The sequence below is a fragment of the Methylopila capsulata genome, from assembly GCF_016907975.1.
Lineage (GTDB): Bacteria > Pseudomonadota > Alphaproteobacteria > Rhizobiales > Methylopilaceae > Methylopila > Methylopila capsulata.
The window spans coordinates 1-56,781 of sequence record NZ_JAFBCY010000002.1; the positions used below are offsets into that span (position 1 = coordinate 1).

The 56,781-nt window shown below is 69.8% G+C and carries 54 protein-coding genes (1 of these 54 only partly in view); 31 read left to right on the forward strand and 23 right to left on the reverse strand.

Going from position 1 to position 56,781, the window contains the following annotated elements; genetic code table 11:
• Positions 1-189: 189 nt before the first annotated feature.
• Complete coding sequence (locus JOD31_RS05720) at positions 190-597, reverse strand: hypothetical protein (RefSeq protein WP_204949361.1); 408 nt, start codon at positions 595-597, stop codon at positions 190-192.
• 308 nt (positions 598-905) lie between these two features.
• On the opposite strand from JOD31_RS05720, the gene JOD31_RS05725 reads away from it, so the two are divergent.
• From JOD31_RS05725 to JOD31_RS05740, 4 genes are all read left to right on the forward strand, one after another.
• Positions 906-1,088 carry a hypothetical protein gene (locus tag JOD31_RS05725; RefSeq protein WP_204949362.1) on the forward strand — a complete coding sequence of 61 codons (183 nt, stop codon included), beginning with the start codon at positions 906-908 and terminating at the stop codon, positions 1,086-1,088.
• Between the two features lie 236 nt (positions 1,089-1,324).
• On the forward strand, positions 1,325-2,326 hold the full coding sequence (locus tag JOD31_RS05730; RefSeq protein ID WP_204949363.1) for an SDR family NAD(P)-dependent oxidoreductase: 1,002 nt from the start codon (positions 1,325-1,327) through the stop codon (positions 2,324-2,326).
• An 88-nt stretch (positions 2,327-2,414) separates the two neighbouring features.
• The gene (locus tag JOD31_RS05735) at positions 2,415-3,410 is read left to right on the forward strand and encodes a diguanylate cyclase domain-containing protein (RefSeq protein ID WP_204949364.1); all 996 of its coding nucleotides are present in this window, start codon (positions 2,415-2,417) and stop codon (positions 3,408-3,410) included.
• 235 nt (positions 3,411-3,645) lie between these two features.
• The gene (locus JOD31_RS05740) at positions 3,646-4,701 is read left to right on the forward strand and encodes an NAD(P)-dependent alcohol dehydrogenase (protein ID WP_204949365.1); all 1,056 of its coding nucleotides are present in this window, start codon (positions 3,646-3,648) and stop codon (positions 4,699-4,701) included.
• Between the two features lie 116 nt (positions 4,702-4,817).
• Here the strand turns inward: JOD31_RS05740 and JOD31_RS05745 are convergent, their stop codons facing one another.
• The 12 genes from JOD31_RS05745 to gspD all read right to left on the reverse strand — a co-directional run bounded on the left by JOD31_RS05745 (position 4,818) and on the right by gspD (position 16,353).
• Positions 4,818-5,501, reverse strand: coding sequence for an NUDIX hydrolase (locus tag JOD31_RS05745; protein WP_204949366.1), 684 nt, complete (start codon positions 5,499-5,501; stop codon positions 4,818-4,820).
• 25 nt (positions 5,502-5,526) lie between these two features.
• The gene (locus tag JOD31_RS05750) at positions 5,527-6,249 is read right to left on the reverse strand and encodes an endonuclease/exonuclease/phosphatase family protein (protein WP_204949367.1); all 723 of its coding nucleotides are present in this window, start codon (positions 6,247-6,249) and stop codon (positions 5,527-5,529) included.
• A gap of 227 nt (positions 6,250-6,476) precedes the next feature.
• Positions 6,477-7,808 carry a phospholipase D-like domain-containing protein gene (locus tag JOD31_RS05755; RefSeq protein WP_271206100.1) on the reverse strand — a complete coding sequence of 444 codons (1,332 nt, stop codon included), beginning with the start codon at positions 7,806-7,808 and terminating at the stop codon, positions 6,477-6,479.
• Between the two features lie 156 nt (positions 7,809-7,964).
• On the reverse strand, positions 7,965-8,963 hold the full coding sequence (locus tag JOD31_RS05760; protein WP_204949368.1) for a TerC family protein: 999 nt from the start codon (positions 8,961-8,963) through the stop codon (positions 7,965-7,967).
• Between the two features lie 203 nt (positions 8,964-9,166).
• On the reverse strand, positions 9,167-10,024 hold the full coding sequence (locus tag JOD31_RS05765; RefSeq protein ID WP_204949369.1) for a type II secretion system minor pseudopilin: 858 nt from the start codon (positions 10,022-10,024) through the stop codon (positions 9,167-9,169).
• Positions 10,024-10,770 (reverse strand): hypothetical protein, encoded by a 747-nt coding sequence (locus JOD31_RS05770; RefSeq protein WP_204949370.1) that lies wholly within the window; start codon positions 10,768-10,770, stop codon positions 10,024-10,026. The genes JOD31_RS05765 and JOD31_RS05770 overlap by 1 nt, the downstream gene beginning before the upstream one ends.
• Entirely contained in the window at positions 10,767-11,321 is a 555-nt protein-coding gene (locus JOD31_RS05775; protein WP_246482377.1) for a prepilin-type N-terminal cleavage/methylation domain-containing protein, read from the reverse strand. The genes JOD31_RS05770 and JOD31_RS05775 overlap by 4 nt, the downstream gene beginning before the upstream one ends.
• Before the next feature lie 20 nt (positions 11,322-11,341).
• Positions 11,342-11,812 carry a prepilin-type N-terminal cleavage/methylation domain-containing protein gene (locus tag JOD31_RS05780; RefSeq protein WP_204949372.1) on the reverse strand — a complete coding sequence of 157 codons (471 nt, stop codon included), beginning with the start codon at positions 11,810-11,812 and terminating at the stop codon, positions 11,342-11,344.
• Positions 11,784-12,230: a type II secretion system major pseudopilin GspG gene (gspG, locus tag JOD31_RS05785; protein ID WP_204949373.1), complete on the reverse strand. Its 447-nt coding sequence runs from the start codon at positions 12,228-12,230 to the stop codon at positions 11,784-11,786. The genes JOD31_RS05780 and gspG overlap by 29 nt, the downstream gene beginning before the upstream one ends.
• A 7-nt stretch (positions 12,231-12,237) precedes the next feature.
• Positions 12,238-13,449 (reverse strand): type II secretion system F family protein, encoded by a 1,212-nt coding sequence (locus tag JOD31_RS05790; protein ID WP_204949374.1) that lies wholly within the window; start codon positions 13,447-13,449, stop codon positions 12,238-12,240.
• 41 nt (positions 13,450-13,490) lie between these two features.
• Positions 13,491-14,045, reverse strand: a complete 555-nt coding sequence (locus JOD31_RS05795) for a prepilin peptidase (RefSeq protein ID WP_204949375.1) — start codon at positions 14,043-14,045, stop codon at positions 13,491-13,493.
• A gap of 10 nt (positions 14,046-14,055) precedes the next feature.
• Entirely contained in the window at positions 14,056-16,353 is a 2,298-nt protein-coding gene (gene gspD / locus JOD31_RS05800) for a type II secretion system secretin GspD (protein ID WP_204949376.1), read from the reverse strand.
• Positions 16,354-16,727: 374 nt separating this feature from the next.
• Between gspD and JOD31_RS05805 the strand changes: the two genes are divergently transcribed.
• Genes JOD31_RS05805 through JOD31_RS05820 form a run of 4 tightly spaced genes read left to right on the forward strand, consistent with a single transcriptional unit; the run spans position 16,728 to position 20,578 of the window.
• Positions 16,728-18,395 (forward strand): GspE/PulE family protein, encoded by a 1,668-nt coding sequence (locus JOD31_RS05805; RefSeq protein WP_204949377.1) that lies wholly within the window; start codon positions 16,728-16,730, stop codon positions 18,393-18,395.
• Between the two features lie 54 nt (positions 18,396-18,449).
• The gene (locus JOD31_RS05810; protein ID WP_204949378.1) at positions 18,450-19,448 is read left to right on the forward strand and encodes a PilN domain-containing protein; all 999 of its coding nucleotides are present in this window, start codon (positions 18,450-18,452) and stop codon (positions 19,446-19,448) included.
• 24 nt (positions 19,449-19,472) lie between these two features.
• Positions 19,473-20,063: a type II secretion system protein GspM gene (gene gspM, locus JOD31_RS05815; protein WP_204949379.1), complete on the forward strand. Its 591-nt coding sequence runs from the start codon at positions 19,473-19,475 to the stop codon at positions 20,061-20,063.
• Positions 20,060-20,578 carry a hypothetical protein gene (locus tag JOD31_RS05820; RefSeq protein WP_204949380.1) on the forward strand — a complete coding sequence of 173 codons (519 nt, stop codon included), beginning with the start codon at positions 20,060-20,062 and terminating at the stop codon, positions 20,576-20,578. The genes gspM and JOD31_RS05820 overlap by 4 nt, the downstream gene beginning before the upstream one ends.
• Before the next feature lie 219 nt (positions 20,579-20,797).
• Here the strand turns inward: JOD31_RS05820 and JOD31_RS05825 are convergent, their stop codons facing one another.
• Genes JOD31_RS05825 through JOD31_RS05835 form a run of 3 tightly spaced genes read right to left on the reverse strand, consistent with a single transcriptional unit; the run spans position 20,798 to position 24,023 of the window.
• Positions 20,798-21,739 (reverse strand): choline kinase family protein, encoded by a 942-nt coding sequence (locus tag JOD31_RS05825; RefSeq protein WP_204949381.1) that lies wholly within the window; start codon positions 21,737-21,739, stop codon positions 20,798-20,800.
• 32 nt (positions 21,740-21,771) lie between these two features.
• On the reverse strand, positions 21,772-22,728 hold the full coding sequence (locus JOD31_RS05830; protein WP_204949382.1) for a phosphotransferase family protein: 957 nt from the start codon (positions 22,726-22,728) through the stop codon (positions 21,772-21,774).
• Positions 22,725-24,023 carry a Zn-dependent hydrolase gene (locus tag JOD31_RS05835; protein WP_204949383.1) on the reverse strand — a complete coding sequence of 433 codons (1,299 nt, stop codon included), beginning with the start codon at positions 24,021-24,023 and terminating at the stop codon, positions 22,725-22,727. Before JOD31_RS05835 ends, JOD31_RS05830 begins: the two co-directional genes overlap by 4 nt.
• A gap of 224 nt (positions 24,024-24,247) precedes the next feature.
• Here JOD31_RS05835 and JOD31_RS05840 point away from each other — a divergent pair, with 224 nt between their 5' ends.
• From JOD31_RS05840 to JOD31_RS05885, 10 genes are all read left to right on the forward strand, one after another.
• A complete protein-coding gene (locus JOD31_RS05840; RefSeq protein WP_204949384.1) occupies positions 24,248-25,411 on the forward strand; it encodes a transporter substrate-binding domain-containing protein in 1,164 nt (387 codons plus the stop codon).
• An 11-nt stretch (positions 25,412-25,422) separates the two neighbouring features.
• On the forward strand, positions 25,423-26,031 hold the full coding sequence (locus JOD31_RS05845) for an ANTAR domain-containing response regulator (RefSeq protein ID WP_204949385.1): 609 nt from the start codon (positions 25,423-25,425) through the stop codon (positions 26,029-26,031).
• A gap of 338 nt (positions 26,032-26,369) precedes the next feature.
• Entirely contained in the window at positions 26,370-27,407 is a 1,038-nt protein-coding gene (locus JOD31_RS05850) for an aliphatic amidase (protein WP_204949386.1), read from the forward strand.
• A 68-nt stretch (positions 27,408-27,475) separates the two neighbouring features.
• On the forward strand, positions 27,476-28,495 hold the full coding sequence (locus tag JOD31_RS05855) for an alpha/beta fold hydrolase (RefSeq protein WP_204949387.1): 1,020 nt from the start codon (positions 27,476-27,478) through the stop codon (positions 28,493-28,495).
• A gap of 29 nt (positions 28,496-28,524) precedes the next feature.
• The gene (ureE, locus tag JOD31_RS05860) at positions 28,525-28,989 is read left to right on the forward strand and encodes an urease accessory protein UreE (protein WP_204949388.1); all 465 of its coding nucleotides are present in this window, start codon (positions 28,525-28,527) and stop codon (positions 28,987-28,989) included.
• Entirely contained in the window at positions 28,986-29,648 is a 663-nt protein-coding gene (locus tag JOD31_RS05865) for an urease accessory protein UreF (protein ID WP_204949389.1), read from the forward strand. Before ureE ends, JOD31_RS05865 begins: the two co-directional genes overlap by 4 nt.
• Positions 29,649-29,664: 16 nt before the next feature.
• Positions 29,665-30,357, forward strand: a complete 693-nt coding sequence (locus tag JOD31_RS05870) for an urease subunit gamma (RefSeq protein WP_204949390.1) — start codon at positions 29,665-29,667, stop codon at positions 30,355-30,357.
• Between the two features lie 11 nt (positions 30,358-30,368).
• Positions 30,369-32,081, forward strand: coding sequence for an urease subunit alpha (gene ureC / locus JOD31_RS05875; RefSeq protein WP_204949391.1), 1,713 nt, complete (start codon positions 30,369-30,371; stop codon positions 32,079-32,081).
• Between the two features lie 2 nt (positions 32,082-32,083).
• Positions 32,084-32,734: an urease accessory protein UreG gene (ureG, locus tag JOD31_RS05880; RefSeq protein ID WP_204950385.1), complete on the forward strand. Its 651-nt coding sequence runs from the start codon at positions 32,084-32,086 to the stop codon at positions 32,732-32,734.
• Complete coding sequence (locus tag JOD31_RS05885) at positions 32,731-33,588, forward strand: urease accessory protein UreD (RefSeq protein ID WP_204949392.1); 858 nt, start codon at positions 32,731-32,733, stop codon at positions 33,586-33,588. Before ureG ends, JOD31_RS05885 begins: the two co-directional genes overlap by 4 nt.
• Positions 33,589-33,726: 138 nt before the next feature.
• On the opposite strand, the gene JOD31_RS05890 is transcribed toward JOD31_RS05885, so the two are convergent.
• The 6 genes from JOD31_RS05890 to JOD31_RS05915 form a co-directional block, all read right to left on the reverse strand.
• Positions 33,727-36,012 carry a nitric oxide reductase activation protein NorD gene (locus JOD31_RS05890; protein WP_271206101.1) on the reverse strand — a complete coding sequence of 762 codons (2,286 nt, stop codon included), beginning with the start codon at positions 36,010-36,012 and terminating at the stop codon, positions 33,727-33,729.
• Entirely contained in the window at positions 36,009-36,848 is an 840-nt protein-coding gene (locus JOD31_RS05895; RefSeq protein WP_204949393.1) for a CbbQ/NirQ/NorQ/GpvN family protein, read from the reverse strand. Before JOD31_RS05895 ends, JOD31_RS05890 begins: the two co-directional genes overlap by 4 nt.
• 315 nt (positions 36,849-37,163) lie before the next feature.
• Complete coding sequence (locus JOD31_RS05900) at positions 37,164-37,952, reverse strand: hypothetical protein (protein WP_204949394.1); 789 nt, start codon at positions 37,950-37,952, stop codon at positions 37,164-37,166.
• 279 nt (positions 37,953-38,231) lie between these two features.
• Positions 38,232-39,506, reverse strand: coding sequence for an ABC transporter substrate-binding protein (locus JOD31_RS05905; protein ID WP_271206102.1), 1,275 nt, complete (start codon positions 39,504-39,506; stop codon positions 38,232-38,234).
• Positions 39,507-39,532: 26 nt separating this feature from the next.
• Positions 39,533-41,083: an ATP-binding protein gene (locus JOD31_RS05910; protein WP_204949395.1), complete on the reverse strand. Its 1,551-nt coding sequence runs from the start codon at positions 41,081-41,083 to the stop codon at positions 39,533-39,535.
• Positions 41,076-41,780, reverse strand: coding sequence for a response regulator (locus JOD31_RS05915; protein WP_204949396.1), 705 nt, complete (start codon positions 41,778-41,780; stop codon positions 41,076-41,078). Before JOD31_RS05915 ends, JOD31_RS05910 begins: the two co-directional genes overlap by 8 nt.
• A 428-nt stretch (positions 41,781-42,208) precedes the next feature.
• Between JOD31_RS05915 and JOD31_RS05920 the strand changes: the two genes are divergently transcribed.
• From JOD31_RS05920 to JOD31_RS05980, 13 genes are all read left to right on the forward strand, one after another.
• On the forward strand, positions 42,209-42,574 hold the full coding sequence (locus tag JOD31_RS05920; protein ID WP_487345445.1) for a N,N-dimethylformamidase alpha subunit family protein: 366 nt from the start codon (positions 42,209-42,211) through the stop codon (positions 42,572-42,574).
• A gap of 329 nt (positions 42,575-42,903) precedes the next feature.
• The gene (locus JOD31_RS05925; protein ID WP_204949398.1) at positions 42,904-44,211 is read left to right on the forward strand and encodes a transporter substrate-binding domain-containing protein; all 1,308 of its coding nucleotides are present in this window, start codon (positions 42,904-42,906) and stop codon (positions 44,209-44,211) included.
• Positions 44,212-44,344: 133 nt separating this feature from the next.
• Entirely contained in the window at positions 44,345-45,220 is an 876-nt protein-coding gene (gene urtB / locus JOD31_RS05930) for an urea ABC transporter permease subunit UrtB (protein WP_204949399.1), read from the forward strand.
• 45 nt (positions 45,221-45,265) lie between these two features.
• Positions 45,266-46,369, forward strand: coding sequence for an urea ABC transporter permease subunit UrtC (urtC, locus tag JOD31_RS05935; protein ID WP_204949400.1), 1,104 nt, complete (start codon positions 45,266-45,268; stop codon positions 46,367-46,369).
• Between the two features lie 8 nt (positions 46,370-46,377).
• Positions 46,378-47,124, forward strand: a complete 747-nt coding sequence (gene urtD, locus JOD31_RS05940; RefSeq protein ID WP_204949401.1) for an urea ABC transporter ATP-binding protein UrtD — start codon at positions 46,378-46,380, stop codon at positions 47,122-47,124.
• On the forward strand, positions 47,121-47,825 hold the full coding sequence (urtE, locus tag JOD31_RS05945; RefSeq protein WP_204949402.1) for an urea ABC transporter ATP-binding subunit UrtE: 705 nt from the start codon (positions 47,121-47,123) through the stop codon (positions 47,823-47,825). Before urtD ends, urtE begins: the two co-directional genes overlap by 4 nt.
• A gap of 186 nt (positions 47,826-48,011) precedes the next feature.
• The gene (locus tag JOD31_RS05950; protein WP_204949403.1) at positions 48,012-48,452 is read left to right on the forward strand and encodes a N,N-dimethylformamidase alpha subunit family protein; all 441 of its coding nucleotides are present in this window, start codon (positions 48,012-48,014) and stop codon (positions 48,450-48,452) included.
• A gap of 151 nt (positions 48,453-48,603) precedes the next feature.
• Positions 48,604-50,991, forward strand: a complete 2,388-nt coding sequence (locus tag JOD31_RS05955) for a LamG domain-containing protein (protein WP_246482378.1) — start codon at positions 48,604-48,606, stop codon at positions 50,989-50,991.
• A gap of 80 nt (positions 50,992-51,071) precedes the next feature.
• On the forward strand, positions 51,072-52,163 hold the full coding sequence (locus JOD31_RS05960; RefSeq protein WP_204949405.1) for a Rieske (2Fe-2S) protein: 1,092 nt from the start codon (positions 51,072-51,074) through the stop codon (positions 52,161-52,163).
• 4 nt (positions 52,164-52,167) lie between these two features.
• Complete coding sequence (locus JOD31_RS05965) at positions 52,168-52,866, forward strand: tetratricopeptide repeat protein (protein ID WP_204949406.1); 699 nt, start codon at positions 52,168-52,170, stop codon at positions 52,864-52,866.
• 5 nt (positions 52,867-52,871) lie between these two features.
• On the forward strand, positions 52,872-53,168 hold the full coding sequence (locus JOD31_RS05970; protein WP_204949407.1) for a hypothetical protein: 297 nt from the start codon (positions 52,872-52,874) through the stop codon (positions 53,166-53,168).
• Between the two features lie 250 nt (positions 53,169-53,418).
• Positions 53,419-54,234: a TorF family putative porin gene (locus JOD31_RS05975; protein WP_246482379.1), complete on the forward strand. Its 816-nt coding sequence runs from the start codon at positions 53,419-53,421 to the stop codon at positions 54,232-54,234.
• A gap of 115 nt (positions 54,235-54,349) precedes the next feature.
• A complete protein-coding gene (locus tag JOD31_RS05980; protein ID WP_204949408.1) occupies positions 54,350-56,092 on the forward strand; it encodes a nitrilase-related carbon-nitrogen hydrolase in 1,743 nt (580 codons plus the stop codon).
• A 34-nt stretch (positions 56,093-56,126) separates the two neighbouring features.
• On the opposite strand, the gene JOD31_RS05985 is transcribed toward JOD31_RS05980, so the two are convergent.
• Positions 56,127-56,781: the final stretch of an aminotransferase-like domain-containing protein gene (locus JOD31_RS05985; protein WP_204949409.1), read on the reverse strand. It continues 722 nt past the right edge of the window; 655 of the gene's 1,377 nt are visible here — the last part of the coding sequence; its start codon lies beyond the right edge, outside the window; its stop codon occupies positions 56,127-56,129.

Below are 56,781 nucleotides of genomic sequence, written 5' to 3' on the forward strand. Positions count from 1 at the left end.
CCCCGCAACCAAAACAACCAAACAGCCCCGCCCAAAAAGCGGGGCTGTCGTCGTTCAAAACTCAGAAATAACCAAAACAAACCACGACCCCGCGCGCGTTCGCAAGCGGGGTGGAGCCTTCGTCCCTCGCCCCGCTGTCATCCGGCGCAGAGCTCGTCTCGCACGCCGTCTCAGCCGTCGTCGCGTCCGTCACGCGACCCGAAGGCGCATGCGGACAGGCTTCGGCGGCGGCGGATCGTCGTCGGGACTGCGATCCTGCGTCACGCGCAGGTTGGCTCGACGCCGCCTGAACCGAAACCGCCTTGGGGCGGCCCGTCGGATCACCGCGCGCGGCGGCTCCGCCAAGTTGAGGGCGCAAAGCGCCGCGCGGATCGCGTCGAGCGGAACAATCGCGCCGCTCTCGAGCTGCCGCAGGCCGGGCGCTTCCTCGATCGCGTACCGATCCGACGCCCAGGCGGCGAGAATCGCCCGCTTTTCGGCAGGCGGCAGGCGTGGATCGTCCATCACCTCGTCGGGATGCGCGAAGAGTGAGTGGTCCGCCGTTCCTGGCCGGCGAACCAAGTTGTTCTGATCGTCTGAAACGCGTTTGAAGCTCATCTCCAAACTCCACCCTGTTCGGGCCAAAGCGGCGCGTCGCGGCGCCGCTGCGCCATCATCGCCGGCGCCTCCACGGCCGGCGGCAGAAAATGTAAGAGGCCGCCATTCGGGATCAAGAACGATGAGGGGCGCCCGGCATTCGCCGTGCGTCGACGCGGATGCACGAACGCGCCGCTCGGCTATGAGCAAAACCGGCGGAAGCGGTCGGTCCTCCGGGGCGGTGGGCGGTCCGCGGCCCGCCGCGGCGCCAAGAGGCGGAACGTTGCCTGTCGCAAGGGGTTGTTCAATGACAGACAACGGAGAAAGACATGACCGAAAGCGCAGTCAGCGGGACGCCTTACATGCTCTGGGTGGTCGGAATACTGCTGGCGGGGGCCGTGCTGGCCTATGCCGCGGTTCGACGGCGCGGCGCGAAGGCGCCGATGTCGACGTCCGACGACGCCACGGAGCGTCTCTACGCCGCGGAGGACAGAGACCCCGCGAACAAATAAATCGTCCTCAGCGGGAGGTCGCCCGCATCTGGATAAATTCGTTGCGGCGGCGCGAGCGAAGGCGCGGCGGCGGCGGGCGGGCGTCCCGCCCTCCTGAACCTCCGCGCGCCACGAACGGTGGCTCCTCGCCAAGCGCGTCTATTGCGGCCTAAGGCGTCTCCGTTTACAGCCGCGCCAGACGTCCAGCCGACGCGGGTCCGGCGCGCCGCGCCGGCCCGAGGAGCATCCGACCCACCATGGCGATCCTCGTCACCGGCGCCGCCGGGTTCATCGGCCACCATGTCGCCCGGGCGTTGCTGGCGCGCGGCGAAGAGGTCATCGGCCTCGACGACCTCAACCCGTATTATCCGCCGCAACTGAAACGCGACCGGCTCGCGGCGCTCGCGCAGGCGCCCGGCGCGGATCGTTTCCATTTCGTCGAAGCGGACATCGCGGACCATGAAGCGGTGGACGCCGCCGTGGCGGGGCGCCCGGTCGACCGCATCATCCATCTCGCGGCCCAGGCCGGCGTCCGCTACTCCATCGAGAACCCACGGGCCTACGCCCGCTCCAATCTCGTCGGCCACCTCAATCTCCTCGAGCTCGCGCGCCGCCTCGAGGTCGGCCATCTCGTCTACGCCTCGTCGTCCTCGGTCTATGGCGGCAACGACGCCCTGCCCTTCTCTGTGGACGACGCGGTCGCGCGGCCGGTGTCGTTGTATGCGGCGACGAAGGGGGGGGGGGAGCTGATGAGCGAGTCCTACTCCCATCTCTACCGGTTGCCGATGACCGGCCTCCGCTTCTTCACGGTCTACGGGCCCTGGGGGCGGCCGGACATGGCGGTCTGGCTGTTCACCGACGCGATCCTCGCCGGCCGGCCGATCCGGGTGTTCAACGGCGGCGACATGCGGCGCGACTTCACCTATGTCGACGACGTCGTGGCCGGCGTCCTCGCCGCGCTCGACCGCCCTCCCCCCGACGACGGCGCGCCGAAGCCCGGCGGCAGCCGCGCGCCGCACAGCCTCTACAACATCGGCAACAGCCGGTCCGAACAACTCCTCACGCTGATCGCGCTGATCGAGGCCGCCTCCGGCCGCGAGGCCGTGCGCGTCTTCGAGCCGATGCAGCCCGGCGACGTGAAGGACACCTTCGCCGACATCACGGCGACCACGCGCGACCTCGGCTGGTCCCCGACCACGTCGCTCGAGCGCGGCGTCGCGACGTTCGTGCCCTGGTTCCGCGCGCGCCATGGCCTGTGACGGCCGCGACCGCTCAGACCTCTTTAATCGCTCTGTGATTATCATCCTCCTCAAACCGCGCACGGCGCGGACGACGGTGTGACGGGACATGGCGGCCAAGGCCGATCTGGCGGACGTTCTCGAGGCGGTTCTTGAGCTGAAGGCGCAGATCGCCGCGCAGGCGCAGTTGATCCGCCAACAGGCCGCCGCCCTGGAGCACCGCCGCAAGACCTTCGAGCGCGCGTCGGAAGCGGCCAGCATCGGCGTCTGGGAGTGCGACCTCTCGACCGAGGAGCTGCGCTGGAGCGACGTGGTCTACGACCTGTTCGACCTGCCCCGCGGCTCCTTCATCGACCGCCGGATCACGCTCGCATTCTACGTCGATACGGCGCGCCGGGAAATGGAGGCCGCCCGCGCGGCGGCGATCGCCCGCCGCGACGGCTTTTCGCTGGACGTCCAGATCGTCACGGCGGCGGGGCGACGCCGCGTCATCCGCATCACCGCGACCGTCGAATGCGAGAACGGCGCGCCGGCGCGGATCTTCGGCATGAAGCAGGACATCACCGAGGAGACGGCGCTGAAGGAGCGGATGCGCCAGCTCGCGGAGTTCGACCCGATGACGGGTCTCGCCAACCGCAGCCAGTTCCAGGCGCGGCTCGACGCGATGGCCGCGTCGCAATCGCCCGAGCACGGGTTCGGCGCCCTGGTCCTCGTGGACCTCGACGGCTTCAAGCAGATCAACGACACGCTCGGCCACGCCCGCGGCGACGCCTGTCTGGCGGAGGCCGCGGACCGGCTCAAACGGGCGGCCCGGGAGGCGGCCCTCGTCGCGCGGATCGGAGGCGACGAGTTTGCCGTCCTCCTGTCGGCGGCCGACGCCGCCCTCGCGGAGGAGCTCGCCGGCCGGATCGTCCGGGACATCCGCACGGCGGTGGTCGCAGGCGGGATCGCCCTCGATCTCGGCGCTTCGGTGGGCGTCGCCCACGGCGACGGCACGCCGGAGGAGCTGTTCGCGCGCGCCGACGCCGCGCTCTATGCGGCGAAGGCCGGCGGCAAGGGGGCGGTCCGCGTCTACGGCGCTGGCGTCACGCCGGTCGCCGCCTGATCCTCGCGGCGATCGCAAGCGCGCCCGCGCAGCGCCGCGGCGTCGTTTGCTCGTTCGACGGCATCGAGGGGGCCGCTTAGCCCCCTCCCCCCGCCGACTTGCAGTTTCCCGCGGGGCGCGATGCAATGGCGCAATCGTCGCCTCGACCGTCGGCGCCATCTTCCTCGCGACGTCGACGGCGTGCGGAGCGGTCGCGCGCGCCCCATGTCCGTTTCTCGATCAAAGGAATTATTCCATGTTCGCTTGCATCGGCTACGCCACCGAGTCCGCAGACCAGCCGCTCGCGCCGTTCTCGTTCGAGCGCCGCGACGTCGGGCCCACTGACGTCCGCATCGCGATTTCCTATTGCGGCGTCTGTCATTCGGATCTCCACACCGCCCGCAACGAGTGGAAGAACACGGTCTACCCCTGCCTGCCCGGCCATGAGATCGTCGGCAAGGTCGTCGAGGTCGGCGGCGAGGTCGCGAAGTTCAAGGTCGGCGATCTCGCCGGCGTCGGCTGCATGGTGGAGTCCTGCCGCACCTGCCCGAGCTGCCAGGAGGGCCTGGAGCAGTACTGCGAGAACGGCTTCGTCGGCACCTACAACGGCGTCGAGAAGCAGACGGGCAAGGTGACCTTCGGCGGTTACTCGAAGGAAATCGTCGTCGACGAGGCCTTTGTGCTGCGCCTCCCGGAAAATCTCGAGCTTGCGGCGGTCGCGCCGCTGCTCTGCGCCGGCATCACCACCTACTCCCCGCTCAAGCACTGGAAGGTCGGCCCCGGCCAGAAGGTCGGTATCGTCGGGCTCGGCGGCCTCGGCCACATGGGCGTCAAGCTCGCCCACGCCATGGGCGCGCATGTCGTGCTGTTCACCACCTCGCCCAACAAGGTGGACGACGCCAAAAAGCTCGGCGCCGACGAGGTGGTGATCTCGAAGGACGCGGCCCAAATGGGCGCGCACGCCGGCAGCTTCGATTTCATCCTCGACTGCGTCGCGGCCCAGCACGACATCAACGAATACCTCGGTCTGCTCAAGCGCGACGCCACGCTCTGCCAGGTCGGCGCGCCGGAGGATCCGCTCGCCGTCGCGGTGTTCAGCCTCATCTTCAAGCGCCGCAACTTTGCGGGCTCGCTGATCGGCGGCATCGCCGAGACGCAGGAGATGCTCGACTTCTGCGGCGAGCACGGCATCACGTCCGAGATCGAGATCATCCCGATCGCCGAGATCGAGACCGCCTATGCGCGGATGCTGAAGAGCGACGTGAAGTACCGCTTCGTCATCGACATGGCCACGCTGAAGGCCGCGGCCTGAGACCCTGATCGGCTCCGATTGATCACGCCGTCCAAGCGTCGGACGCGATCGCGCTCCACCGCCTGGTCGCAGCAGTTTGCGGCGTAAACCACCGTCGGAAGCGGGTGAACCTCGACTCAAAGCCCGAGCAGGTGCGGCAGGACGAGGCGCACGTAGGGCGGCGACGTCTCCGTGAGCGCGTCGACGGAACGCACGAAGACCACGCCGGCGAGCTCCGGCTCGGGGTCGGCGGCGAGGTGCGCCGCGATCCGCCGCTCCAGCTCGTCGGCGTCGAGGTCGGTTTCGTAGCGACGGACGTAGGCGGTGACCTTCGGCGCGGACACGGCGAAGGCCTCGGGACAAGGGCGCGCCAGCGGCGCCGCGAGCCCTGTCTCCTCCTGCAGCTCCCGCGCGATCGACCGCTCGAGATCGACCCGGCCGTCGACGACGTCGGACAGATCCGGCGTGCCGCAGGGAAAATAGGACATGCCGGCGGCGGCGGTGTGCGCGCCCATGCGGCCGAGCAGAACGGCGCCGTCGGCCGTCACGACGGCGGCCGCGCCGAAGACGTTGCTGAGGCCGCGCGCTTCGCTGCGGAGCCGCCACCAGTGGAACGCCGAGAATCCGATCTCGACGTGCCGCGCGACGAGCCGGTCCGCCTCGATCCGCGTGTCCAGGGCGATGAGCACGCGGCCGTCGAACAGCTTCGGCTTCGCCGCGACCTCGCTGGCCCAGTGAGCCGCGATCGCGGCCCGGTCCGCCGCGTCGAACGGCAGGTCCGCGGTCGTCAGGACGCCGTCGAAACCGGCGACCGGGATCACGCGACCCGGCGCGCCCCCTCCCCCATCAGCCGCCATGGCGCAGCAAAGCTCCGGGATGCGCCAGATCGACTTCCGCCGTAAGCGGCAGGTGGTCGGACGCCTTGCGGGCGAGCGGAGTGTCGTGGACGGCGAGGGCCTGCACCAGCCCGCGCGGCCAGCCGAGGATCCGGTCCAGCGGGAAGATCGGCCGCCGCGAGGGGAAGCTGGGCAGATGCGGATGTTCGCCGAACAACGGCTCGAAGGCGTTCAGCGACGAGCGCCGCCCGCGCCGCCACTCGTTGAGGTCGCCGAGCAGGATCGTCGGCATCGGCTTCAACCAGCCGAAGGCCGCGACCAGCGTGTCGGCCTGGCTGACGCGCGAGCGCCGCAGCAGGCCGAAATGCGCGGCGATGACCCGGAACGGCCCTTCGCCGAGGTCGAGTTCGACAATGATCGCCCCGCGCGGCTCGACGCCGGGGAGCCGGATGCGCTGGCGGCGGTAGACCGAGGGCTCACGCCTCACCAGCAGCGCGTTGCCGTGCCAGCCATGGCCGCCGGGCGCGTCGGACTGGGCGAGCAGGTGCAGCCCGGCCTGCTGTTTCACGACCTCCGGGTCGAGCAGCCCCAGCCGCTTGCCGAAGCGATGGTCGACCTCCTGCAGCGCGACGAGGTCCGCGCCGATCTCGCCCAGCACGGCGGCGATGCGGCCCGGCTCGACCTTGCCGTCCGTGCCTCGGCACTTGTGGATGTTGTACGAAGCGACCTTCACGGGCGGCGGCGGCTCCCGGCGACTGTTTCGGTCTGGGGCGATGCGACGAACCCCGCCGTCATTCCGGGCGAAGTCCCGGAATCCATATGCCCGCCGGCGAAGCCGATCTCGACCGGAGGGCTTATGGGCCCCGGGACACGCACGGGGCGACCGCGGAGCGCGAAACGCAGGTCGCGTTCGGCCACCGTGAAACCGCTGTGGAGACTGTCGGGGACCATGAACGGCTCCTACAGGTAGGGGGAAAGCAGGCGGGCGGTGGCGTCGCGCAGCTTCACGGCGAACATCCGTCCGTCGATGTCGGCGAGCGTGACGGGATCGCCGCGCTTGGCGTCGATCAGCGCCGACAGTCGCGCCGCGAGGGCGGCGTCGTACAACTCCACAGTCAGCTCGAAGTTCAACCGCAGGCTGCGGGCGTCCCAGTTGGCGCTGCCGATCAGGCACCATTCGTCGTCGACGGTCATCAGCTTGGAGTGGTCGAAAGGCGGAGGCGAGCGCCACAGGCGACAGCCCGCCTCGATCAAGGGGCGGATGTGGGCGGCGGACGCCCAGGCCACCATGCGGTGGTTGTTCTCCGCGGGCATCACGAGATCGACCTCCACCCCCCGCAGCGCCGCGAGCTGCAGGGCGGTGATGAGTTGCTCCTCGGGCAGGAAGTAGGGCGTCGCGATGCGGATGGTCTTGCGCGCGGCGGTGATTGCGGAGAGCAGCACCAGCGCCAGCTGATCGACGGCGTGGTCGGGCCCGGAGGCCACCGCCCGCGCCGGCGCGCCGGGCGTCTCCCTGGCCGGCGGCCGCGTGCGCTCCGGCGTGTCCTCGCCGGTGGCGAAGGCCCAGTCGTCGTCGAAGCTGTCGGCGATCTGCTGGACGACGCCGCCGACCAGCCGGAAATGCGTGTCCCGGACGGGGTGTCGCGCAGGCTCGGCCAGCACGTTCTCGGCCGCGATGTTCAGGCCGCCGATGAAGGCGAGCTCGCCGTCCACGATCAGCGCCTTCTTATGCAGCCGCAGGTCGAGCAGCGGCATCTTCCACGGCCAGATCGAGTGCAGGAACCGCGCGGCCGGCACGCCTCTGGTCCGCAGCCGGCGGTAGGCGGGCGAGAGGAAGAAGCCGCCGCCCATGCCGTCGATCAGCACGCGCACCGCGACCCCGCGTCGATGCGCGCGCGCCAGCGCCTCGATGAAGCGCAGGCCCGGCCCGTCGGCGCGGAAGATGAAGGTGGAGAGCGAGACGCTGGTGGTCGCGGCGTCGATCGCCGCCAGCATCTGGGGGTAGGCCTCGTCGCCCGACTGGAGCACGGCCTCGACGGCGCCCTCCTCCAGGTCCACCCGGGTGATGGCGCCCACCGCGGTTTTCAGCCTCTCCATGGCGCGGTCGGCGCCTCGTCCACGCGCGCCGTAGAGCCGCGGGCTCTTGAGCCCGCGCAGGCGCTGCGCCTTGCGGTGCACGCGGTTGACGCCGAAGCCGAAGTAGAGGAGCGCGCCGAACAAAGGCGACAGCCAGACGACGCCGATCCAGCCGATCGCCGCCCGCACGTCGCGTTTCCGCAGCAGCGCGTGCACGGTCGCGGCGGACGCCGCCGCGACATGCGCGGCGGTGACGGCGATTTCAAACGGCTGGAGAGGTCCGGAGAAGATGGCGCGACGCTCCGCGAGAGATCCCGCAGAGCGTTATAGGCCATCGCCGCGGCTTGTCCCGGGGGGCGACGCCGAGCCCGGTCAGCCCTGGTCGATCGTCGCGGGGACCGGCTCGCCCTTGGTCTTCCAGAGCGAGACCAGCACGCCGCCGGCGATGAGCGCGAGGGTGACGCCGAGCGAGATCGCGGGGTCGACCTTGCCGAAGAAGTGCGCCCAGAAGATCTTGGCGCCGATGAACACCAGCACGAGCGCGAGCGCATACTTCAGGTAGGCGAAGCGGGCCGCCATCGCCGCGAGCGCGAAGTAGAGCGCGCGCAGGCCGAGCACCGCCATGATGTTCGCCGTGAACACGATGTAGGTGTCGGTGGTGATCGCGAAGATCGCCGGCACCGAGTCGACCGCGAACACGAGGTCGGCGACGTTGATCACGACCAGCGCCAGGAACAGCGGCGTCGTCCACAGCACGAGCTTGCCGGTCACCGGGTGCGGCTGGCGCACGAAGAAGCGCTCGCCGTGCAGCTCCGGCGTCACGCGCATGCGCTTCGACAGCCAGCGCACCGCCTTGTTCTCGGAGAGGTCGGCCTCCTCGTCGCCGGCGAACAGCATCTTCACGCCGGTGAAGGCGAGGAAGGCGCCGAACACCAGCATGATCCAGTCGTAGTCCTGCACCAGCGCCGCGCCGACGCCGATCATCAGGCCGCGCAGCACGAGCACGGCGAGGATGCCCCAGACGAGGGCGCGGTACTGGTAGCGCGCTGGGATCGCGAAGTAGCTGAAGATCAGCGAGATGACGAAGACGTTGTCGATCGAGAGCGCCTTCTCGATCGCGTAGCCGGTGTAGTAGTTCATGCCGGCTTCGGGGCCCATCGACCACCAGATCCAGCCGCCGAAGGCGACCGCGACGGCGATGTAGAACACTGAGAGCCTGAGGCTTTCGGCGACGCCGAGCTCCTTGCCCTTGCGGTTCAGCACGCCGAGGTCGAAGGCGAGCAGCACCGCGACGAGGCCGAGGAACGCCAGCCAGAGCCAGGCCGGCTTGCCGACGATCTCGGCGAACAGAAACGACGGAAGAAGCTCCATCAGGATGATCTCTCACGGTCTCAAGCGCGCGCGGACAGCCGCCGACGCTGCGCCTTGGTTGAAGCGCAGGTCCGACATCGCGACCGTGAAAGGATCGCCAGAGGGGCCCGGACCGTTCTGGTGAGCCGTGAGTTAGATCGCCGGCGCCGCAGCGCAAGATGGCGCGACGAAAGCTCGCGAATCCGTGACCGGACGGCGCCCCGTCACCGCTCCTCCCGCAGCACCCGGAACAGCCGCGGCCCCTCGCCGCGGAGGATCTCGAACGCCCGCGCGGGCCTCCGGCGCGCGTCCTCGATCGCGATCTCGACGCGGAACGCCGGCCCGTAGAACGCCCCGAGCGGCGCCGCGCTCCCGCCGCCGAGCAGCTGCTGGACCGCCTGCATCGACGCCGCCCCGCGCCGCCGCAGGCCGAGGATCTGATCGAGCACCGGCCGGCTCAGGCCGGGCGTCGCGCGCAGCACCTCGGGCGGAGCCTCGAGCGCCGACACCCGGCCCCGCGGGTTCGCGACCGTCAGGAAAGGCTTCAGCGCGCGCGCCTCGGCGACGCCGACCCCGAGCACGTTGCGCACGTCGTCCACGGTCGCGAAGGCGTCGTCGGCGGGTCCGGGAAGGCCGGCGGCCTCGTAGTCCCGGCGCTCGGCGCCCGCCCGGCCGCGCTTGCCGTCGGGATCGCGCCAGTCGACCACGCGGTCGGCGAAGGTCTCGGCCGTCATCGCGGTCAGGCCGAGCGTCCGCCAGAGGCCCGCGAGCAGCTTGGGATCAGCGCCGTTGAGGTCGACCTTGCCCGCCTCCGCCACCGCCGACAGCGTCACGACGCCGGCGTCGAGCCGCAGCCGCTGGCCCGCCAGCTCCGACGGCGGCCGCCGCAGCGCGACGAGCTGATAGGCCGCTAACTCGAGGCCGGCGTGGATCAGCGCGTCCTCCGTCAGCCGGTCGCGCGCGAGCCGCGCCTCGGCGACCGAAGAGCGCACCAGCACGCAGGCGCCCACCACGACCGCAGCGAGCACCGCCAGCACCGCCAGCGCCGACACCAGAACGAACCCGTCCCGCCCGCCCCGCATCAGTCCCGCTCCTGCTGCTGCGGCGGCGGTTGGTCGGACGGCGGGCCGCCGGGCGCCGGCTTCTTCTTGGTGCTGCAGAAGGCGAACTCGGGCGCGGCGCAGCCCGGCTCGGTCTCGGAGACGATCGCGACGCGGCGGGAAGCGACGAGACGCTTGCTCGCCGGATCGAGCCGGTCGATCCGGATCGCGGCCGGCAGCAGGTCGGAGCGCGACCAGGCGTCGGTGATGAGCTCGCCGCCGCTCTTCAGGCGCTCCACGAAGGCGAAGCGCAGCTCGGCGTTCCCGAACGGCATGCGGTGCGGACGCGACAGGGCGACGTCGTCCAGGCTCTGCGCGCCCACCGGCAGCTCGCCCTCCGCCCGGAGCGCAGCGCCCGGCCCGTCGGCCTGGTAGGCGACCACGACCGGTCGCGCCAGGCCGTCCTGCTGCGGCGCCTCGACGACGAAGACGAGCCGGTCGGTCTGGCCGTAGAAGGCGAAGCGCGGCTCCTGCGCGCCGGGAAACCGGCGGCGGGACAGCTGGGCGATGTCGCGCGCCATGGCCGCGACCGCCAGCCTCCCTGCTTCGTTCGCCTCGACCCGCCCCGCGATGCGGTCGGCGACCCGCGACAGGCCTCCGCCCAGCGCCAGCAGCCCGGCCAGCACCAGCGCCGCGAGCGTCAGCGTCGCGAGCGCCTCCACCAGCAGGTACCCGGCCTCGCCGCCGACTTGGCTCCTCGCGTCGCGGCTTCGCCCGAGGCGCGTCATGGCGCGGGCGCCGCGTGCAGGGTCTCCACCACCAGCGGCGGCCCGATGGCGGGATCGACCCGGATGGTCACGCGCAGCGGCGTGAACCGGCCGAGCTCCGCGTCCGCCGCCGCCTCGCCGCCCGGCCCTTCGCCGGCCTGCCGCGGCGCGCCGGCCGCGATCTGCACGGGCCCCTGCCCCGGCGCCGGACGCTGCCCCGGCTCGCGGCCCGGCGCCTGAGCGGGGCCTTCCGCCGGGTCCGGCGGGCCGGGCGGCGGCAGGGCAAGGTCCAGCGCCTCGCTCGTGACGGTGACGACGAGGCCGCGGTCGTCGCCGCGGAGGGTCCCGACGCCGGGCGCCAGCGCGTCAAGCCGGTTCTCCAGCACGTCGCGGGCGACGGCCTCCGCCTCCAGCAGCGCCTCGGCGCGCGCGAGCGCGAAGCGCGCGGAGACCACGCCGCGCTGGAGCGCCACCCCGACGACCGCGACCACCGCGAGCGCCACCAGCGTCTCGACCAGCGTGAAACCCTCGCGCGGCCCGCCCCTGCCTGCGCGTCTGGCGGCGCGTCTCATGGCGCGTCTCATGGCGCGCGTCATCGCTCGTCTGCGGTCTTCGGCCGGATCGAGACGCTCGACGTGATCTCGTCGATCTCGACGTCGATCCGCGCCGTGCGGGTGGCGAGCGCCAGCGCGCCGCCGGAGGAGCGGCCGTCGGGGTAGAACGCCACCCCGCCCTGCCGGAGGCCGGAGGCGCGCACCGCGAGCCCGCGCGAGAGGTCGACCACCGCCCCGGTCGCGCCCGAGCGCAGGTGCGGGCCGGGAAAATCGACGACCGCGACGACCGTGCGGCCCGAGCGCAGGGCCGCCGCGCGGTCGGCCCGAAGCAGCGCCGCGGCCTGATAGGCCTGCGCGCGCAGGCCGGCGTAGCTCTCCTCGATCCGCACGAACGGCAGCGCGAGGCCCGCCACGATCGCCATCACGGCGAGCGCCAGCATCAGCTCCACCAGCGTGAAGCCCGCGCGCGGGTCTCCGCGGTCAGTCGTTGGAGATGTCGGCGTTCTCACCTTCGCCCCCGCGCTGGCCGTCGGCGCCGAGCGAGGTGATGCCGTAGGGCATGCCGCGCCCGGGCGTGCGGTACTCGTAGGGCTTGCCCCAGGGGTCCGCCGGCACGGAGCCCTGCTGCAGGTAAGGCCCGGCCCAGCGGCTCTCGCCGGCCGGCGCGCGGGCCAGCGCCGCCAGCCCCTCGGAGCCGGAGGGGTAGCGGCCCATGTCAAAGAAATAGAGGTCGAGGGCGCTCGTGAAGGACTTGATCTGCAGCTTCGCCGCGCGCTCGCGCGAGCTGGAGAGGTAGCTCAGGACCCGAGGGCCGACGAGGCCCATCACGAGGCTGAGGATGACCAGCACGACGAGCAGCTCGACGAGCGTGAAGCCGCCCTCGGCGTCCCGGGCGCGGCGGTTTCGGCGGTGTGCGGCGAGGGTCATGACGCGTTCAAACCAAAAGGTCGTTGATGCTGATGAGCGCCGACATCACCGAGATGATGAGCCAGGCGATGAGGCAGGCCACGACGATCATCATCGCCGGTCCGATGACGGCCGTCAGCCGGTTGAGCGAGGTTTCGAGCTTGGTTTCGTAGAACGTCGCGACGCGGGCGGCGCTGTCGGCGAGCTGCCCCGCCTCCTCGCCGACGCGCAGCATCTGCGTGACGTGCGCCGGAAGGAAGCCGTGGCGGGCAAGCGCGGCCGAGACCCGCTCGCCGTGGCGGACGTCCGCGGCCGCGAGATCGATCGCGGCGCGCGCGGCCGGCGGCCGCACCACGTCGCGCACCAGCCGGAGCGCGACGGTGATCGGCACGCCGTTCGCGAGCAGGATGGAGAGCGTGCGGCAGAAAGCGACGGTGAGTTCGTAGGCGAGCACCGTCCGCGTCAGCGGCGCCCGCGCAAGCAGGCTGACGAGCATGGAGCCGTTCCGCCCGATGCGGCTGAGCACGAGCCCCAGCGCCAGCGCCAGCGCGGCGCCGCCGAAGACCAGGTCGACGTTGGCGCGGAACCAGCGGGAGAGGTCGAACACCATCCTGGAGGACGGCGACATGCGGCTCTGGAAGCCCTGCAGCGCGCCCTCGAACTGCGGCACCACGAACAGCAGCACGAAGCACAGCACGCCCACCGCCGCGACCGCGAGGAAGGAGGGATAGGCGATCGCCGAGACGAACTTGCGCTTCAGCGTCTCGTTGCGCTGGCGCTCGGAGGCGAGGTCGCCCAGCGCCGCCTCCAGTCGTCCGGCGCTCTCGGCGACGGCGATGGTCTGGACGTAGACCGGCGGGAAGATCTTGGGGTGCATCGCGAGCACCGCTGAAAAGCTCTTGCCGCCCGAAAGCTCGCCATGGAGCTGGCGGATGAGCTTGGCGAGCCAGCGCCGCGACTCCATCTCGGCGAGTATCTGCAGCGCCTCGTCGAGCGTGACGCCGCCCTTCAGCATCATCGCGAGATCGAGCGTGAAGGCGGTGATGTGCTCGGGCGGCGGCTCCGGCGTCAGCATCTCGCGCCAGGTCCGCCGCGGACCGCCCTGGGTCTCGCGCGCGTCGATGGGGGTGACGTTCGAGCGTTCGAGATGGGCGAGCGCCTCGGCGCGGGAGGCCGCCTCCATCACGCCAGTGAGCATCTGGCCCGCCGCGCTGACCGCGCGGTATTCGAACGTGGCCACGGCTCAGCCCCCGCGCCCGGGGCGGATCGCGCGCGCCGGGATCATCCGAGGAGGCCCGGCGCCGCGAAGCCGGCCGCCGCCCACACCACCCAGACCGCCGGCGCGAGCAGCGCGCCGAAGGGAAGGCGATCCTCGCGGCCGGCGCGGCGGAGGCCCGCGACGACGAGGCCGGCGAGGCTCGCCGCGAACAGCGCGACCGCGAAGCCCGCCGCGCCGGCTAGGCAGCCCGCCGCCGCCGCGAGCTTGACATCGCCGAGCCCAAGCCCGTCCCGGCCGCGCGCGCGGAAATAGACCTCCCGAACGCCCCAGAGGAGACCGCCCGTCAGGACGACGTCGACCGCCAGCGCGCCGAGGACGTCGGTCGTTCCCCCGCCCTCTGCGAAGCGGGCCGCGATCCCGAGCGCCGCGAGCGCCGCGGCGGCCTCGTTGGGAATGATGAAGCTCTGCGCGTCCCGCCACGCGATCCACGCCGTCACCAGCGCCGCCGCCGTCGGCAGCAGGAGCCAGGAACCGCCGAGCCCGCCCGCGGCAGCGGCGACGAGCGCCGCGGCGCCGAGGGCGGCGTCGGAGCGGGAGGCGACGGCCCCGGCGGTCATCGCCGCGGCGTCACTTCGTGTAGGACGCCGGGCGGGGGCCGCCCATCGACGTCAGCCGGGAGCGGAACTCCTCGGCCACCGACTGGGCGTCCTCGCCGTTGCGGATGACGACCGGGCGGATGAACACCACGAGCTCCGTGCGGTCCTTGGCGCTCGAGCGCTGGCTGAACAGGTTGCCGATGCCCTTGAGGTCGCCGAGGATCGGCAGCCCGTTCTTGCCGCGCTCGTTGCGCTTGCTGATCAGGCCCGCCAGCAGCACCGTCTGGCCGCTGACCACCGAGATGTTGCTCGCCACGCGGCGCTTGGAGATCGTGGGCGTCAGGGTGTCGGCGCCGCTCGCGACCGACGAGATCTCCTGCTCGATCTGCATCGTCACCGCGTCGTTCTGGCCGATGCGCGGGATGACGTTGAGGATGATGCCGGTGTTCTTGAACTCGACCTGGTTGACGAGCGGGGAGTCGACGTTCTCGACGCTCTGCGCCTGTCGGGTCACGATCGGGATCTCGTCGCCAACCTGGAAGTTCGCGACCTGGTTCTCGGCGACCACGAGCGATGGCGACGACAGCACCTCGACGTTCGTCACGCGGTCGAGCGCCGAGATCACCACGTCGGGGTTGGAATTGGTCCCGATCAGCAGGTTGAAGCCGGGCGTCTGCTTCGACAGCGCGTTTGCCGCTGTGCCGAACAGGCTAAACGAGCCGTTGTTGCGGCCGAGGCCCACGCCGCCGCTCTTCACGAAATACTCGACGCCGTTCTTCATGTCGTCGTTGAGCTGCACCTCGGCGATCGTGGCGCTGATCGCGACCTGCAGCGGCGCGGAGTCGAGCTGCCGGAGCGCGGTCAGGATCTTCTGGTAGGTGAAGCCGTCGGCGTAGGTCACGACGGCGTTGTTGGCGGGATCGGCGCTGATCAGCACCTTGCTGCCGCCGCGGTCGTCGTTCTGCCGGGAGAGGTCGATGGTCTCCCCCCCGCCGCCGCCGCCCGTTTCCGCCGCCGCGCTGGCGCCGTCGCCGAAGTAGGGGCTGTTGAACGCGGTCGAGCCCTGCTGCCCCGACGCGTTCCCGGCGTTCGACCCGCGATCGGCGACGTTCGACACCGCGCCGTTTCCGGACGGGGAGGAGGACGAGGACGACGATCCCGAACGGTTGTCCGACATCAGGTCCGACCCCTCGCCCAAGCCGCCCGTCGGGAAGCGCCCGCCGGTGGTCGCCGCCGCGCGGCCGCCGCCGTCGCCGCCGGCGCGGAACAGGCTCGTCATGATGCGGGCGAGCTCGCGCGCGTCGCGGTAGCGCGCCTTGTAGACGAAGACGTTGTCGCCCCCGGACGCGCTCTCGCGGTCGAGCCGCTTCACCCAGGTCTCGGCGCGGCGCATCAGCGCCTGGGTCTTCGCGATCACCATCACCGCGCGCAGCCGGCCGATGGCCTTGAACTGCACGGCGCCCGCGCCCACGCCCTTCTCCTCGGCGTCGAAGACGCGGCGGAGCTCGCCGACCACGACCTCCGGCGTCGCGCGCCGCACCTCGTAGATGCCGACCGCCTGGTCCTGCATCCAGTCGGCGTCGAACGACATGATCGCCTGCACCGCCTCCGCCCGCTTCGGGCCGGTGCCGCGCACGATCATGGCGTTGCGGGAGGCGTCGACCTTCAGCCCGTCGGCGTCCACCACGAAGCCGGACACGAGCTGCGCCATGGTGCTGGCCGAGACGTGGCGCAGCGGCACCACCGAGAGGCCGTAGCCCGGCGTGGTCCGGTCCGCAGCCTCTGCCGCGCCGCCGACGGACGAGGCCGCGGTGATCCGCATCGTGCCGCCGGTCTTGGTCATGGTGAAGCCGTTGCTCTGCAGCAGCGCCTCGAGCGCGCCCAGCAGCTCCTCGGCGGTCATCGCCCGCGGCGACGAGATCGTCACTTGGCCCGCGACGTCGGCGCCCATGACGTAGTTGATCTTCAGCGCCTCGCCGAGCACCGCCTGGACGACGTTGCGCAGGTCGGCGTTCTCGAAGTTGAGGCGGTAGAGCGCGCCCGACCGGCCCCCGCCTTCGCTGCGCTCGGTCACCAGCCGGAGCGGGGAGCCGCCGGCGGCCTCGGGTTCGGACGCGAACGACGCCGCGACCGCGCCGGTCGTCTCCACCGAGCCCGACGCCATGGCCTGCGCCTGCGTCCCGTCGGCGCGCGGCTGGCGCGCGGACAGATCTGTCGTCAGACCGGTCTGCACGATGCTGACGCCGCCGTCGTTGGCGGGATCGACCGTCGAACACCCGGCGAGCGCGAAGACGCACGCCGCGACCACCAAACGCAGCGCCGCTATCATGATGAAGACCCCAACTGCACGCACATTCCCCGACGACATGAAGCAAGAAGACAAAATGGAAGTCAAATTTTACAGTCGTCAACCGATACGTTACATGCCTTTCGAGCTTGACCTAAAGAATTCGGCGGCGACATTAACCACAAAATTCCGTAGTATCCTCGCGTGGGCGTAGTGTCCAAGAAAATGAACAGATTCGTGGGCGGAGCGCCGGTGGGGCCGAAGCGAAACGGTAGCGGCGGCGTGCGACGGCGGCGCGACAGGAGCGTACGCCGCTGCGTTCGGGCGAGTCGCGGCATGCTACGAAGGACGACGCGCGCGGCCCGATCGACGGCGACCACGACGGGACCGGCGGCGATTCGATCGCGAGGCGGCGGATGACGGCTCAGGACGTCCGAGCGGCGGAAACCGGGGACGCGCGCCTGCCCGCCCTCGCGCAGGAGCTGCGCCGGCGTGGTTTCGCGGCGGACGGAACCGAGGACCTCGAGGCCCTCTGGCGCTCGGGCGCGGTTCCGGCGTCCGACCTCGCCGACGCGGTCGCCTTCGCCTACGCGCTCCCCCGCCTGACCTTCGCGGAGGTGCAGGAGCGGCAGGGCCTGACCGAGGGGCTGTCGCGCCGCTACCTCAGGGACGCGCGGATCTACCCGTTCGACCGGGACGGCGCGCTCGCCGCGGCGGTCGCCAATCCCGCCGACGACATGGCGATCGACTCCGTCGGCCTGGCGCTCGGCGCGCCGCCGCAGCTGGCCGTGCTCTCGTTCGAAGAGATCGAGCTGCTGTTCGAGCGCGACGCGGAAGCCGCCGCCGCGAGCCCCTCCGCGCAGCCCTCGACGGCCGCGGACCGCGCCGAGACGGTCGAGGCGCTGCAGGATCTCGCCCGCGGCGCGCCGATCGTGCGCTCGATCGACCAGTTGCTCGAGCGCGCGATCGAGACCGGCGCGACCGACATCCACATCGAGACCGGCCGCGAGGAGGTGCGCGTGCGCTTCCGCGTCGACGGCCGGCTGCGCGTCGAACAGGTGCTGCCGAAGGGCCTCGCCGCCGGGCTGATCTCGCGCGTGAAGATCCTGGCGGGCCTCGACATCGCCGAGCGCCGCCTGCCCCAGGACGGGCGCTCCAACGTCAAGATCGGCCGCCAGGAGGCGGACCTCCGCGTCGCCACGGCGCCGACGATGTACGGCGAGACCGCCGTGCTGCGCATGCTGCTCAAGGACGCGCGGCTGCTGGATTTCGAACGGCTGGGCCTGAGCCCGCGCGATCGCGCGACCTTCGAGGCGCTGCTCGCCGAGCCGCACGGCATCGTGGTCGTCACCGGGCCGACGGGCAGCGGCAAGACCACGACGCTCGCCACCGCGCTCGCCGTGCTCAACGATCCCGCCCGCAAGATCGTGACGGTCGAGGACCCGATCGAGTACCAGATCGCCGGCATTCATCAGACCCAGATCAAGCCGGCGATCGGCCTCACCTTCGCGACCGCGCTGCGCTCGTTCCTGCGCCACGACCCCGACGTCATCATGGTCGGCGAGATGCGCGACAAGGAGACCGCCGCGGTCGGCGCCCAGGCCGCGCTCACCGGCCATCTGGTGCTGACGACGCTGCACACCAACACCGCGGCGGACGCCGTCATCCGCCTCGCCGACCTCGGCGTCGAATCCTACCTGATCGGCGCCTCGCTCCGGGGCGTCATCGGCCAGCGGCTGGTGCGGCGGCTGTGCGAGCGCTGCAAGCGGCCGGACGCGGCGGCCGACGACGACGCCCGCGCCTTTGCGGCCGCGCGCGGCCTGACGCTCGCGGCCGGGGCGTCGTTCCACCGCGCGGTCGGGTGCTCCGCCTGCGGGCAGTCGGGATACCGCGGCCGGATCGGCGTGTTCGAGGCGCTGCGCGTGGACGACGCCGTCCGCAGCCTCATCCGGGAGCGCCCGGATCCGACGAGCCTGCAGCGCGCGGCGCGGGACGGCGGCATGACCAGCATGCTCGAGGACGGCGTCTGGAAGGCCGGGCGGGGGCTCACCACCATCGACGAGGTGCTCCGTGCGACCGGCTGACCCGCGCGCCTGCGGCGCCGACGCGAGGGATGCCGCCGAGGGAGCCCGCCGTCGATGGCGCTGAAGGAGACGCTCGCCCAGGCGACCGAGGCCATCGTCGACGTCGTTGCGCCGCTCGCCGCCCGCTTCGCCCGCGGGCCGCGCCGCGTGGCCGTGGCGGAGGACGGCGCGCTTGCGCTCTACGAGGCGCCCTTCGGCGCGCCGGCGAAACGTCTCGCCCCGAAGGACGGCGCCGCGCGCGGTCCGGTCCAGGGCGAACTCCGGCTTCCCGCCGGGGCGGTGTTGACGCGGACCCTGAGCTTTCCCGCGGCGACCCGCGACTACCTCGACGCCGTGATCGAAAACCGGCTCGAACGGCTGACCCCCTGGGCGCCCGAGCGGGTGCTCTATGGCTACCGCGCCTCCGACGCCGCCGACGGCTCGCTCGACGTGCGCTTCGTCGCCGCCTCCCGCGAGGTCGCCGACGACTGGATCGCAAAGGCTGCGGCGATCGGCTTCGCGCCGACGGCGCTGGGCGGCGCGGGCGAGCCGCTCGACGCGCCGCTGTCCGTGGATCTCTGGCGCGGCGGGCGAGACCCGTTCCGCAGGCGGGTGCGGCGCGGCCTCGCGATCGCGGCCGTCGCCGTCGTGGGCGTGCTCATTCCGCTCGCCGCCGGCTCCTACTGGGCGCTGCACCGCGCGGAAGAGCGGCTGGCGGACCTCGAGCGACGGTCGCAGGCTGCGCGCCGAACGCTGATGCAGGCGAGCGGCGGCGGCGCGCGCGAGCGCGACCTGATCGCGGAGAAGCGGCCGGAGACGGCGGTCGTCACCCTGGTCGACAAGCTCGCCGCCGCCCTGCCCGACGGCACGGCGCTGCGCGACCTCGAGATCGATCCGGAACGCGTCCGGCTGGCCGGCGTCTCGACCGCCGCGCCCGAGCTGATCGGGCTGCTCACAGCGTCCGGCGCGCTGCCGGAGGCCCGCTTCAGCGCGCCGGTGACCCGCAACGCCGACGGCCGCGACGGGTTCGAGATCGTCGGCCGGCGGCCGGCCGGCCCGAAGGCTCAGCCATGAGGCGGCAGGCATGAGGCGGCCGATATGAGCGTGGGAAGCCTCGGAGGCGCGAGCGCCTCCGCTTCGTCCCGCGGCGTCGCGTTCTGGGCGCTCGTGACCGCGGCCGTCCTGCTGCCGCTCGCCGCGATCGTGCTCTCGACCTTGAATGTCCTGCAGGCGGCCGAAGTCGATCGGCTGGCCTCCGGTCAGGAGGCGATCGTCGCGCAGCTCGAGCGACGGGTCGCGGCGGCCGGCGGCCCCGCCGCGGCGGCGATCGACGCGTCCGCGATCTACGTGGCCGGCGCGACCCCCGCTCTCGCCAAGGCGGCTCTCCAGCGGCTGCTGACCGACGCCGTCGAGGCGACCGGCGGGCGCCTGATCGAGGCCCAGGACGTCGAAGCGCCCGGAGAGGCGCAGGACCTGATCGACGACCGCGTCCGGCTGCGCGTCACCTTTGACACCCGGAACGGCGCCCTGCTCGAACTGCTGCGCCGGATCGAGACGGGCCTCCCGCTGCTGACGGTCGAGCGCCTCGAAGTTCGGCGTCTCGACGCCGCGGCGGACGCCGATCCCGAGGATCCGACGCTGCGCGTCGGCGTCGTGATCAACGGTCCGGGGAGGTTCGTCGCGGGATGACGCCGATCCTTCGCGCCGCTCTGACGGCGCTGCTTGCGGCCGCGCTTCCGGTTCTCCCGATCGGCGCCGCCGCCCAGGAAACGGCCGAGGACAAGCCCGCGCCGCCCGCGGCCGAAGCTGCGCTCAACCCCCTCAACGCGCTCGGCGCGGACAGCCTCTCCGCGTTCCGCGACCGGCCGCTGTTCACGCCGTCGCGCCGCGCGCCTCAGCCGCCCGCCGCCGTCCAGGCGGAGCCCGAACCCGAACCGGAGACCGCGACGGCGCCTCCGCCGGCCCCGCAACCGAACCTGCGCCTCGCCGGAGTGATCGAGGGACCGGACGAGACCGTCGCGGTCGTCGAGGACATGGGCTCGAACACGGTCAGCCAACTCCGGCTCGGCGACATGCTGGACGGCTGGCTGGTGACGGCGATCGACTCGGCCTCGCTCCGCCTCACGCTCGGCGAGCAGGAGGGCGAGTATCGCCTGTTCGACCCGAACCAGGCCGCCCGGCCGAAGCAGCATTCGGACGAGTAGAGCGCTTTCGTTTTCGGAGAGGCGGGGAGCCAGAGCGGCCTCGCGTCAAGCGAGCGCCACGGCGGCCTCATGCTCCGCCGTCGCCCCGGGCCTGTCCCGGGGCCCATAAGCCCGCCGGTCGAGATCGTCTCCACCCGCGGGGTGATGGATTCCGGGACTTCGCCCGGAATGACGGCGGGGATTCAGCGCAACAACGCAAAACCGACACAGCTCTCGCGGTCAGAGGCGGCGCAGCCAGGCGTTCCAATCGGGGTGGTGGAACAGGGTGCGGGCGCGCATGTGCTTCCAGGTCCCGTACTTGTAGAAGTCGAAGTCCAGCGTCGAGACCGCCTCCTGGATCATCGCCCAGGTCGACCACTTGAGATCGGCCAGCGCCTTCAGCACGGCGACGCGGGCTTCGACCTGGGGCGTGACGGCGCCGAAGTAGGCCTCCAGCATCTCGCGCTCCACCGCCTCGGGGAACGCCATCTCGTCGAACCAGCCGGCGATCTCGAACGCGCGCTCGTTGTTCGAGGCGTACTCGAAATCGACGATCAGCACGCTGTCGGCCGCGTCGATCATGAAATTGCCGGCGAGCGTGTCGTTCATGCAGGGGACGAGATCGAGACCGGAGGCGGTCAGCGCGGCCTTGGCCTCGGCGTAGCGGCGCATCAGGAAGGGCTGGTCAGGCGGCAGACGTCCGCCGACCTCCGCCACCTGCGCGACGTGCTCCTCGATCATGTCGAAGATGGTCTTGGTCAGGCCTAGCGGCTCGCTGTCGTTGAAGGCCTTGAGCGCCGCGACGGCGTTGCGGCGCACGGTCGGGCGCAGGAAGTCGAGGTTCGAGGAGGCGCGGTAGCCCTCGACGAAGGCGAAGATCTCGACGCCGAGATCGGGCAGGAAATCCACCACCTCGACGCCGAAGCCGCTGGCGTGGGCCTTGCGGCTGGCGTCGTTCGCGGCGAGACGGTCGATGAACATCTCGGTGCCGCGGCCGGGCACCTTGAGGAAGTAGTCCCCCGCCTCCCCGACCGCGATGCGCCAGTTGGCGTTGCTGATGCCGCCGGACACCGGGCGGTAGCGCAGCGGCTCGTCGCGCCAGCGCGGCACTTCGGCGAGGATCGCCTCCAGCGCGCGTTCGCCGGCGCTCTCGCCCTCGCCGGGTCGTTTCCAGGACAGCATGGCGGCCCGCTCCCTCCCTCGCCCGCGACGCCTCAGAGGCGCCGCAGCCAGACCTCGAATTCGCGGGCCGCAGCGGTCGTCCGCGCGTGCGACAGCCGCCACGTCCCGTATTTGTAGAACTCGACGCCTGTGCGGGGCGAGGTGACGGCGCGCACGACGCCCCAGAGCCCCCACATCACGTCGTCGACCGCGCCATAGAGCCGGCAGCGGTTCAGGACGCGTTCGTCGCAGGCGCCGGCGTAGGCCTCGAGCGCCGCGCGCTGGTCCGCCTCGAAGCGGCAGGCCTCGTTCATGAGCGCGCCGACGTCGAACCAGGGGTCGTTGTCGCCGGCGAGGTCGAAGTCGACGAGCCGGACCTCGCCGGTCTCCGGCTGGAGCATGACGTTGGAGGCGACGCCGTCGTTGCGGCAGAAGGCGAGATCGACGCCCGCGGCCGCGGTCGCCTCGCCGATCAGCGCGCAGGCCGCGACCAGCCGGTCCGTATCGTCCGGCAGCGGGGCGCCGGCGCTCATGGCGTCCGCGTAGAGCGCGGCGACGCGGGCGAAGGGGTCGAACCGCCGGCCGATCAGACCGTCGCCGTGCAGCCGCTTCGTCAGCGACAGGGCTTGGCTGAGAATGGCTGCGTCCTGAAGGTCGCCGACGCGGCCGTAGCGCCAGGGCGCGTCGAGGAAATCGAGCGCCAGCAGGCCCTCGGCCTCGTCCGCCACCGCCGGCCCGACGCCGAGCGCCGCGGCCTTGCGCGTGGCCTCCGCCGCCTGCGGCGCGACGTCGGCGGCGCAGTCCTCGTGGCGGATCTTCAGGAACACGGAGCGGCCGTCGTCGAGGTCGAGGCGCACGCCGTCCGACGCCACGCCACGATGCACCGGCGAGGCGACGGCGGCCGCGGCGAGCCCGTAACGCGTCACCTTGCCCGCAAGCCGCGGCAGCCGGGCGACGGCGGCCTCCACCCGTTCGTCGAACGCGTTGGCGGCGGATCCGAACGGGGTCATGCGGGACCTCCGGCAAGGGTCGCGCGTTCCGGCGAGCCGCCCGCCCGGCAGAGCCGCCACGCCGCCTCGAGGCAGAGGCGCAGGCCGTTCTCGAGGTCGGCCGGCGCAGTGAACTCGCCTTCGTTGTGGGCGACGCCGCCGACGCTCGGCACGAAGATCAGCCCCGTCGGGCAAAGCCCGAGCAGACTGATGGCGTCGTGGCCCGCGACCGTGTCGAGGTCGCGGTGGCTCAGACCGAGCGCCCCGGCGCAGGCGGCGACGAGGTCGCAGACGTCCGTGGGAAGTTGCCGGATCGGGCGCTCCGAGCGGTCGGCCGTGACCGTGACGTTGGCGCGTTCCGCCGCTTCGGCGATGGCGCGGGCGCCGAGCGCGCCGGCCTCCGCCAGCACCGCGTCGTCGGCCGAGCGGATTTCCAGCGACAGCGCGACCTCCGACGGCACGACGTTGGCCGAGTTCGGCGCCACGAGGATGCGGCCGACGGAGGTGTGGACCACGCCCGGCCAGCGCTCCGCGATCGCGCGGGCCTCGGCGATGAGGTAGGCGGCGGCGAGCAATGCGTCGCGGCGGAGCGGCATCGGGCACGGGCCGGTGTGGGCCTGCTCGCCCTGGAACCGGACGTCGACCTTGATCGCCCCCCAGTTGCGTCGGACGACGCCGATGTCCGCGCCCGCGCTCTCGAGATGGAGGCCCTGCTCGATGTGGAGCTCGAGATAGCAGGCCGGCAGCGGCGGCGGCGCGTCCGCCCCGCGCTGGCCGATGGCGTCGAGCGCCTCGCCCAGCGTCACGCCGGCGTCGTCGGCGCGGGAGAGCGCGAAAGCCGCGTCGTGCTTGCCCGTGAAGAAGCCGCTGCCGAGCAGGCTCGGGCGGAAGCGGGCGCCTTCCTCGTTGGTCCAGTTCACCGCGCAGAAATCGGCGTCGAACCGCGCGCCGGCCCGTTTGGCCCGCATCAGCGCCGCGCCGACCGCCGCCGCCGCGACGACGCCGAGCGCGCCGTCGAAGCGGCCGCCGCGCGGCTGGCTGTCGAGGTGGGAGCCGAGCATCACGAGCGGAGCGTCGGGCCGGTCGGCAAGAGCGAACACGCCGTACTGGTTGCCGACCGCGTCGGTCCGCACCGTCGCGCCCGCCGCCTCGAGCGCCGCGGCGAACGTCCGCCGCGCCTCGCCGTCGGCGGCGCTGGCGCTCTGGCGCTCGACGCCGCCGCGCGCGGCGGCGCCGCAGGCGGCGACGGCGTCGAACAGGCGATGGAAGTCGTCGACCGCCGCGTCGTCGCGCGACGGCGTCGTGATGAGGGTCATGGGGTCCGCAACCGGGATTATGGGGGCGCGACGAGCCTGGTCCGGGGCCGCTGCGGCCTATTAGGGCGAAGCTCGGCGCTCCGCGCAATCGCGATCAGCGCTTAAGGCCCACGATTTTGGGCGCGACGCGTCAAAGCCGGCGGCGAGCGTGCTGCGCGGGCGAAAAATGGTCTATCCATGCCTCCGGCCGCGGAGCGCGGGTCGGAGCGGGACTGTGTCGGAGCGTGACGGTGACGGGCGAGCCTTGGCGGATCGGCGTGTTGTTCTCGATGACGGGCGTCACCGCCAACGTCGAGCGCGCCCAGCTCAACGCCACGCTGCTGGCGATCGACGAGATCAACGCCGCCGGCGGCGTCATGGGCCGGGAGCTCCAGCCGGTCGTCTATGACGGCGCCTCGGACCCCAAGCGCTTCCGGGCGCTTGCCGAGCAGCTGATCGCGGCCGACGGCGTCCGGCTGATCTTCGGCTGCTACATGTCGAGCGTCCGCAAGGCGGTGCTGCAGGCGGTGGAGCCGTTCCGCGGGCTGCTGTTCTACCCCACGCTCTACGAGGGCTTCGAGTACTCGCTGCAGACCATCTACACCGGCGCGGCGCCGAACCAGAACGCATTCCAGCTCGCCAAGTACCTGCTGGCCCGCCAGGGTCCGCGCTATCTCTTCGTCGGCTCGAACTACGTCTACCCCTACGAGACCAACCGGATCATGAGCGACTTCGTGGTCCAGTCGCGGGGCAAGATCCTCGACGAGATCTACATTCCGCTGGACGCCGCCGCGGACGATCTGAAGGGCGTGATCAAGCGGATCCGGAAGCTCAGCCCCGACGTGATCTTCTCGACCATCGTCGGCCAGGCGACCCCGGCGTTCTACGAGGCCTACGCCGACGCCGGCTTCAAGCCGTCCGACATGCCGATCGCGAGCCTCACCACCTCCGAGGCCGACGTCGCCGAAATGAGGCCGGGCGTCGCCGAAGGCCACATCTCGGCCGCGACCTTCTTCTCGACGCTGGGCTCGCCCGCGGCCCGCAAGTTCGTCGCGGCCTATCGCCAGCGCTTCGGCGCCGACGCGCCGATCCCCTCCGCGGCGGAGGCCGCCTACTTCCAGGTCCATCTCGCGGCCGCGGCGCTGGCGCGGGCCGGCACGGACGACCCGCGGCGGGTGCTGGCCGAGATCATGGACGTCGAGATCGACGCGCCTCAGGGCCGCGTGCGCGTCGACGCCGAGAACCACCACACCTACCTCTGGCCGCGGGTGGCGCGGCTCGACGCCAAGGGCGCGTTCCAGATCGTCTGGAACCCCGGCGTGCGCGTGAAGCCCGATCCCTACTGCGTGACGCAACGGCTCGACGACTGGTCCGCGGACTTCGTCGAACCGTCGCCCGGCGCGCGCTGAGGCCGCTGGCGATGGCGATCCAGATCCTGCGCGACATCAAGGGCCTGCGCGTCCAGGCGATCCACCCGAACGATCCGGAGGGCAAGCAGCTCGTCGATCACCTCAAGCGCATCGGCTGCTTCGTGGAGACGACCTGGCCGATCCCGGAGGCCTACGCCGACAACGCCGACGTGGTGCTGCTGACGATCGAGCAGGAGGACCGCGACGGGCTGCTGAAGCTGATGAGGTCGCGCGCCGAGGCGCCGCCGACCGTGATCGCGATCGTCGGCTACGAGAACCCGTCGACCCTCGCGCTGCTGCTGGAGAGCGGCGCGCTCGCGGTGATCGAGCGGCCGATCAAGCCGTTCGGCCTGCTGACGCAGATCGCGCTCGCGCGCAGTCTCTGGCTTGAGCGCAAGGAGCAGGCGCGCCGGCTGCGCAAGCTCGAGCGCAAGCTGAACGGCATCCAGCAGATCCAGAAGGCCAAGACCATCCTGATGGCCAACCAGGGCATCTCCGAGGAGGAGGCGTTCCAGACCATCCGCCGCCAGGCCATGTCGAAGCGGGTGCCGATGGAGGAGATGGCGAGCGCGATCATCAACGCCAACGAGCTATTGAACTTCCGCGCGGATGGTGCTTAGCTCCGGGCGTTGCTTGACTGCGATGCAGCTGCCGAGCGACTTCGCCGGATCACAAGGTGGTCGATCCGGCTTGGCGATGTAGCCCGACAGATCCTCCCGAGAGGATTTGGCGGGCTTTTTTGTTTTTCGCGTCCGCGACAGCGCCGTCGTCGGTCGTTTGGCGCTGATTCCATTTGGCGACGCAGGCGCGGTTCGCGTCCTTGCTTCGCCAGACCAGACACTTCGACCCCGCGGGCTGTCCGACGCCGCGCTGGCGCATGCTGCGCCGGCGGCGACCGGAGGCGCGCGCCACGCCTGCGGCGCCAAACGAAGCGCCCGAAGGCCCAAGGAGATTGAGCATGATTCACGGTGACATCGGTTCGAGCAACGACACCGTCGGCGTGGCGGTGGTGAACTACAAGATGCCCCGCCTGCACACCAAGGCCGAGGTGCTGCAGAACGCCAGGAAGATCGCCGACATGGTGGTCGGCATGAAAGCCGGTCTGCCGGGCATGGACCTCGTGATCTTCCCCGAGTACTCGACCCACGGGATCATGTACGACTCGAAGGAGATGTACGACACCGCCGCGGCGATCCCGGGCGAGGAGACCGAGATCTTCGCCGACGCCTGCCGCAGGGCGAAGTGCTGGGGCGTGTTCTCGCTTACCGGCGAGCGCCACGAGGAGCACCCGAACAAGGCGCCCTACAACACGCTGATCCTGATGAACGACCAGGGCGAGATCGTTCAGAAGTACCGCAAGATCATGCCGTGGGTGCCGATCGAGGGTTGGTACCCCGGCAACTGCACCTACGTCTCCGACGGTCCGAAGGGCCTGAAGATCAGCCTGATCATCTGCGACGACGGCAACTACCCCGAGATCTGGCGCGACTGCGCCATGCGCGGCGCCGAGCTGATCGTCCGCTGCCAGGGCTACATGTATCCGGCGAAGGACCAGCAGGTGGTGATGGCGAAGGCCATGGCCTGGGCGAACAACACCTACGTGGCGGTCGCCAACGCGACGGGCTTCGACGGCGTCTACTCCTACTTCGGCCACTCCGCGATCGTCGGCTTCGACGGCCGCACGCTCGGCGAGTGCGGCACCGAGGAGAACGGCATCAACTACGCCCAGCTCTCGGTCTCGCTGATCCGCGACTTCCGCAAGACCAGCCAGTCCAACAACCACCTCTTCAAGCTGGTCCACCGCGGCTACACCGGCATGATCAACTCCGGCGAAGGCGACAAGGGCGCCGCCGAGTGCCCCTACGACTTCTACAAGCGCTGGATCGCCGATCCGGAGGGCACCCGCGAGATGGTCGAGTCCTTCACGCGCCCGACGGTCGGCGTCGACGAATGCCCGATCGAGGGGCTTCCGACCTCGAAGACCGTCCACCGCTGAACGACGCCGTCCGAGGCGCGCCGGTCTTCCCGACGCGCCTCGGATCCCGCTCCAAGGAGGTTTTCGCGATGACGGTCGACTACAAGATCTTTGAACTCGGCGATGTGTCCCTGCAACGCGGCGCGACGATCCGTGGGGCGAAGCTCGCCTACAAGACCTACGGGACGCTGAGCCCAGCCAAGGACAACGTGATCGTCTACCCCACGTGGTATTCGGGACAGCACTACGAGAACGAGTGGCTGATCGGCCCCGGCCGGGCGCTCGACCCCGATAAGTACTTCATCATCGTGCCGAACATGCTGGGCAACGGCCTGTCCTCGTCGCCGAGCAATACGCCGGAGCCCTACAACGGCCCGCGGTTCCCGCAGATCACAGCCTACGACAACGTCATGGTCCAGCACCGGCTGGTGACGGAGCTGTTCGGGATCGAGCACGTGCGGCTGGTGACAGGCTGGTCGATGGGCGCGCTGCAGACCTTCCACTGGGGCGCGCTGTTCCCCGACATGATGGACCTGATCGCGCCGTTCTGCGGGTCCGCCAAGTGCTCGCGGCACAATTTCGTCTTCCTCGAGGGCGTGAAGGCCGCTCTGACCGCGGACGCCGCCTTCGCCGAGGGCTGGTACGTCGACAAGCCCGCGCGGGGCCTGCGGGCGATGGCGCGGGTCTACGCCGGGTGGGGCTTTTCTCAGGCGTTCTATCGCGAGAAGCTGGACATCGAAGCGCTGGGCTACTCCTCGCTCGAGGACTTCCTCGTGGCCTTCTGGGAGGGCTTCTTCCTGCCGAAGGACGCCAACAATCTGCTGACGATGCTGTGGACCTGGCAGAACGGCGACATCAGCGACAATCCGCTCTACGGCGGCGACCTGAAGGCTGCGCTCGGCGCGATCAAGGCCAAGGCCTTCGTGATGCCGGGGCAGACCGACCTGTACTTCCCCCCCGAGGACAGCGAGTTCGAGGTCGCGCACATGCCGAACGCCACGCTCGTTCCGGTGCCCTCGATTTGGGGCCACTTCGCCGGCGGCCCCGGCACCAACCCGACCGATGTCGACTTCATCGACGCCAAGCTCAAGGACCTGCTCGCCTCCTGACTACGCGCGCCACCACAGGACCCGCCTCAATGCTGCACATCGACAGCGTCGTCGGAGACCGGGCCGAGCCCGGCCTCCACCGGCGCCTCCACCACCTCGAACACCACGGGGCGGTGGAGACCGTGACCATCGCAAGCGCCGACATGGCGCGCCGTCGCCTGCGCCTCACGACGCCGAAGGGCGAAGAACTGGCGATCGCCCTGCCCCGCGAGCAGAAGCTGTTCGACGGCGCCGTGCTGCTGATCGACGACGACCGCGCGATCGTGGTGCGGGCGGAGGTGGAGCGCTGGCTTCGCCTGCAGCCCGCCTCGATCGCCGACGCGGTCGAGCTCGGCTACCACGCCGGCAACCTGCACTGGCGCGTGCGCTTCGAGGGCGAGTGCCTGCTGGTCGCGCTCGAAGGGCCGGCGGAGGCCTACTTCGCGCGGCTCGACGCGCTGTTCGCCGGCCGCTCGATCAAGAGCACCGTGGTGACGCAGGACCTCGCGGCGTGATCGGCCCGCTGCTCGCGATGTGGCAGGCGGACGCCGCCTTTCCGAGCGGCGGCTTCGCCTTTTCGAACGGGCTCGAAGGCCTCGCGGCGTCCGAGCCCCTGGACGGCGAGGCGCTGGAGCGGATGATCGCCGGCGTTCTCCGCCGCCGCTGGGCGACCGCAGACCGGGTCGCCATGCTGCACGCGTTCGACCGCGCGAGCGATCTCGACGCCGTCGCCGAGATCGACGCCGAGGTGGAGGCGGCGACCCTATGCGAGCCGTTCCGCGCGGGCTCCCGCCGCAACGGCGCGGGGCTTCTCGCCGCCCACGTCCGCATCGCGACGCCGGGCGCGGCGGACTGGCAGGCGCGGGTGCGCGCCGGCCGCGCGCAGGGCCACCTCGCGCCGACGCAGGGGCTGGTCTGGCGCGGCGCGGGCCTCGACGCCGAGGGCGCGACGCTCGCCTCCGGCTACATGGTCCTCTCCGGCTTCACCACCGCCGCCGTCCGTCTCGGCGTCGTCGGCGCGGTCGCGGCGCAGGCCGTCGTCCGCCGCCTGCTGCCGCTCCTCGCCGAACTCGCCGCCGCCCCGGCTCCGGATCGGATCGCGAGCTTCGCGCCCCGCCTCGACATCGCCGCCGCCCGCCACGCCCGAGGCGAGCTTCGCCTCTTCTCGAACTGACCCTTCGCGAGCGCCCATGCTGCTGACCCCGACGGAACTCGAACGCCTGACGATCTTCACCGCGGCGGAGCTCGCCCGAAAACGCCGGGCCAAGGGGCTGAAGCTCAACTACCCGGAGGCGGTGGCGCTGATCACCGACGAGATCCTGGAAGGCGCCCGCGAGGACCGCACCGTCGCCGACCTCATCGGCTTCGGCGCGACCGTGCTGACCAGCGACGACGTGCTCTCCGGCGTTCCCGCCATGCTCCACATCCTGCAGGTCGAGTGCGTGTTCCCCGACGGCACCAAGCTCGTCACCGTGCATGAGCCGATCCGCCCGGCGGAGGGCTCCGACGCGGATCCGGTTCAGCCCGGCGAGACGCTGGCGCTCGAAGGCGAGATCGAGCTGAACGACGGCCGGCCGCGCGTGACGCTGGAGGCGACCAACAGTGGCGACCGGCCGGTGCAGATCGGCTCGCACTTCCACTTCTTCGAGGTCAACCGGGCGATGGAGTTCGACCGCGCCGCGGCCTTCGGCATGCGGCTCGACATTCCCGCCGGCACCGCCGTCCGCTTCGAGCCGGGCCAGACCAAGGAGGTGACGCTGACGACCTTCGGCGGGAGCCGCTTCGTCGGCGGCCTCAACGGCCTCGGCGGCGACACCACCAGCCAGGAGGCGAAGGACGTCGCGCTCGCCAAGGCCCGCGCGGCCGGCTTCCGCGGCGCCTGAGGAGACACGTCATGGTCACGATCGCCCGCAAGGACTACGCCGCGCTCTATGGACCGACCGTCGGCGACGGCGTCCGGCTCGGCGACACCTCGCTCATCGCCGTGGTGGAAAAGGACTACGCGACCTATGGCGACGAGTGCCTGCACGGCGGCGGCAAGACGCTGCGCGACGGCATGGGACTCGCCGCCGGCATCACCAACGCCGAGGGCGCGCTCGACTTCCTGCTCTGCAACGTGCTGGTCATCGACGCCGTGCTCGGGATCGTCAAAGGCGACCTCGGCATCAAGGACGGCAAGATCGTCGGCGTCGGCAAGGCCGGCAACCCCGCCGTCATGGAGGGCGTCGACCCGCGGCTGATCGTGGGCGCCGGCACCACCGTGCGCGACTGCGAGGGCCTGATCGCCACCGCCGGCGGCATCGACGTGCATGTGCACTTCGACTCCGCGGGCCTCGTCGACCACGCGCTGGCGAGCGGCCTGACGACCATGCTCGGCGGCTCGCTCGGCCCCATCACGGTCGGCATCGACTCCGGCGGGCCGTTCAACACCGGCAAGATGATCCAGGCGTCCGAGGCCTGGCCGATGAACTTCGGTTTCCTCGGCCGCGGCAACAGCCACATTCCGGGCTGTCTCAAGGAGCAGCTGGAGACCGGCTGCGTCGGCCTCAAGATCCACGAGGACTGGGGCGCGATGCCGGCGACGATCGACGCCTGCCTGCGCTCGGCCGACGAGTTCGACTACCAGGTGCAGCTGCACACCGACACGCTGAACGAGAGCGGCTTCCTGGAGGACACCCTGGCCGCGATCGGCGGCCGGACGATCCACATGTACCACACCGAGGGCGCGGGCGGCGGCCACGCCCCGGACATCATCCGCGTGGCGGGCGAAGGCTACTGCCTGCCGTCGTCGACGAACCCGACCAACCCCTACACGGTCAACACGTTCGACGAACACCTCGACATGACCATGACCTGCCACCACCTCAATCCAGCGATCCCGGAGGACGTGGCCTTCGCGGAAAGCCGCATCCGCGCGCAGACCATCGCGGCCGAAGACATCCTGCACGACATCGGCGCGATCTCGATGCTGGGCTCCGACAGCCAGGGCATGGGCCGCATCCACGAGGTCATCTGCCGGACCTGGCAGCTCGCCTCCAAGATGAAGGACCAGCGCGGTCTTCTGCCGGAGGAGAAGCCCGGCTTCGGCGACAACGCGCGCATCAAGCGCTACGTCGCCAAGTACACGATCAACGCCGCGCGCACCTTCGGCATCGCCCAGCACATCGGCTCGCTGGAGGACGGCAAGATGGCCGACATCGTGATCTGGCGGCCGGCGTTCTTCGGCATCAAGCCGGAGCTCATCATCAAGGGCGGCTTCATCGCCTGGGGCGCGATGGGCGACAGCGCGGCCTCGCTGATGACCTGCGAGCCGATGATGCTGCGCCCGCAGTGGGGCGCCTATGGCAAGGCGGCGCCCGCCCTCTCAGCCTGCTTCGTGCACCCGCTCGCCATCGCCCGCGGTCTGCGGGAGGAGCTCGGCGTCTCCAAGATCCTGCTGCCGGCGAGCGGCACGCGGGGGCTGAAGAAATCCGACATGCTGCACAACGACGCCCTGCCCCACATCCGCGTCGACCCGCAGACCTTCGACGTCTTCGTCGACGGCGAACTCGCGACCTGCGAGCCCTCGACCGAACTGCCGCTCGCGCGGCGCTACATGCTGAGGTGACCGTGCTCCACCCGTCTCCCCAGACCTTCGCCGGCGCGCCGAAGTCGACCGCCGCCCGCATCGGGATCGGCGGCCCGGTCGGCTCCGGCAAGACCGCGCTGATCGAGCGGCTGATCCCGGTGCTGCGCGCCCGCAACGTGAACCTCGCGGTCGTCACCAACGACCTCGTCACCAAGGAGGACGCCGAGCGGCTGCGGCGCTCCGGGCTGATCGAGCCGGAGCGCGTGCTCGCGGTCGAGGCCGGGGCCTGCCCGCACACCGTCATCCGCGAGGACCCGACGCTCAACATGGCGGCCGGCGACGAGCTGGAGGCGAGCTTTCCAGGCCTCGAGCTGATCGTGTTCGAATCCGGCGGCGACAACCTCGCCTCGACCTTCTCGCTCGACCTCGTGGACTGGTGGATCTTCGTGATCGACGTCGCCGGCGGCGACGACATCCCGCGCAAGAAGGGTCCGGGCGTGCTGAAGAGCGACCTGCTGGTCGTGAACAAGATCGATCTCGCCCCCCATGTGGGCGTGAACCTCGAGCGCATGCTGGCGGAGGCGAGCGCGGTGCGGAACGGCCGTCCCGTCATCGCCACCAACGCCCGCGCCGGTGACGGGGTGGAGGCGCTGGCGGACGCCATCTGCCGCGCCGTGCTGTTCCGCGAATGAAGCCCGCCGACTACGCCTCGGGCGAGGCCGCCGCGGGCCGCCACCGCCGCGCCGAACTGGTGTTCGCCCGCGGCGGCGGACGCTCGGCGCTGATCCGGCAGGTCAGCCCCTACCCCTTCCACACCACGCGGCCGTTCGCGCTCGACCGGGCGCGGCCCGATCTCGCGACGCTCTACCTGCAGTCGGCCTCGGGCGGAATCTACCGCGGCGATGTGCTCGACCTCGCCCTCACGGTGAAGGACGGGGCCGCGGCGCATGTGACGAGCCAGGCCGCGACCGTGGTGCACGACACCGGCGCGGCGCGCGCCCGGCAGACGACCGAGATGACGGTCGGCGCCGGCGCCTTCGGCGCGCTGACGCTGGATCCGCTCATCCTGTTTCCCGGAGCCGAGCTCGCGGCGAAGACCACCCTGCGCCTCGGCGAGGGCGCGCTGGCGATCCTCGCGGACGGCGTCGCGTGGCATGATTTCGCCGGGCAGGATCGCCCGTTCCGCTCGCTGACCGCCAAGGTCGCGGTCCACGGTCCGGACGGGCGCCTGCTCGTGCTCGACCGCTCGACGGTCGACGGCGCCGACCTCATCGGGCCTAGTTCGCTGCTCGGCGCCGGCATGGCGGCCTACGGCTCGGCGATGCTGCTCGGTCCGGCGGAGATGCTGCCTTCGGCGGACGCGCTGGAGCAGGCGCTGGAATCCGTCGGCTGCCGGGCGGGCGCGAGCCCGCTGCCGAACGGCGCCGGGATCGGCGTGCGGATGCTCGCCGCCAACGGCGGACGCATCGCGACGGGGGTCGAGACAATCTTCAACCTCGGAGTGGAGGCCATGCTGGGCTTCGCCCCGGCGCGACGGCGGAAGTAGCGCGGAGACGTGCTGCGTGCTTCGAGACGCCTCGCATGCGCGAGGCTCCTCAGCATGAGGAGGTTGGGATAAGCCGAGGTCTCCTCGTGCTGAGGAGCCCGCCCCTCGGCGGGCGTCTCGAAGCACGCACGCCTTAGGTCACAGCCGCGCCAGCCGGAAATACAGCTCCGACAGCCGCGCCGGCAGGTCGTCCAGCCGGCGCGCGGGCATGGTGTTCGCCCGGCCGAACACGTCGGTCGCGGCGTGCGGCCCGAGCGTCACGCCGAACACGTCGACGCCGCGCCGCCTGAGCGAGAGCGCGGCGCGGCGGGCGTCCTCCACAAGGTCGAGTGGGTCCGTTACGTCGATGTCGGACGGCTCCCCGTCGGTCAGCGCGATGACGAGCTTGCGGTGCGAGCGCACGTCCTCGAGCTCCGCGCCCACATGCCGGAGCGCGGCGCCGAGGCGCGTCGACAGTCCGGGCTCGAGCCCCGCCAGCCGCGCCATGGCGGCCGCGTCCATGCGGCCGTCGAAATTCTTCACCTCCGTCAGCCGCACCTCGTCCCGCCCGCAGGAGGCGAAGGCGCGCACCGCGAAGACGTCCCCGGCCGCCTCCATGGCGTGGCCGAGCGCCGCCACCGCGAGCTTTTCGATCTCGAGCACCGTGCCGGCGCCGACGCGGTCGCGGGTGGATTCCGAGACGTCCACCAGCACGACGGTCGCCACGTCGCGGGCGCGGCGGCCGGAGGCGCGGTGGATGCGGTCGTCGGGAAGGTCGCCGGTCCGCAGCGCGATTGCCGCGTCGACCGCGGCGTCGAGGTCGAGGTCGAAGCCTTCCGGCTGGCGCTTCAGCCGCGCCGCCTTGCCCACGCGCGCGCCGCGCACGAGCCGCGCGATCCGCTCGCGAAAACCGCCGAGGCGGTCGAGCTTCTCCTCCAGCGCGCGGGCGTCGCCGACAGCCGCCGCGACAAGGCGCACCGTGGTCCAGTCCGGTCGCTCGACGCCGGCCGCCCGGTCCCACTCGGGATAGGTCGCGATCGCGACGCCGCGGTCGTCCGCCGGCGCCTCGCGGGCGCGGCCCGCCTCGGGTTTCGGCGGGTCGTCGCCCTCGCGGCCGTCGTCGGCCTCCTGCGGAGTCAGCCGCGCCGCGTCGACCGCCTGCTCGATCTCGTCGGCCTGCTGGTCGGGCTCGTCGTCGAAGGTCCAGAGGCCGAGGTTGTCGTCGCGGTAGAGCGGTTCGGGCACGTAGATCTTGGGATCGAACCGCAGCCGCATCTGGCCGAGGTCGTGGCCGAGCAGGCCGCCGATGGCCCGGGCGGCGGTCGGGTCGTCGAGCCGGCCGGAGGCCTCCGCGAACAGCCGCCTCCCCTTCTCGACGAAGCCGTCATCATCTTGATAATCCGCGTCAAACAGCGCCCGCGCCAGCCGCGCCATCAGGAACGCGGCGGTCATGGCGTCGCCGGGCTGCGCGCTGTGCCATGGCGACCATAGCGCCTTGAGACCGGGATGCCGCTTGAGCGCGAGCGCCTCCACCCGGGCGTCCTCGACCAGGCCGACCAGCGCGATCTGCAGCGGCTTCAGCTTTTCCGCCCGCTGGCGACGGCTGAACGCCTGGTGCGCCTGGGCGTGGGCGAGCGCCGCCCGGTAGAGCGGTTCGCCGAGCGATCGGGTTAACCCGCGGTACACTTGGGGTAAACGCACGAGATCGCCGACGATCGACGCGCGCTGCGGAACGGCGGAGACGCCCGCGCCCTGCAGCGCGGCGAGGCGCGGGGCCTGGCCCCAGAGCGCGCGTCCGAACAGCTTCAGCCGGCGTTCGACGTCCTGGAAGGCGACAGCGCCCGCGGCCCGCTCCAACAGGGCGCGGGCTGCAGGGTCCTGCAGCGTGAAGAACGCGCGGCGCTTCTCCCGGTCCAAGCCGCAGGCCTTCAGGCCCGCCGCCACGAAACTCTCGAAGGCGGCGCCGTCGCCGTGGCCAAGCAGCGCGGACGCGCGCTCGCAGACGGGCGCGAGACAGTCCGGCGCCTCCTTTGCGAGACGCGCGAGGCCGGCCCACCACTTGGCGCGCTCAAGCCATGCCGGGAGCTTGAGCGCCGCCGCGGGCAGCGCGTCGAGCGCCGCGCGCCCGGCCTGCGAGCCGCCGCGGCGCGCCACGTCGGCGGCGCCTGCGGCGTCGCGGGCGAGAGCGGCGGCGTCCTGCGGGCCGGCCAGCGCGTCGGTCGCGCGGGCGAAGGCGTGGAGGCAGCGGGCGCCGGCGTTGGCGTGCAGCAGGGTAAGGACGCCGCCGCACCAGAGCTCGACCTCGGCCTCCGACCAGACGGCGTCGAGCCGGCGCAGCGTCTGGGCCAGCGCCGGGCCGACGTCCTCGCGGCCGAGCAGCAGGCGCGCGACGTCCCGGCGCGCCAACGCCTGCGGGCTGGCGTCGAGCACAGCGTCCACGCTCACCGTGGGCGCGCGGCTGCGGGCAGCCCGGCCGCGATCGCGGCGCCGAGCGCGTCCCGAACATCCCGCTCGTCGGTGATCGGCAGCAGGATCGCGGAGCGCACCGCGGCCTCGAGCGAGGCGCCGCCGCGGGCGAGCACCGCGGCGTGGATCAGCATGCGGGTCGAGGCGCCCTCGGCCAGGCCGTGGCCGCGCAGGTTGCGAGAGCGCAAGCCCACGTCGACCAGCGTTCCGGCGAGATCGACGGAGACGCCCGCCTCGCGGGCGACGATCTCGGCCTCGATCCCGGCCTCCGGGTAGTCGAACTCGATCGCCACGAAGCGCTGCTTGGTGGACTCCTTCAGGTCCTTCACCGCGCTCTGGTAGCCGGGGTTGTAGGAGATCGTGAGCTGGAAATCGGGGTGCGCCTGCACCAGCTCGCCCTTCTTCTCCAGCGGCAGCGCCCGCCGCGCATCGGTGAGCGGGTGGATGACGACGGTGGTGTCCTGCCGCGCCTCGACGATCTCGTCGAGGTAGCAGATCGCGCCTTCGCGCACCGCCATGGTCAGTGGGCCGTCGTGCCAGACCGTGCCTTCGGGCGCGAGCAGGAAGCGGCCGGCGAGGTCGGCGGCGGTCAGGTCCTCATGCGCCGCGACGGTGATCAGCGGCCGCTTCAGGCGCCACGCCATATGCTCGACGAAGCGGGTCTTGCCGCAGCCGGTCGGCCCCTTGAGCATCACGGGCAAGCGGCTGGCGTAGGCGGCGGCGAAGATGTCGATCTCGTCGCCGACCGGGCGATAGAACGGCTCGTCGTGAATCTCGTGGGCGGACAGGCGGCCCGACGCCGGCGTTGCGGCCATGGCGGTCTCCGGAATGTCTGGGAAAAGCGCGTGATGCGCGGCGGGTCGTTGAGACGCCTTCCGCCCGGCGCCTTTGCCGGAGACGCGCCGCGACCATCCTGTCGCGACGCCTTGAGCCGATTAACGCCCGAAACCGCGCGGGCTTCAAGCCTTTGCGGGAGCCAAAGCGCGCTTTCGAGAGGTCGCGACGCCGCCCGCTCCATCTTCCACGGCCGCCCAGTGCGCGTTCACCGAAGTGCCACTTGCATCGGGACGGAGATCTGACCGTCCAAAATGGGCAGGTGATTAACTCCGTCGCGTGACTTTGGATGGACTCTAGGTGCGTAGGATGAAGGCACCCATCCGATTGACGGTTTGGAGAGCGAATTTCTCGGCAGCTAGCTGGTCAAACCGAAAGACAATCCCATCCAAAGTGTAGCTCGCCCTGCGCAGCCATTCGTCGGTGATCTGCACCCGACCTGTTTCTGAGACGTCAAGTTGACTAGAAACTCGTTTTATCCGGGCCCTGAAAATATCGTTCACAACGCAATCGTTGTGGGCAATGAGATTGCGAACCTCCGAGGCCAGGACCGTCATCTCAAAAGATGCATCATTGTGGAAAAGATCGATCCCTGTTCGGCTTTGTATAAATTTCCTAAGCTCTCCGAGGGATTTGTACGACAGATCATGAATTTTGCGCTCTGATATCCGCAAAATTAGTTCGTCATAGCTACCAGCCTCGATTACAGACGCTATATCGATGGAACCTTCGGACTTTAGCATTTCAGGCCTAGCGAGGAAAATGTCTCGGAGCGTTGTAGTCAGGTACAGATCGAATGACTCAATTGCGCGGGACAGCATGATCTGGTTCACAAACGGGCGGTGCTTAGAATAGTCATATCGCAACACTGCGAAGGCCTTCACATCGGCTTGGGTCCGGGCATCCTGCGGAACTAGCCCTCCCAAAGCGACAGATGTCTTCACGAAGTTGAAGAAGAATCCAACGAAATCTCGCAGCTCCATCACGCGTGCGATATATGTAAGGCACGGCTCCGTCACTCCGTCTGGCGGATTGCAGAAACCCTCGGCAAGTGGATCATTAGGTTTTTCGGTCGAATCGTGCATGTCTAGACTATTCATATTGCTGGTTCACATCATGAAACACGCGCGATGCCCGCGTCAATTTAGGTATATCGGTATTGCATTGGCGTCTGCCGCGTTCCGGCAGCCGACGTGACGTCCACTTGTTCTTCCGGAGTAACTGCGTCGGTGAACGCTCCCGTCGCAAGGACCTGACCCCAGAGCTCGTCTGCGACGTGGAGTTCGGCGTTTGGAGATTGGTGGTCCGGTAGGCCGAACCACTACAAGCTTGCGCCTCGGCGGCAAGTCACCGCGACAGGCCCCTCAAAGCCCCGTGAGCCCCCGCGAATTGGCCGGCGGCGCCGGGCGGACCGCCGTCCCTCGCCCGCTCATCCAGGGGGGATAGACGAAGCGCTCGGTGTTGTAGGGCTCAGGCGCGATCATGGAGAGCGGCTTCCGGAAGTCCTGGATCTGGTAGAAAATGTGCGGCATCCCGAGCGACGGGTCGTGCGTGACCACGGGATAGGGCACCACGGCCTGCCAGTCGGGATGGTAGCGGATCGTGCCGTGGACGCTGCGGTAGATCATGCCCTTCAGCGCGAAGGCGACCTTGCGGTTCTGCTCGAAGTCGCCGGGCGGTCCGGAGCCGCCGGCCATGGCGGCCGCGACGGCGTAGTGGTGCATGTTGCTGTAGGACTGGCAGCCGATCGTCGCGGTCGAGCCCTCGCCGAAGCGGGCGTTGTAGCGCGCCTCGAAGCGCTTCCCCATGTCGTCGCGCAGCAGGCCGATGACGGAGGAGACGATGACGCCCACCGCCGCCTCCTGGGCGATGTCGGTGAAGGTGCGGTGCATCGCGCCGTATTGCAGGTAGACGATGCAGTCCATCGGCTTCTCGCTGAACTGGCGCTGAAAATGCGCGAGGTCGCCGGCGTAGAAGTGGGTGTTGGCGATCACGGCCGGGTTGGTCGCGCGCACCTCGTCCAGCACGTCGCGCCACTGGCTGGTCGGCGTCTGGACGATCTTCGGCCCGAAGCAGAGACGCCAGCCGAAGTCGGCGGCGGCCGCCGCCATCGCGTTGGCGATGACGATGCTGTAGGGCTTCGACCCCGAGATGATCGCGAGCCTGTCCGAGTTCGGCGTCCACTGGCCGGAGTCCCGGAGCCACGAGATGAACTTGATGAAGCCCGGTCCGTACCAGTAGTCCGCCGGGTCCGCCATGAAGCAGCCGAAGTAGCGCTCCGGATCGCTCATCACCGTGTCGTGGTGCTGCAGCAGGGTGTTGGCGTGGACGTAGATGATGCCGGCGTCCGCGATCGGCTCGTATTCCGAATTCTGCGGCCCGATGTTGTAGCCGTTGACGATGGCGTGGACCTGGTGCTTCTCGATCAACCAGCGGGCGGCGCCGACGACCTCCTCGGCGGTCTGGCGGCAGGTGTCGGCGAAGATCGGCCGGATCGGCCGTCCCAGCAGCCCGCCGCGAGCGTTCAGCTCCTCGACCGCGAGGATCATGCCCTTGCGGAACTCCGCGCCGTCGGCGGCCGAAGGCCCCGTGAGCGGGATCATGCTGCCGATCGGCACGACGTCTTGGCTGGCGGCCACGCTCTGCGTTCCCTGGGGCCGCGCGCTCAGCGGCCGGACAATTTCGTGAGACTAGGTTCAAAAAGCAGGTTGTGCATCAGAACCCGCAGCCGCGGCGGGCTGACCGGCTTCACAAGCACCGGAAGACCCGCGGCGCGGATGCCTTCGAGCACCCGCGGCTCCGCGTCCGCGGTGACGATCATCGCGGGCGTCGCGGCGCCGATCGCCTGCCGCACGCCTTCGACCACATCGACGCCCGTCCGGGTCTTCAGGTTGTAGTCCGCCACGATCAGCTGGGGCACGACGCCGCCTTCCACCAGGCGGATGGCTTCGCTTTCGTCCGCCGCCGCATGCACGTCGATCCCCCAGCGGCGCAGGAGCTGCGTCATGGTCTCGCGCAGGATGTCGTCGTCCTCGACCAGGATGACCGGCGTGCCGACGAACTCCCCCGCGACCGCTTCGCTGATCTCCACCTCCCGGCCGGCCTCGCTGTGCCAGATGTTCCCGAGCGGGACGGTGACCGAGAAGATCGATCCCCTGCCGACCTCCGAGCGCAGGCGGACGGGATGTTCGAGCAGCTCGGCCAGCCGCTTGACGATGTTGAGGCCGAGGCCGAGGCCGTTCTTCTGCATCCGCCGCTCTTCGGTCGCCCGGTAGAACTCGTCGAAGACCCGCTCGCGATCCTGGGGCCGGACGCCCCGGCCGGTGTCGACGACCTCGATGCGGAGGCTCTTCCCCTCGCGGCGGCATCCGACCACGACGCCGCCGACCTCGGTGAAGCGGATCGCGTTGGCGACGAAGTTGCTCAGAATCCGCTCCAGCAGCGCGCGGTCGGTCGCAATCGTGCCGCGCGGGGCGACGAACTTCAGCCGCAACGCCTTCTCCTCCGCCTGGTGGCGGAACTGGATGTCGAGGCGTTCGAACAGCTGCGACAGCTGGAACGAGGTGATCCGCGGCTGAATGCGGCCGGCGTCGAGCTGACCGATCTGCAGCAGCGCGCCGAGCAGATCCTCCATGATCGAGACCGCCACGCCCATGGCGTGCAGCATGTCGGAGCGATGCTCCTCGACCGGCTCGCGAATGCAGTTGTAGATCAGAATCTTGAGCGATGCGAGCGGCTGGCGGAGGTCGTGGTTCGCGGCCCGCAGGAAACGCGACTTCGCCTCGTCCGTCGCTTCGGCGGCCTCCTTGGCGAGTTGCAGCGCCGTCTCGTTGCGCTTGATCGCGGTCACGTCGGTGAAGGTCACCGTCATCCCGCCGACACGGGAGCCCGCGTGGGTCACCTGCATCACCGCGCCGGTCGCGAACAGGTAGTCGCGCTGCTTCTCGACGCCGAAGTCGGCGATCTCCTCGCGCTCCCACTCGTCCGGCTCGCACGGCAGGAAGCATTCGTGCGAGCGCGCCATGGCGGAGACGAAGGCGTCGTAGGTCATCCCGACCGACGCCGGGAGATCGCAGGTCTTGCGGAAACGGTCGTTGACGTAGAGCAGCCGGCGGTCGTCGCCCCAGACCAGGATGCCGTTGGGGGCAACGTCGAGACCGGCCCAGATGGCCGCCAGCCGATCGTCCGCGTCCGCGGCGCGGTCGGCCTCAGCCACGTCCTGCGGTCGCCGCGGCGCCGAACCGGCTGATGGCGTAGTGCACCGCGGCCGAGCGGTCGCGGATGTTCAGCTTCCGCATGGCGTTGCCGAGATGGACGCGGACGGTCTGGCTGCTGAGCTCCAGCTCCTCGGCGATCCGCTTCACCGAATAGCCGCGCCCGAGCAGGCTGAGAACGCCCCGCTCGCGGGCGGTGAGCGCATCGAGATCGCGCTCGGGATCGATCGCGGCCGCCACGGCCGTCGTCGCCTCGGCCGAAGCCGGAGCCCGCGGCGGCGCCGGCGGCTGGGCGGAGGCGGAGCGCTCGATGATCCGGCGGGGGAAGCTGACCTCGCCCGCAAGCACCCGTTCGAGCGCGCGCTCGATCTCCGGCCCGCCGGACGACTTGGGAATGTAGCCGATCACGCCCTGTTCGACCGACCGCAGAACGTGGTCCACGTCCTCGTGGACCGACACGACCACGACGGGGACGTCGGGGAAACTCGCGCGCAGCCGCCGCAGTCCGTCGAAGGCGTCGAAGCCGGGCATCACGAGGTCGACCAGCATCAGATCGATGTCGTCGTGCTCGACCAGCATGGCGGCCGCCTCGTCGAACGTCTCGGCCTCGTAGGTCTCGAGCGCCTGATGCAGGCGCCGCATGACCTGCTTCAGGGACTGTCGAACCACCCAGTGGTCGTCGGCGATGAGAACCTTCATGCCTTCACGCGATCGCTTCTCTCGGCGCTGCGTTGCGTCTAGCGCTGACGCTGCTTCGACGCGCGCGCCGCCCGCCCATCCAAACCTTCTGTCACGATTGCCGCACCTTTCCAAGAGGACAGCAAAGGCGCTCCACCGCTGCTTTGGGCCAACCAACGGCGTGCGACGTCGCCGTCGGGCACGGCGACGGTCCCCGCACGGATGCCTTTCGCCTCCGTGAAACTCAACGGACTCCGGGGCTAGTCGCCCTGCGTCGGATTTCTGTGGTCGGAGCAAAGACGACAGCTTGACGACCGGATCGGCGCAGCCTTAGGCTCCAATAAATGTCTAGATGATACATCTAGCTTTGGTCGCGTGTTGCGACAGTCGGCGAGCCGTCATAAGGAACGATCGATGGGCCTCGTCTCCAGATCCCTGGACTGACCGGCATGCTCCCGAAGCCCGCCGCTGGAGATCTCAGAACCCTCCCGGAGCGCCGACGCTACGGTCGAAAGCAGCGCGAATTTTTGCGGTCCCTCGCGACCAACGCCGTGATCGACGAGCACAGGCGCTCGCCGCAGCCCGGCCAACGCAGCGAAGCCCTCGAGCGGCTGATGGTCTATTTCCAGCGGGAGGCCGCGGCCGACGGCTACGCGGTGCTGGTGGTGAAGCCGTTCGAGGCCTACCGACTCGTTGAGAACGCAAGGGGCTTGGGCCTTGGACCCCGCGCCCTCGACGACCAGTTCTACGCGTCGCCGGAGGAGGCCGAACACGGCCTTTTCCTCCGCCGCATCCACGATCTCTTCGAAACATGACGACGCCGGCGCGCGCAAACGCGCGCCCCGCCCTTGGCGCAAGTAGCCCGACAGATCAGGCGAGCCGCCTCCGCCGGCCGCCTCGCCGGGGCTCACGGCCGAATCCGCTCAATTTCGCGACGCCGTGCACAGCAAGGGAGCGGCCTTTGAGCACGAAAACGGCGCCGGGCTGCGTCGCACGGAGAAATTTCGATGCCTCTAAAGAAAGACCTTGACGACCTTTCGCACCGCACCCTAGCATCTAGATGTAAAGTCTAGTTGCAAGTGCTTGGGCCTTGCCGGACCGCCTTTTCTTTCGCCTTTACGCCTTTCACCTAGGGGCCGCCCACATGCAGTTCACCCGCCGTAATTTACTGAAGACGACGGCAGCGGCCTCCGCCGCTCTTGCTGCGCCGCATCTTTGGTTGCCGACCGCCAGCGAGGCCTGGGGCGCGACCCTGAAGAAGGGGGAGCCGATCAAGGTCGGCCTGCTGTTCTCCCTCACCGGCTCGCTCGCGGTTCCGGAGGAAGATTCGACCCTCGTGATGCAGTACGCCATCGAGGAGATCAACAAGGCGGGCGGCGTCGCCGGCGTGCCGATCGAGCCCGTGATCGTCGACGCCAAGTCGGACTTCGCGGTCTACTCCGAGAAGGCCAAGGAGCTGATCCTGCGCGAGAAGGTCATCGCGCTGTTCGGCTGCTACACCTCGGCGAGCCGCAAGGCGATCCTGCCGACCGTCATGCAGCGCGACCACCTGCTGTACTACCCGACCTGCTACGAAGGCGCGGAGTGCACGCAGAACACCATCTGCACCGGCCCGCTCGCCAACCAGCATTCGCAGGACCTGATCCCCTTCATGGTTCAGCAGTTCGGCAAGCGCGTGTTCTTCGTCGGCTCGAACTACGTGTGGCCGAAGGAGTCGAACAAGAACGCAAAGGTGTGGTTGCAGAAGGCCGGCGGCGAGCTGCTCGGCGAAGAGTACATCCCGCTCGGCAGCTCCGAGTTCGGACCCGTGTTGAACAAGATCCGCGAAGCCAAGCCCGACTTCATCTTCTCGACCGTGGTCGGCGCGTCGGACATCGCGTTCCACAAGCAGTTCAAGCAGGAAGGCTTCAAGGCCGACAAGATGCCGATCGCCTCGCTCACCACCGGTGAGATCGAGACGCGCGCCATGGGCGCCGAGTTCGGCGCCGGCCACTTCCTGTCGGCCCCGTACTTCCAGAGCCTCGACAACCCCACCAACAACAAGTTCGTCGAGAACTTCCTGAAGTCGAAGTACGGCAAGAACGGCACGACCCACTACAACATGGAGGAGACCTACACCTCCGCCTACGTGTTCAAGGCCGGCTTCGAGAAGGCCGCGGCCGCGGTGGGCTTCGAGAACGTCACGCCGCGCGCGATCCGCGATCATTCGGGCGGCGTCCGCGTCGAGGACAACGTCTCGCCGGAAGGCCTGATCTGGATCGACGAGAACAACTTCAACTGCTGGCTGAAGCCGAAGATCGGCCAGTGCCAGGCCGACGGCACCTTCAAGATCGTGAAGGCCGCCGACAGCCACGTCGCGCCGGACCCCTACTCGATCTATCCCGACGCCGGCGTCTGCACCAAGGACGGCCTCAAGGCTCCCGACGGCAAGATCCGCAAGAGCGTCATCTGAGCTCACGTCTGTGCCCCGCGGCGCCGAGGAGGCGCCGCGGGGCACATTTATTGCAACGCAGCATCAGCGCCGCGCCGGCGGCGGCGCGGCATACGCTGGGAATGGCCCCACGCGGGCGAATGGGTAAGGCGCCATGGATCTCGGATCGCTTCTGAACGCGCTCATTCTGGGCGTCAGCATCGCCAGCATCTGGCTGATCGCGGCGCTCGGGCTCACGATCATTTACGGCACGGCCGGGGTGATCAACATGGCGCACGGCGAGTTCATCATGCTCGGCGCCTACAGCTCCTACATGCTGCAGTTCTATCTCGGGCTGCCTTACCTGCTGTGCCTGCCGGCGTCCTTCGTGATCGTCGCGCTGGTCGGCCTGGCGCTCGAGCGCGGGCTGATCCGCTATCTCTACAACCGCCCGCTCGACACATTGCTCGCGACCTACGGCGTCTCGCTCGTGCTGATGCAGGGCGTCCGCCTGATCTTCGGCAGCGACCCGAAGTACCTCGCGGTGCCGGAGATGTTCCAGAGCAACGTGATGCTCGGCTCCGCCTCGATCTCGGCGTTCCGTATCGTCGTCCTCGGCATCACCGCCTTCCTCGTGTTCGCGCTCTGGCTGCTGTTCTACAAGACGCGGTTCGGCGTGCAGGTCCGCGCGGTGATGCAGAACAAGGAGATGGCCGCCTCTTTCGGCATCAACTCCGGCCGCATCTACATGATGACCTTCGCGCTCGGCGCGGGCCTCGCCGGCGTCGCCGGCGCGCTGTTCGGCGTGCTCGCCATCGTGCTTCCGACCATGGGCGCGAGCTATGTGGTGCAGGCCTTCCTGATGGTGGTCGTGGGCGGCGGTTCGCTCGCCGGCAGCGTGGTGGCGAGCGGCGTGACCGGCGAAATGCAGTCCGTGTTCGCCTTCTTCACCAACGACACCTTCGCCCGCTTCATCATCTTCGTGCTGATCGTGGTGTTCCTGCGGTTCCGTCCGCAAGGCCTCTTCGCCCAGGCCGGCGCGCGCCGATGAGCGCGCCCTCCATCAGCAACGCCACCGCGGGATCGCTCTGAGACCATGGGAAATCTCTATCACAACAAGACGGCGCAGTGGCTGACCTACGCCGTGTTCTTCGCGGGCTTCGCCGTCATCCCGATGACGGTCGACGACAGCTTTCTGCTGAACCAGCTCGCGACCTACGGCGTCTACGGGATGCTAGCGCTGTCGATCAGCCTGTGCTGGGGCTTCGGCGGCATCCTGAACCTCGGCCAGGGCATCGCCTTCGGCCTCGGCGCCTACGGCATGGCGATGACCATGCAGATGCAGACGCAGGATGAATCCAACCCGATCCCGCCCTTCATGCTGAACAACAGCCTGGACCACCTGCCGATGCTCTGGCAGCCGTTCCAGAACACCTATGTCGGCATGATCCTCGCGGTCGCGGCGCCCACGCTGTTCTGCGCGGTGTTCGGCGGCATCATGTTCCGGGCGCGCGTCTCCGGCCCGTTCTTCGCGATCATGACGCTCGCGATGCTGTCCGCCTTCTACACCATCATCATCGACCGCCAGCCCTACACCGGCGGCGTCAACGGCCTCACCCCGCCCTCCTCCCTGCAGTTCGCAGGGTACGAGGTCGATCCCTACAGCCCGACCGCCTACTGGGTGGTGTTCGGCTTCCTGCTCGGCGCCACCGTGATCGCCAAGCTGATCACGCAGAGCTCGTTCGGGCTCGTGACCCAGGCGATCCGCGACGACAGCGAGCGCGTCCGCTTCCTCGGCTACAGCGTCGCGGGCTACGAGACGGTGATCTACACCGTCTCCGGGCTGATCGCGGCGATCGCCGGCTGCTGCTGGGTCATGCTGGTGCAGTACGTCTCGCCGGCCCAGCTCGACGTCGGCTTCAGCCTCTCGATGGTGATCTGGGCGGCGATCGGCGGGCGCTACTCGCTGCTGGGATCGATCCTCGGCGCCTTCATCATCCAGGGCGCCCAGAGCTACCTCGGCGACACCTTCCTCGCCACCTGGCTCCTGATCCTCGGCGGCTTCTTCATCATCGTCGTCCGGTTCCTGCCGAACGGTCTCGCGAGCCTGGTCGAATCCGGCCTCGGCCTGTTCGCGGCCAAGCGCGGGCCGGCCTCGGCCGAGCCGAACGGCGACGCCAAACCCATTCCCGCGGAGTAAGGACGGCGATGCCAGGCCTTCTCGAAATCCACAATCTGTCGAAGAGCTTCGACGCCACCAAAGTCATCAACGACTTCAGCATGGAGGTCACCGAGGGAACGCTGTGCTGCCTGGTCGGACCCAACGGCGCCGGCAAGACCACGACGATGGACCTCATCACGGGCCGCATCAAACCGACCTCGGGCAAGATCGTCTTCGCGAACGAAGACATCACCGCGAAGCACGAGCACATCATCGCCCGCGCCGGCATCGGCCGGAAGTTCCAGGTGCCGGCGGTGCTGCGCGACATGACGGTGCGGCAGAACCTCGAGGTCGCCTACAGCCGGCAGACCAACCCGTTCTGGAACCTGTTCAAGTTCCGCGTCACGGGGCTCAAGCAGAAGCTCGACGAGATCGCGACCCTCGCCGGCCTCACCGACCGCCTGAACGACCGCGCCGGCATCCTCTCCCACGGCGAGACCCAGTGGCTCGAGATCGGCATGGTCTTGATGCAGGAGCCGCGGCTGCTGCTGATGGACGAGCCGATCGCCGGGATGACCGAGGGCGAGATCGAGAAGACCGCCCGCATCTTCAAGGACCTGCGCAAGACCGCGACGCTCGTCGTGGTCGAGCACGACATGGGCTTCGTGCGCGAGATCGCCGACGAGGTCGTTGTGATGCACATGGGATCGCTGCTCGCCCAGGGCACGATCCAGCAGATCGAGGCGAACCCGCGGGTGCGCGACGTCTATCTCGGCGAGCAGGAGGCGGCATGAGCACGCTGCTCAACTTCGAAAACGTCACGTCCTATTACGGCGCGACGCGCATCCTGAAGGACTTCTCTTTCGAGATGGAGCAGGGCCAGTGCCTCTGCGTGCTCGGCCGCAACGGCGTCGGCAAGACCACGCTGATGCGCACCATCATGGGGCTGACCGACCGCTCCACCGGGGCGATCCGCATCAACGGCGCGGAAATCTCCGCCAAGCCGCCGCACGTCCGCGCCACCTACGGCCTGGGCTACGTGCCCCAGGGTCGCGGCATTCTCTCGGACTTCACGGTGCGGGAGAACATCCTGCTCGGCACCTTCGCCCGCGCCGACAAGGCCTCCGAGATCCCGGACATCTGCCTGAGGATCTTCCCCTATCTCAAGGAGAACCTCGACAAGCGCGCCGGCCTGCTCTCGGGCGGGCAGAAGCAGCAGCTCGCGATCGCCCGCGCGCTCGCGGTCGGCCCGCAGATCCTTCTGCTCGACGAGCCGACCGAGGGCATCCAGCCCAACATCGTCAACGAGATCGGCGAGATCCTGAAGATGCTCAACAAGGAGCTGGGCATCAGCCTGATCCTGACCGAGCAGCACATCAAGGTCGCCCGCAAGCTCGGCGACGCCTTCCTGATGGTCGACAACGGCCGCGTCGTCGCGCGCGGACCCATCGCGGAGATGACCGACGAGCTGGTCAACCGCCATATGACCATCTAGACGTCAGCGCAAATAAACATCTAGACGTATCGTCCAAATTGATTGCGCCTACGCTGGAATTGGTTTAGTTTCGGCAAGTCATCATCGGCGGGACGACGCCTTGCCCCCGCCCGGTATAGTGTCCTTCCGCAGCTTTTTATTGCGGCGGGCTCAGCTTCTTCATGACTACGCCTTGGGAGGACTGCAATGATTCCGATCCCGAAGAAGGGCACGCCCGAACGCGAAGCCCTGATCAAGGAGCACAAGGACTGCGTCGACTCCATGAAGGGCGTCGCGGGCTTTTCGGTGCTGAAGTGCGAGACGCCCGGCGACACCACGGTGGTCACCGGCGGCGTCCATGAGGATCCGGTCCTGAAGCGCGTGCTGCTGCGCATGCGGGGCGAGTCGCCGAAGGGCAAGCTCATCGTGATCTGCACGAAGGTGGACGCCGAATGGCGCATCGGCCGCCTGTCCGGCATCCGCGGCGTGCCGCCGGAGTTCGTGAACGACAAAGTCTACACCGACGAGCAGGAAATCCAGCACGACATCTTCCTGATGCGCCTGGACGAGCTGCCCGAGACCGCCGGCATGCCGGAACACTTCAACGAAGGCTGGAAGCGCCGGGACGACAACTGGCCGGTCACCTGACCGCCCGACCTTTCCCGCGCTGAACCTCACACCGCTTCAGGCTCGCTTCACGCATGAGCGCCTTCCGCGCGGTCCCGACCGGGACCGCGAACGGCGGCGATTTGCCTGACGTCGGCCGCCATACCCTCGGAGACGACACCCCATGTGCGCCATGCGGCTGACTGGTTACGCCGACAAGTTCGGCGTCCACCCCGGCGACACCGTCAAGTTCTACGTCAACTGCGACGGGCCGGCCGAATACGCCGCCGAGGTCGTCCAGATGATCAACGGCGACACCAATCCGCGCGGCCCGGGCTTCATCGAGAAGCCGATCGCGGCCGACGTCAACAAGACCTACGCGGGCCGCAAGCAGATCATCCACGGCGGCTCCTACGGCTTCGTCCCCGACGCCAAGCCGTTCCAGGTCGAGAGCTTCACGCTGCAGTGCTGGATCTGGCCGACGACGCCGAAGACCCATCCGCGCTACTGGAAGCACGGCGCGCAGGGCCTTGTGACCAAGTGGTCCAAGGACAAGGGCTACGGCCTCTTCATCAACGAGGACGGCTTCGTCGAGCTGCGCATCAACGAGCACAAGATCACGACCGGCGCGCCGATCCGCGACCACGCCTGGCACTTCATCGCCGCGACCTTCGACGCCGCCACCGGCGACGTCACGCTCTACCATGAGCCGCAGGTGGTCTACGCGCTCGATCCCGTCATCGAGCCGGTGACCGCGACCATCGCGGCCAAGATCGAGCACTCGCCGATCCCGGTCGCCATCGCGGCCTACGTCGACACGCTCTCGGACGACCCGCTCGCGCAGTCCTCGCTGCCCGCCGGCGTCGTCTTCACGGGCAAGTACAACGGCAAGATCGACAGCCCGCGCATCTGCAAGAAGGCGCTGAGCCGGTTCGAGATCGAGCAGATGAAGGGCGGCGCCCAGCCCGGCCTCACCGAGCGCCGCAACTCCGGCCCGACCGGCGCGCTCTCGGAAGTCATCGTCGCCGCCTGGGACTTCTGGGACGGCATCGACACCATCGTCGCCAAGGATAACGGCCCCTACCGGTTCGACGCCCGGCTCGTGAACTGCCCGACGCGCGCGCTCACCGGCTACAACTGGGCCGGCCAGAACTTCGACTGGAAGCACGCGCCCAAGGAATACGGCGCGATCCACTTCCACGACGACGACGTCGACGACGCCCGCTGGAGCGCCGACATCGAGTGGACGGTCCCGGCCGAGATCAAGAGCCGGTTCTACGCGCTCAAGCTCACCACGAGCGAGGGCGACGAGGACTACATCCCGTTCTGGATCGTGCCGAAGATCGGCGAAGAGCAGTCCAAGATCGCCGTGATGGTCCCGACCATCAGCTACATGGCCTACGCCAACGAACACGTGGCCTGCAACGCCGGCGGCGCCGAGCTGTTCATCTACCGCGTGCCGATCATGCAGCACCAGAACATGTTCCTGGCCGAGCACCGCGAATACGGCGGCTCGATCTACGACACCCACACCGACGGCTCGGGCATCTGTCTGTCGTCGCGGCTGCGTCCGATCCTGTCGATCCGCCCGAAGTACGACCACTTCCTGGCCCAGGCGCCATGGCAGTATCCGGCCGATCTCCACCTGATCTACTGGCTGGAGACGATGGGCTACGAGTACGACGTCATCACCGACGAGGACGTCACCTACGACGGGATCGCCCGGCTCGAGAACTACAACGTCGTCATCACCGGCTCGCACCCCGAGCACAACTCGGGCACGCAGCTCGACGCCCTGCACAACTACACGCAGCGCGGCGGCCGCCTGATGTATATGGGCGCGGACGCCTGGTACTGGGTGCACTCGTTCCACCCGGCCTATGACGACCTCGGCCGCGGCGTCGTCACCGAGATGCGCCGCTGCGAGAGCGGCATCCGCACCTGGCGCGCCGATCCCGGCGAGTATTACCACCAGGGCACCGGCGAACTCGGCGGCATGTGGCGCTACCGCGGCCGTTACCTGCACTCGGTGGCGGGCGTCGGCATGTCGTCGGAAGGCTTCGACATCTCGAGCTACTTCAGCCGCACCTCCGAGAGCCTCGATCCCCGCGTGTCCTGGGCGTTCGAGGGCATCGACTACGACGAGAAGCTCGGCAACTTCGGCCTCGTGGGCGGCGGCGCCGCTGGCCTCGAGCTCGACATCGTCGACACCATGCTGGGCTCGCCCCCGCACACGCTGGCGGTCGCGACGTCGGCCGGCCGCCACACCGAGGCCTACCTCCTCGTCATGGAGGACTTCGGCTTCAACCAGCAGGGCCTCGACGGCACGACGCATCCCCGCGTGCGCGGCGACATCGCCTACCACGAGACCCCGAACGGCGGCGCGGCCTTCTCGTTCTCGTCCATCGCGTTCTGCGGCTCGCTCCCCTGGAACGAGTGCAAGAACAACATCTCGACTCTGGTCGGCAACGTGCTGAACCGCTTCATGGCGGACGGCCCCCTGCCGCCCCCGCCGGCCGACGCGATCAAGCACCGCGGCCGCGCCGACTACGAGTCCCCCGCTCTGGCGTCGCGCGCGTAAGCGCGCGGGGCCAGCCGCCGGCGCCCGCACTCTTCCCCTGCGGGCGCCGGCTCTTCCATCGATCGATGAGGGATCGGACCATGTCGCACAGACCCGACCTCGGCTATCACGACGAGGGGCGCGACCTGGCGTCCTCCGCCTTCTATGCCGAGGCCCTCGGCGACGCGGCCCGCGTGCTCCCGCCGGCGGCGTTCCGGTCCCTGCCCTTCACCCTGCTCGAAGACGAGGCGGTGTGGACGCGGGACTGGATCTGCGTCGGCGCGCATGAGGCGATCCCCCACGTCGGCGACCTGCTGCCCTTCACGATCGGAACCCATGGCGTCCACGTGCAGCGCACGGAGGGCGGCCTCGCCGCGCGCTTCAACAAGGCGCAGCACGGCGGCTGCCGCATGGTGCCGCTGCAGTGCCAGACCGGCGCCAAGACCAAGTGCTCCTTCACCTCCTGCGGCTACAGCCGCGACCGGCCCGCGATCCCTGCGCGCGACCTCGGCGAGGGCGCGCCGGAGATGCACCAGTATCTCGGGCTGCGTCCCGAGCGGCTGCTGACCGCCCAGGTCCGCAGCTGGGGGCCGCTGATCTTCGTCAACCTGGACGTCGCGCCCGCTTCGCCGGAGGCGAGCCTCGCCACGCTGAACCAGCTCGGCGGCTTCTTCGGCAACCACAAGAGCGCCCGCTCCGAGGAGATCTGGCTCGAGCATCCCGCCAACTGGAAGCTCGCCGGGCAGCATCTCGCCGGCGGCGAGCCGCTGTTCGACGACGGCGACCGCTGGCTCCTCGGCGTGACCACCTTGGCCGACGGTCGCGAAGCGCGGACGGCCTGGCTGTTTCCGAACCTCGTGCTGTTCGCGACCACCGACGAGACCTGCGTCGTCGTCCTGCAGCCGACCGCGATCGGACAGACGCTGTGCCGCGTCTCGGTCTATGGCGAGGGCTCGGCGACGAGCGCAGGCTTCTGGCGCGCAGAGATCGACCGCCGCGCCGGAGAGGCCGCGCAGGAGCATCTCGCGCTGTCGCGCTGGGGCACGCAGTTCCGGCCCGACACCATCGGCGCGCCGCCTCCCCGCCAGGCCGAACCGCACGGCCTCTGGATGCAGCGCGCGCTCGCGGAGCGGGTGGCCCGGGCGCCGCGCGAGGACCTTCCCCAGCCCCTGTTCCAGAATCCGAGAGGCTGACCCTATGCTCTCCCTTCAGATCCCCGTCGACGACGCCACGGTGATCGGCGCCGCGGTGTCCGCCTACAAGCGCGGCGACTTCGACGACGCCTTCGCGCAGTTCTCGAGCCTCGCCGACGCCGGCGACGCGGAGGCCAAGACCTGGCTCGGCGCGATGTACGCCCACGGCGAGGGCGTGCCGGCCTCGCTGCCGAAGGCGTTCGCCCTCTATCTCGAAGGTGCAGAGGCGGGCAATCCGCTGGCGCAGACCAACGTCGGCGCCATGCTGGCGATGGGACAGGGCGTCGCGACCGACGTCCCCGCCGGCGCCGCCTGGCTGAGGCGCGCCGCCGAACAGGGCGACGTTTTCGCGCAGTACAATCTCGCGACCCTCTGCTCGAAGGGACAGGGCGTCGGGCTCGATCCCGTGGAGGCGGCGCGCTGGTATCGCGCGGCGGCGGAGGCCGGCCATTACCCGTCGCAGGCGCGTCTTGGCTTCTTGTACGCCAACGGAATAGGCGTCGAGAAGAACCGGGCGCAGGCCTATGTCTGGCTGTCGCTGGCGGCCCAGCATGGGGTCGGCTCCGCGCTCAACGCGCTGGAGGCGATCGCCGGCCAGATGTCCGCCGACGAGAAGCGCGAGGGCGCCGCGGGCGTCGATCGCTGGCGCTCGCGCACGGCCGAGACCTCCCGGCACGCCCGCCTCAACCCGACCCCCGGCTGACCGCGATGGTGTTCAGCCCGCAGCAGGTCAAGTTCGAATTCCTGAGCTACATCAAGGAATTCGGCGGAAATCCAACGGAGTGGCGCGTCGGCTGCGCGGAGGATGCGACGGCGGCGCTGTTCCACGAGAACGCGGTGGATCAGGACCGCGACATCTGGCTCTGGAAGCCGACGTTGTCGGCCGCTGCCGCGCGCATCGTGTTCCGGTACCTGACCGAACAGCTGCACGTGCCCTGCGCCAGCAGCGCAACCCCCGGCTCGAGCATCTTTCTGTTCAAACGCGGCGAGCTGCCGCTTGTTTGATCATTTCATCTAGCCGAAATGCCTTTTGCTGCGGCACCCTCGCATAGTTTTAACCTGATCACCGCGAGCAACATGCGGCGTCTTGTCCCGCATATGCATGTCTTTCCAATCTTTTAATCGCCAATCCGAAGTGCTGCATTCTCGCAACACTTGCTTCTCATCTTCGCCAGCGCAGCATTTTTGGCCTAGCTATGACATCTAGATGAAGCTTAGATGGCTTATCAGAATTGTCTGACGGGGATCTTCGGGAATGTCTTACGCTTTGAAACTTGCCTGCGCCGCGCTCGTCGGAGCCGCAGCTCTGCCGCTGAGCGACGCCGCCATGGCCGCGGATCTCGCCGCCCCCGAAGCGTTCGTCGTCGAGACCATGTCTCCGATCGACGTCTCGTTCGGCGTGAAGTTCGCCACCGAGTACAACCTGCGCAGCGTCAGCCAGAGCAAGGGCGATCCGGCGGTCCAGGGCTACGTCGAAGTCTCGGCGTTCGATTGGGTCTACGCCGGCTTCTGGGCGTCGAACGTCAACTTCGGCGGCGCCGATCCCACGGCCGAGCTCGACTACTACGGCGGCGTGCGTCACACCTTCGACGCGCTGACCCTCGACGCCGGCTTCCTCTACATCGACTACGTCGGCCAGATCAACGGCACGCGTTCGCTCGACTTCTGGAAGATCTACGGCATCGCGAAGTACGCCGTGACCGCCGACTTCTCGGTCGGCGCCAACGTCTATTGGACGAGCGATTTCGTCAACATCGGCGACGACAGCACCCACAGCTCGCTGTTCGCCAAGTACTCGATCCCGTCGTCGCTGATGCCGATCCCGGACGTGGGCGCCTACGTCTCGGCCGAAGTCGGCAAGTTCTGGATCAAGTCGCCCATCCTTCCGGACTACACCTTCTGGAACGCCGGCGTCGGCTTCACCTACAAGGCCATGACCCTCGACCTCCGCTACACCGACAGCAACCTGTCGCGTCGCGAGTGCGCCACCTTCATCGGCCAGTTCAACTCGTGCGGCGATCGCTACATGGCGAGCCTGTCGTTCGACACGTCCTTCAGCAAGCTGAAGTAACCGACCCCACTCCGGCTTTCAGCCGCGGCGTCGCGCCCCTGATCAGGCGCGACGCCTTTTCCTGTTTGAACGACGCCCGCGTCCTGCGGCGTCGTCTTCGCCGGCGGAGATAACGGTGCCGATCTTCAAAGCAGCCGCGGTCCAGTTCGAACCCACCATGTTCGAAAAGGAGCGCAACATCGCGCGCCTGCTCACGCTCGCCCGCGAAGCGGCGGACAACGGCGCGAAGCTGATCGTGACGCCCGAGATGGGGACGACCGGGTACTGCTGGTTCGACCGGGACGAAGTCGCCTCCCAGGTCGAGACCATCCCGGGGCCGACGACCGATCGCTTCGCCGCGCTCGCCCGGGAGACGGGAACCTACATCGTCATCGGGATGCCGGAGGTCGACCCGGCGACCAACCTCTACTTCAACTCCGCCGCCCTGATCGGCCCCGAGGGCCTCGTCGGCAAGCACCGGAAAAGCCACCCCTACATCTCGGAGCCGAAATGGGCGGCCCCGGGCGATCTCGGCCATCAGGTGTTCGAGACGCCGATCGGCCGCATCACGCTGCTCATCTGCATGGACATCCACTTCGTGGAGACGGCGCGCCTGGTCGCGCTCGACGGCGCCGACGTCATCTGCCACGTCTCCAACTGGCTGTCGGAGCGCACCCCGGCGCCCTACTGGATCAGCCGCGCGTTCGAGAACTCCTGCTACCTCATCGAGAGCAACCGCTGGGGGCTCGAGCGCACGGTGCAGTTCTCCGGCGGCAGCTGCGTGATCGAACCCGACGGCGCGATCGCGGCGGCGATCGACGGCGGCGACGGCGTGATCTACGCCGACATCGACCCCGACCGGGCGCGCGCGCGCACCGTACTGGGCGAGCCGACCTTCGCCCAGCGCCGCCCCGAGCTCTACGCCGAGCTCGCGACCGGCCAGTCCGGCTGGAACCCGCTCGACTTCCACGGCCTCTATGGCCACCAGCCGCTGCCTGCGGGCCGCGTCTCCAAGGTCGCCGCGGCGCAGTTCAGCCCGACCTCCGACGTCGACGCCAACCTCGCCCGCATCGCGGAGCTCGCCGCGGACGCCGCCGCGCGCGGCGCCAGCCTGGTCGTGTTTCCCGAGCTGTCGCTCACCGGCCTCGACGATCCGGCGAGCCGGGCGGAGCCGCTCTCGGGCGTCGCCGTGACGCGCCTCTACGCGATCGCGGCCAGGCTCGGCGTCCACATCGTGGCGGGCCTTGCGGAGGCCGAGGGCGACGCCGTCTACAACGCCGCCGTGCTTGTCGGCCCCGAGGGCGTCGCAGGCGGCTACCGCAAGACCCATCTCAGCGACCACGACCGGCCCTGGGCCACGGCGGGCGACCGCTGGCGCGTGTTCGACCTGCCGCTGGGGCGCGTCGGCCTTCTGATCGGCCACGACGCGCTGTTCCCGGAGGCCGGCCGCGTGCTCGCGCTGAAGGGCTGCGACCTGATCGCCTGCCCCGCGGCGCAGGGCGGCGTGTTCTCCTACGGGCACGCGGGCACGACGGTGCGGCAGAGCTACCCCATCCCGACAGGCGCAGACCCCGTGCACTGGCACCATTTCCGGGCGCGGGCGGGCGAGAACAACGTCGTCTTCGCCTTCGCCAACGTGGTCGACGCCGAGCGCGGCTATGCCGGCAAGAGCGGCGTGTTCGGGCCGGAGACCTTCACCTTTCCCCGGACCGAGTCCGTCGTGTTCGAAGGCGAAGGCGTCGCGGTCTCGACGCTCGACACGACGAACCTCGCGACCCCCTACCCCACCAATCCGATCCGCCGGAAGGACCTCGTGACGATGCGCCAGCCGCACCACTACGTTCCGCTGGCGGTCGCGCGGGACAACGTCCGGGGTTGAGGCGCGTCCCTGCCCCTTTGAGGGGAAGCGCGCGTCAGATGTAGGACGAGGCGAGCTCCGGCGGCTCGGCCAGCGCGTGGCCGATGAACTCGAGCGCGCGGCGGATCTCGTCGCGGGTCGACGGGCCGCCGATGCACACGCGCACGGCTTCGCTCGGAGGTCCGCCGGCGGCGAAGGCGTCGCTCGCCACCACGCCGATGCCGGTGTCGCGCAGGTGCCCGACGAAGGACGAGCGGTTCCAGGGGGCCGGCAGCGGGATCCAGAGGTTGAAGCTCAACGGGTCCGCCACGAAGGATCCCGCCGGCAGGATCTCGGTCGCGAGCTTCTGGCGCGCCGCGGTCTCGGCCCGGATGAACCGCAGGATGGCGTCGGCGGTGCCGTCCTCGATCCAGGCGGTGGCGAGCGCGACGGTGAGCGGCGACGCCATCACGTTCGCGGCCCGCAGCGCCGCCACGAAGGGCCACGAGGCCTTCGCGCTGGGCGCCACCACATAGGCCGCGCGCAGCCCCGCGCCGATGCATTTGGCGAGGCCTGCGACGTGCCAGGTGAGGTCGGGCGCGATCGCCGCGAAGGGCGAGATCTTGCGGGTCGGGATGAAGCCGTAGGCGTCGTCTTCGACGATCGGCAGATCGTGGAGCCTCGCGACGTCGGCGAGGGCCGCGCGCCGCTCCTCCGAGATCGTCAGGGTC

Excerpts from the sequence above, each read along its gene's own strand:
- JOD31_RS05720 (WP_204949361.1), bottom strand. The coding sequence starts at position 597 with ATGAGCTTCAAACGCGTTTCAGACGATCAGAACAACTTGGTTCGCCGG.
- JOD31_RS05725 (WP_204949362.1), top strand. The coding sequence starts at position 906 with ATGACCGAAAGCGCAGTCAGCGGGACGCCTTACATGCTCTGGGTGGTC.
- JOD31_RS05730 (WP_204949363.1), top strand. The coding sequence starts at position 1,325 with ATGGCGATCCTCGTCACCGGCGCCGCCGGGTTCATCGGCCACCATGTC.
- JOD31_RS05735 (WP_204949364.1), top strand. The coding sequence starts at position 2,415 with ATGGCGGCCAAGGCCGATCTGGCGGACGTTCTCGAGGCGGTTCTTGAG.
- JOD31_RS05740 (WP_204949365.1), top strand. The coding sequence starts at position 3,646 with ATGTTCGCTTGCATCGGCTACGCCACCGAGTCCGCAGACCAGCCGCTC.
- JOD31_RS05760 (WP_204949368.1), bottom strand. The coding sequence starts at position 8,963 with ATGGAGCTTCTTCCGTCGTTTCTGTTCGCCGAGATCGTCGGCAAGCCG.
- JOD31_RS05765 (WP_204949369.1), bottom strand. The coding sequence starts at position 10,024 with ATGCGGGGCGGGCGGGACGGGTTCGTTCTGGTGTCGGCGCTGGCGGTG.
- JOD31_RS05770 (WP_204949370.1), bottom strand. The coding sequence starts at position 10,770 with ATGACGCGCCTCGGGCGAAGCCGCGACGCGAGGAGCCAAGTCGGCGGC.
- JOD31_RS05775 (WP_246482377.1), bottom strand. The coding sequence starts at position 11,321 with ATGAGACGCGCCGCCAGACGCGCAGGCAGGGGCGGGCCGCGCGAGGGT.
- gspG (WP_204949373.1), bottom strand. The coding sequence starts at position 12,230 with ATGACCCTCGCCGCACACCGCCGAAACCGCCGCGCCCGGGACGCCGAG.
- JOD31_RS05795 (WP_204949375.1), bottom strand. The coding sequence starts at position 14,045 with ATGACCGCCGGGGCCGTCGCCTCCCGCTCCGACGCCGCCCTCGGCGCC.
- gspD (WP_204949376.1), bottom strand. The coding sequence starts at position 16,353 with ATGATAGCGGCGCTGCGTTTGGTGGTCGCGGCGTGCGTCTTCGCGCTC.
- JOD31_RS05805 (WP_204949377.1), top strand. The coding sequence starts at position 16,728 with ATGACGGCTCAGGACGTCCGAGCGGCGGAAACCGGGGACGCGCGCCTG.
- JOD31_RS05810 (WP_204949378.1), top strand. The coding sequence starts at position 18,450 with ATGGCGCTGAAGGAGACGCTCGCCCAGGCGACCGAGGCCATCGTCGAC.
- gspM (WP_204949379.1), top strand. The coding sequence starts at position 19,473 with ATGAGCGTGGGAAGCCTCGGAGGCGCGAGCGCCTCCGCTTCGTCCCGC.
- JOD31_RS05820 (WP_204949380.1), top strand. The coding sequence starts at position 20,060 with ATGACGCCGATCCTTCGCGCCGCTCTGACGGCGCTGCTTGCGGCCGCG.
- JOD31_RS05825 (WP_204949381.1), bottom strand. The coding sequence starts at position 21,739 with ATGCTGTCCTGGAAACGACCCGGCGAGGGCGAGAGCGCCGGCGAACGC.
- JOD31_RS05830 (WP_204949382.1), bottom strand. The coding sequence starts at position 22,728 with ATGACCCCGTTCGGATCCGCCGCCAACGCGTTCGACGAACGGGTGGAG.
- JOD31_RS05835 (WP_204949383.1), bottom strand. The coding sequence starts at position 24,023 with ATGACCCTCATCACGACGCCGTCGCGCGACGACGCGGCGGTCGACGAC.
- JOD31_RS05845 (WP_204949385.1), top strand. The coding sequence starts at position 25,423 with ATGGCGATCCAGATCCTGCGCGACATCAAGGGCCTGCGCGTCCAGGCG.
- JOD31_RS05850 (WP_204949386.1), top strand. The coding sequence starts at position 26,370 with ATGATTCACGGTGACATCGGTTCGAGCAACGACACCGTCGGCGTGGCG.
- JOD31_RS05855 (WP_204949387.1), top strand. The coding sequence starts at position 27,476 with ATGACGGTCGACTACAAGATCTTTGAACTCGGCGATGTGTCCCTGCAA.
- ureE (WP_204949388.1), top strand. The coding sequence starts at position 28,525 with ATGCTGCACATCGACAGCGTCGTCGGAGACCGGGCCGAGCCCGGCCTC.
- JOD31_RS05870 (WP_204949390.1), top strand. The coding sequence starts at position 29,665 with ATGCTGCTGACCCCGACGGAACTCGAACGCCTGACGATCTTCACCGCG.
- ureC (WP_204949391.1), top strand. The coding sequence starts at position 30,369 with ATGGTCACGATCGCCCGCAAGGACTACGCCGCGCTCTATGGACCGACC.
- JOD31_RS05885 (WP_204949392.1), top strand. The coding sequence starts at position 32,731 with ATGAAGCCCGCCGACTACGCCTCGGGCGAGGCCGCCGCGGGCCGCCAC.
- JOD31_RS05895 (WP_204949393.1), bottom strand. The coding sequence starts at position 36,848 with ATGGCCGCAACGCCGGCGTCGGGCCGCCTGTCCGCCCACGAGATTCAC.
- JOD31_RS05900 (WP_204949394.1), bottom strand. The coding sequence starts at position 37,952 with ATGCACGATTCGACCGAAAAACCTAATGATCCACTTGCCGAGGGTTTC.
- JOD31_RS05915 (WP_204949396.1), bottom strand. The coding sequence starts at position 41,780 with ATGAAGGTTCTCATCGCCGACGACCACTGGGTGGTTCGACAGTCCCTG.
- JOD31_RS05920 (WP_487345445.1), top strand. The coding sequence starts at position 42,209 with ATGCTCCCGAAGCCCGCCGCTGGAGATCTCAGAACCCTCCCGGAGCGC.
- JOD31_RS05925 (WP_204949398.1), top strand. The coding sequence starts at position 42,904 with ATGCAGTTCACCCGCCGTAATTTACTGAAGACGACGGCAGCGGCCTCC.
- urtB (WP_204949399.1), top strand. The coding sequence starts at position 44,345 with ATGGATCTCGGATCGCTTCTGAACGCGCTCATTCTGGGCGTCAGCATC.
- urtC (WP_204949400.1), top strand. The coding sequence starts at position 45,266 with ATGGGAAATCTCTATCACAACAAGACGGCGCAGTGGCTGACCTACGCC.
- urtD (WP_204949401.1), top strand. The coding sequence starts at position 46,378 with ATGCCAGGCCTTCTCGAAATCCACAATCTGTCGAAGAGCTTCGACGCC.
- urtE (WP_204949402.1), top strand. The coding sequence starts at position 47,121 with ATGAGCACGCTGCTCAACTTCGAAAACGTCACGTCCTATTACGGCGCG.
- JOD31_RS05950 (WP_204949403.1), top strand. The coding sequence starts at position 48,012 with ATGATTCCGATCCCGAAGAAGGGCACGCCCGAACGCGAAGCCCTGATC.
- JOD31_RS05955 (WP_246482378.1), top strand. The coding sequence starts at position 48,604 with ATGCGGCTGACTGGTTACGCCGACAAGTTCGGCGTCCACCCCGGCGAC.
- JOD31_RS05960 (WP_204949405.1), top strand. The coding sequence starts at position 51,072 with ATGTCGCACAGACCCGACCTCGGCTATCACGACGAGGGGCGCGACCTG.
- JOD31_RS05965 (WP_204949406.1), top strand. The coding sequence starts at position 52,168 with ATGCTCTCCCTTCAGATCCCCGTCGACGACGCCACGGTGATCGGCGCC.
- JOD31_RS05970 (WP_204949407.1), top strand. The coding sequence starts at position 52,872 with ATGGTGTTCAGCCCGCAGCAGGTCAAGTTCGAATTCCTGAGCTACATC.
- JOD31_RS05975 (WP_246482379.1), top strand. The coding sequence starts at position 53,419 with ATGTCTTACGCTTTGAAACTTGCCTGCGCCGCGCTCGTCGGAGCCGCA.